Below are 56,860 nucleotides of genomic sequence, written 5' to 3'. Positions count from 1 at the left end.
GCGAAGAAACATCGCTGACCAACGCTGCCCGTGTTTTTTATATGACCCAGGAAACGACAATGAGTAAAACCAAGTCTTTGAGCGCCGTAATTGTGGACGACCATCCTCTGGCTCGTATGGCGATCAAGAACCTGCTGCAAAGTGAAGGCATCAGCGTCATTGGCGAGGCAGGGGATGGGGCAGAGGCGCTGCTACAGGTGGCGCAGCAGCAGCCAGACGTGGTGATTGTCGACGTCGATATTCCCATCATGAGCGGCATTGAGGTAGTTGAAAAGCTCAGAAAGCAGCAGTTCAGCCAAATCATTATCGTGGTCTCCGCCAAAAACGATCTGTTCTACGGCAAGCGTAGCGCGGATGCCGGGGCCAATGCTTTTATCAGTAAAAAAGAGGGCATGACTAATATCATCGCCGCGGTGCATGCTGCCCAGAATGGCTACAGCTATTTTCCTTTCTCACTGAACGGTTTTGTCGGCAGTCTTTCTTCGGAACAGGAAATGCTGGCATCGCTCTCCAGCCAGGAGATCAAGGTGATGCGTTCCCTCCTCAGCGGTGCAGATAATATGCAGATTGCGGCGGCGATGTTTATCAGCAATAAAACGGTCAGCACCTATAAAAGCCGTTTAATGGAGAAGCTCGGCTGTAGCTCGTTGGCCGATCTGTTTGCTTTTGCCAACCGTAATAAAATTGGGTGAAGGCATGTTAAAACGGGCGCTGGGGCTTTGGCTGGTTTTGCTGTTTCTGATGCTGCCTGCACGGGCGGTGAGCAACGGGCCGATCACGTTAACGCTGGCGAGTAACCACCTGGTCACGCCTCCGGCCATCTACTTGGACCATGATGACTTTATCTGGCTGGCGCAAAAGCGCAGTCTTAACATAGCGGTGTATGGTGTTGAATCCCAACCGTTGAGTATGAATAGCGTCACCGGGCGCTATTGGGGGATGAATGCGGATTATCTTGCGCTGCTGAGAAAGACTCTGAATATCGGTGTGAACATCAAGCTCTACGCCGATGAGCAACAGGCATTGGCAGCACTTCTTGCGGGCCGTGTCGATCTTGTTCTCAGTACGCTCGGTGGGATTAGCCAGCCAAAGGCTCCCGTTATTGCCAGCTTGCCGTTGGTGCAAGGCTATCCAACTCTGGTGACCCGGCTTGGCGAGGTGATGAAGCCGTTTCACGATAATAGCGACAGAGTCAGGATAGCGATCTCCCGGGATTTTCCACCAAAATCATTTATTAAACAGTCTTTTCCTAACGCCAGCATCACTTCTTTTGCCAATGAATATCAGGCGTTGACCTCGGTTGCCAGCCATCATAGTGATTACTTTATCGGTAATAACATCACCACCAGTTTTATTATCGCGCGCGATTTCTACCAGACGCTGGGAATGGTGAAGTTCTGGCGAGCGCCGAAAAGCGGCGACGTGCTTATTGCGCTCGATAGCCAACGGCAATTGATCAAGATTGTCGACAGCTTTATCAGTTCACTGACCGAACCTCAGCACAGCCAGATTACTCAGTCCTGGATTGATATGGGGAACCTCAGCTTTTTAACCAAAGAGCTGGTTCTTACCCCACAGGAAACTCGCTGGCTGGAAAAACACCGCAAATTGCGTGTAGTGATTAACCCCTATTACGCCCCGTTCAGCATGGTGGATGAAAACCAGGAAATACGCGGGATCGTTGGCGATATCCTGAACCTGATCCAGCTGCAAACCGGCTTGACCTTTGAACCGGTGATTGCCAATTCCAATGAAGAGATGGCCAGGATTATGCTAAGTGGTGATTGGGATATCCTGTCCTCGGCCACGTACAGCCCCGAGCGGGAAGAGCAGGCTGCCTTTACTCATCCGTTTTTGGCTACTCCTTTTGTGATCGTCACCCGCGTTACGGCCAAGCAGAGCGAAACGTTGAAACCGGGCATGAAAGTGGCTATTCCGGCTTACCACTCGCTATCGGAAAAGCTAAAAGCCAAATATCCGGGTGTGCAATGGGTCGTGGTTGAGAATACCGGCGCGGCGCTGAGCATGCTGGATCGGGGGGAAATTGATGCGGTGGTATCCACACAGCTCGCCTCGCGCTACATCATCGATCACTATTATCCCAATCGGTTGAGCTATTTCCGTATTCCCGACGAGCGCACCGCCCAGATCTCCTTTGTCATTCCACGTGGCTCGCAAGAATTACAAAGCATTCTGAACAAGGCACTCGACGATATTCCCCCCAAAGAGCTGATGAATTTGGCCGGGAAGTGGGTAAAAACCCCCGAAGTGAAAATTGATACCTGGAACCTTTATAATCGGCCTTTTTACCTGGTGATTGTTCTGGCGACGCTGCTGGTTGTCAGCAGCTTGCTGTGGGGAGCCTATCTGCTGCGGGCCATCCGTAAAAGCAAGGAGGCACAGGCTGCGCTGGAGTATCAGCTCGGTTTCCGCCAAACCTTATTCAACTCGATCCCCGTGCCGGTGTACGTTATTTCGCTGGAGGGTGAGCTCGAAAGCTACAACAGCGCCTTCGGGGCCTTCTTCACCCCCGAGTTACATGCCGCGATGCATCACTCATTGTTCGATCGCCGTAACCCGCTGGCAGACATTTTCGCAGCGCTTCAACCCGATATCCAGCAAGGGCTGCAAGTCAACCAGGTTATCCCTCATCAACTGGTGCTGAATAATGGCACGGAAGAACGCCTGATTTTGCACTGGCTAACGCTGTGCCAGCTGCCCGCCAACACGCCGCCGACGCTGATTTGCGGTTGGCAGGACATTACCGAATCCAGGCAACTGATGGAGGCGTTGCAGGTGGAGAAAGACAAGGCCATCGATGCCAATCGGGCCAAGAGCACTTTCCTTGCCAGCATGAGCCATGAGATCCGTACGCCGGTGAGTGCGATTATGGGGTTCCTTGAGTTACTGACCACCCATAGCCAAAGTCCGGAAGCTGAGAAAGAATCTATTCAGTTGGCTTATTCCACTGCTCAGTCACTACTCGGCCTGATTGGCGATGTACTGGATATGGAAAAAATTGAGTCTGGTAACTTTGAACTGGCGCCAGAATGGGTGGATCTGGCCTCGTTGTTAGCAACGACGGTCAGTAGTTTCGAAGGGGTAGCCACGCAGAAAAACCTGCGGCTGTCGGTCGATTACCACCTGGAAAAAACTCAGGCGCTGTGGCTCGATCCGCAGGCAGTGAAACAGGTGCTGGCCAATCTCCTCAGTAACGCCATCAAATTTACCGTTGAGGGAGGGATCGAAGTGATAGCGCAAACGCACGCGCAGGGCACCGATCAAACTCGCTTGACGCTGAGCGTGAAAGATAGCGGGGCAGGCATTAGCCCGCAGGAACAGCAACACCTGTTCAAGCCCTTTAGTCAGACCAAAGGGGGCAAACAACAGACCGGATCGGGATTGGGTCTGACGATCTGCCGTGAGTTGGTTGAACGCATGGCCGGTACCATAGAGATGGTAAGCCAGCCGGGCAGGGGCACCATCATGACGGTGACGCTCACCACCGCGGTTACGGATCTGGATAAGGTTACCGCCGTGTCATTCACACCGAAATCGCCAGTCAGTGGCCCAAAAGCGCTGAGGATTGTGATTGCTGACGATCACCCGACCAACCGGCTGCTGCTTCGTCGTCAGTTGGCTACGCTTGGCTATCGGGTCGATGAGGCCATTGATGGTGTGCAAGCCCTGGCCTTGATCGGGGCCAATCCATACGATCTACTCATCACCGATCTCAACATGCCTAATATGGATGGCATCACGCTGACCTGCCGGGTGCGAGAATTCAATCGGGACATCATTATCTGGGGGCTAACCGCCAACGCACAGGCCGAAGAGAAAGAGCGCTGCCTGGCGATGGGCATGAACCTGTGCCTGTTTAAGCCAGTGGATTTACCGCAGTTGGAAGCGGCGTTGCAAAGCGTGGCGGGGCCTTCGCAGGCCACTCCCCTCAGCGAGTTTGTCGATATGGCTACGCTGCAGGCACTCAGCTTGGGTGACAGCGCCCTGATGCGCCAGATGCTTGAACAGTCGCGCCTGGAAAATGACAAAGATTTGGCGGCGGCGAGTAAGGCACTCCAATTACAGGACTGGCCAACTCTGCAACGCCATTTACACCGCATTAACGGTACGGCTCAGCTGCTGGGGGCCACGTCATTGCATCTGCTTAGTGAAGAACTGGAAAATGCGCTGGCGGCACAACAGCATGAGGCGGTGATAGAAGAGGGCATGCGCGAGCTGGAACAGTTGCTGCAGGGGCTGAATGCAGCCATTGAGGCATTTTCCCGTCCATAGGTATATTCATACCCAAGGGCGCAGTTTGCTGCGCCCCTTGATATAAGCCTACAAGTGTAGTCCCGCACCTACAGTAATTACCAATCCCTCTCATATCTTCGAAATGATGCCTGTTTTAATATCCTTATCAAGTTTTGCGGCGAACGTAGCGTTCAAATAATAACGCTATTTATGCTGTCTGATATCGCGAATTTACTTCTTGATTAGTAGGTCTATATTAAAAGGTTATTATTATGAACAAGGCAAATAACACCCCGGCTTATAATGAAAATGATGATGTTTACGCGTCCGTAGATTTGGCGGGTGAATTACCTAAGTCAACCTTCCCCATTACCGAGCGTAATCCACGTAACGTCTTTAATGCCATCCGTGATGAACTGATGCTGGACGGTAATTCCCGCCAAAACCTGGCGACGTTCTGCCAGACCTGGGTGGATGACGAAATTCGCGAACTGATGGATTTGTCTATCGACAAGAACATGATCGATAAAGACGAATATCCGCAAACGGCCGAAATTGAAGCCCGCTGCGTCAGAATGCTGGCCGACCTGTGGAATTCGCCAACGCCGGAAACCACCCTTGGCTGTTCAACCATCGGTTCCTCGGAAGCCGCCATGTTGGGTGGGCTGGCGCTGAAATGGCAGTGGCGCAAAAAGCGTGCCGAGCAGGGGTTGCCTAGCGATAAACCAAACCTGATTTGTGGCCCGGTGCAGATCTGCTGGCACAAGTTTGCTCGTTACTTTGACGTAGAGCTGCGTGAAATCCCGCTGGAAGGCGATCGTCTGATCATGAACGCGGAAGAAGTGCTCAAGCGCGTTGACGAAAACACCATCGGTGTCGTGCCAACCCTGGGCGTGACGTTCACCTGCCAGTACGAGCCGGTGAAAGAGGTCAGTGATGCGCTGGATCGCCTGCAGCAGGAAACCGGCCTGGATATTCCGATGCACATCGATGGTGCCAGCGGCGCTTTCCTGGCTCCATTCTGCTCGCCAGAACTGGAGTGGGACTTCCGTCTGCCACGGGTGAAATCCATTAACTCATCCGGTCATAAATTTGGTTTGGCTCCGCTGGGTGCAGGCTGGGTGGTATGGCGTGAAGCGGCGGATTTACCTGAAGAGCTGATTTTCAACGTCAACTATCTCGGTGGCAACATGCCAACCTTCGCGCTGAACTTCTCACGCCCCGGTGGCCAGATCGTTGCGCAGTATTACAACTTCCTGCGCCTTGGCCGCGAAGGCTACGCCAAAATCCACAGCGCTTGCTACGCCACGGCTCAGCATTTGGCGGCCGAGATTGGCAAGTTAGGGCCGTTTGAAATCCTGTTTGATGGTGACAGCGATAAGGGCATCCCGGCGCTGGCGTGGAAATTGAAAGACGGTGCGGCGATAGGTGGTTACACCCTTTACGATCTGGCGGAAAAACTGCGCGCTCGCGGTTGGCAGGTTCCGGCCTATTCGATGCCAACACACCGTGAAGATCTGGTAATTCAACGCATCCTGGTGCGCCACGGCGTGAGCTACGACCTCGGTTGCCTGCTGATCGAAGATATCAAAAGGGCGCTGATTGAATTCGAGAATCACCCTGTCATCAACCCAGTGTCTGCGCAACAAGGCAGCGGGTTCCATCACGGCTAAGGCCAGGGTTTTATTATTTCGGGGCGGCGCTGATGCCAGCCCCGCTTTTTTCCCCACCAATATTCGCTGGAAAGAGTAACCTCTTCCTGCAGGAGAATCGTTATGGCGAGCACAGAAAAAAGCGCCGCTCCAAAACAATTAACGTTGTTAGGCTTTTTTGCTATTACCGCATCTATGGTGATGGCGGTTTATGAATATCCGACCTTTGCAACCTCGGGTTTTTCTCTCATCTTCTTCCTGCTGTTAGGCGGGTTCTTATGGTTTATTCCCGTCGGTCTATGTGCCGCCGAGATGGCGACCGTAAAAGGGTGGCAGGAAGGCGGGGTATTCACCTGGGTGTCTAAAACTTTGGGTGAGAAATGGGGCTTTGCCGCCATCTCTTTTGGCTATCTGCAAATTGCCATAGGTTTCATCCCTATGCTCTATTTTGTGCTGGGGGCGCTGTCTTATATCCTCAAGTGGCCTGAACTGAACGAAGACCCGATCGTTAAAACCGTCGCTGCATTGGTCATCTTGTGGGGATTGGCTTTCACCCAGTTCGGTGGCACCAAAAACACCGCGCGTATTGCCAAGATTGGCTTCTTTGCCGGCATCCTGTTACCGGCGGCTGTCCTGGTGATCCTGTCCGTCAGCTATCTGCATTCTGGTGCGCCGTTGGCCATCGAAATGAACGCCTCTACTTTCTTCCCAGACTTTACCCAAATGGGCACGCTGGTAGTGTTCGTGGCGTTTATCCTGAGCTATATGGGCGTTGAAGCCTCGGCGACTCACGTCAACGAGATGAAAAACCCAGGCCGGGATTACCCGCTTGCCATGCTGCTGCTGATGGTTGCGGCGATTTGTTTAAGTTCTGTCGGCGGGCTTTCTATCGCAGCGGTGATCCCACATGGTGAAATCAACCTTTCTGCGGGGGTGATGCAAACCTTCAGCGTGTTGATCTCGCACTTCGGTCCGCAGTTTGAATGGGCTGTGCGCGTCATTGCAGCACTGCTGCTGTTGGGCGTGTTGGCAGAAATCGCCGCCTGGATTGTTGGCCCGTCTCGCGGCATGCTGGTTACCGCACAACAAGGGATCTTACCTGCTCGCTTTGCCAAAATGAACAAGAATGGTGTGCCTGTCGTACTGGTGATTTCTCAGTTGGTGATTACCTCGATTGCGCTGATTGTCCTGACTAACACCGGGGGCGGCAATAACATGTCCTTCCTGATTGCGCTGGCGTTGACCGTGGTGATCTACCTGTGCAGCTATTTCCTGCTGTTCCTGGGCTACATCAAACTGGTACGCAAACAGCCGGAAAACGAACGTGTCTTCAATATTCCGGGGGGCAAAATGGTCAAGCTTGCCGTGGCTACTATTGGTTTGCTGATCTCTGCGGTTGCCTTTGTGGTTTCGTTCTTCCCGCCTTCAGGTCTGGCTGGGGTAGAAGCCAACCATATGTACGTGACTATGCTGGTGGTGTGTTTCCTGGTGGTAGTGGCTATCCCGTTCATTATCTATGCGCTGCATGATAAACGCCTGAAGGCGACCAACCTCAAGCTGGTGCCTGTAAGCACGGATTCTGCGCCAGAAGGGCATTTCTTTATCCACCCGCGTGCACGCTCCCCGCACCATATTTTTGTCGATGACAAGCAAGTGCATTAATCATTATTTGACCAAGCACTGAATCACCAGGCAGGTTGCGGTGGGTAATAACCCACTTCAATCTGCTTTTTCCGTTTAAGGGGGGCGAAACATGCTGCAAATTGCTTCCTGCACCTGACTCTGACCCCGTATAGGGGGTAACAGAGGGCACCAGCTAACCATTGATTATCCAGATGGGCGCAGCATGCAGCGCCCCTTTGAGTCTGGCCGTTGATGCTACAGATCGCCTCCCATACTTGACTACAGCGCCGTATCAGCTCCCTCTCCCTGTGGGAGAGGGTTGGGGTGAGGGGCATCATTTTCGCCTGATTGAACGCCCAGTCATTGACCAATGACAAGGCGCCACCGGTGTCAGCCTCTTTATAATCAGGCCCGTTTGTCTTCTCACTGGTGTGGACCCATGGCTTATCAACTGAATCTTAACTGGCCCGAGTTTTTAGAGAAATACTGGCAAAAACAACCTGTGGTGTTAAAAAATGCCTTCCCGAACTTTGTCGATCCGATCACCCCGGACGAGTTGGCCGGCCTGGCGATGGAGGTTGAGGTAGACAGTCGTCTGGTCAGCCAAACCAATGGCCAATGGCAGGCTAGCCACGGGCCGTTCGAGCATTTTGATAACCTGGGAGAAACCGGTTGGTCGCTGCTGGCCCAGGCGGTTAACCATTGGCATGCCCCGTCAGCGGAGTTGGTGACCCCGTTCCGCGTGTTACCGGATTGGCGGTTGGACGATCTGATGATCTCCTTCTCAGTACCTGGTGGCGGCGTAGGGCCACATATCGATCAGTATGACGTCTTCATCATTCAGGGCATGGGGAGCCGCCGCTGGCGCGTGGGTGACAAATTGCCGCTGAAGCAGTTTTGCCCGCATCCGGCGCTGCTGCACGTGGAACCTTTCGAGCCGATTATCGATGAAGATCTGGAGCCGGGTGATATCTTGTATATTCCGCCGGGCTTCCCGCACGACGGCTTTACCCACCAAACCGCGCTTAACTACTCCGTTGGCTTCCGTGGCCCTAACGGCAGGGACCTCATCAGCAGCTTTGCGGACTATGCGCTGGAAAATGACCTCGGGGGCGAGCACTACAGCGATCCTGATTTAACCTGCCGGGAACACCCTGGCCGGGTTGAAGAATATGAGCTTGATCGCCTGCGCAGCATGATGACCGAAATGATTAATCAGCCGGAAGATTTTAAACAGTGGTTTGGTCGTTTCGTGACCACGCCGCGCCACGAGTTGGATATTGCCCCAGCGCAACCGCCTTACGAGCAGGATGAGGTTGCCGAAGCGCTGATGGACGGTGCCGTCCTGACTCGCCTGAGTGGCTTAAGGGTGCTGGAGGTTGGCGGCAGCTTCTTTATCAACAGCGAACGCCTGGATACCGTCGAGCCTAAAGCCGCCGATGCCCTATGCCGTTACACCCTACTTGGCAAAAAAGAACTGGGTAGCGCGCTGCAAAACCCGGCGTTTGTTGCCGAGTTAACCGGTCTGGTTAATCAGGGGTACTGGTTCTTCGACGAGTAAACGGTATAGATTTCCCCCAGGTCACGGCGCAAGCCTTTGCCTGGGGGAGTTAATTAATCCACCAATACGCGCTTATTGGTCGCGCCCCAAAGGATCGACATCTCGGTAAACAACGCGCCGCTGATGTCTTCAACTTCGGTGGCGGTGATCTCTGCATTACCCTGCTTACCGAAGAACACCACCTCATTGCCAGGAGTGACGCCTTTCACGTCGGTCACATCTACCATCACGGTATTCATCGAGGTTTTACCCACCACCGGCACCCGTTGCCCCTGGATCAGTACATGACCGGCATTGCTGAACACTCGGCGATAGCCATCTGCATAACCTACCGGGATATTGGCCAACACCGAATCACGTTTCAGTGTGTAGGTGCGATCGTAACCGACGGTATTGCCCTTAGGGTAATGGTTGAGTGCCGCGATGGATGACTTGAAGGTCATCACGCGTTTATAGTCGTTACTGGCAATGGTATCGCCATAAAACACCCCGCCAACGCGCACCATATCAAGCCAGGACTCTGGTACGGTGAGGGTAGCGAAGGTATTGGCAACGTGTAAGGTCACGTCGCTGCGTTTGATCCCGGTAATGTCTAGCACCTGCTGAGATTGAACCTTGAAGCGGGCGAGATCCTTGCGCACCGCCGCCGCATCTTCCTCAGGATAGTGGGACATGATGCCGACCATTTTCAGATGGGGTAGTGCTGAGATAGCCTTGGCTTCGGCCAATCCGGCGCGATCGCCGACTTCCAGACCGTTACGTGACATGCCGCCAGAGTTCAATGCCAAATGGAAACGTAGAGTTTTGCCCTGCTGAGCGGCAATGGCATCCAGGCGCTTCGCCATTTCCAGATTGCCGATCAGCTCTTCGGTGTCATAGTCAGTAGCTTGGCGCATCTCTGCTTCCGTAGCATTGCGCACGCGCATCAGGCGGCCCTTAAAGCCGAGTTCGCGCACGGTTTGCAGCTCTTGATTACTGGCCACGCCAATGCACTGTACGTGATTCTTGATCATCACGGGGGCCACCAGCGACAGGTCGTGCCCATAGGCATCCCCTTTCAAAATGGCGCAAAGGGTAGTTTTAGCGCCCAACAGTTGCTGAATCTTGTGGGTGTTATATTCCAGCGCACTTTGCGAGATTTCCAACCGGGCATTGCTTACCACTGCCGGTGAATTTTTAGCCGTAGCGGTGAGGGAATGGGTGGGGTTGGTAGCAGTGGGTTGATGGCAAGCCACCAACGTTAATAGCGGTATCAAGACTAAATGGCGTAAATGTAGCGGCATATTCCCTTCCTGGTGAAATAAAAAATAGTTTTTATCGGCCTCAGTCAGTTTTTTTATCTGATTTGATGGCGGGTGTGGCTGAGCGAACAGCGGCATCAAATAAATGACAAAAGTTACTTTTTGTCAAATTTATTAATAAGCTACAGAGGAGGGGGTAATAAATGCAGCTATTTGGCTGTTCCCCTCACCCCAACCCTCTCCCACAGGGAGAGGGAGCTGATAGCCCCAGCTCTTTTGGAAGTGAATAGATAATCTCAGAAAACTCGAACGCTCCCTTATCCCTGGTGTGTCGCCGAATTTTCAGAACCCCACCAGGGAGTAAGAAGAAGCAAGGTAGGGGATTATGCAGAGCAATCAATGAACTCGATCTGATCCCCTCTCCCTTTGGGAGAGGGCTAGGGTGAGGGGCATCATTTGCGTATTGTTATAGTCAGACAGTATTATTTCATGGAATGCAGGCCAATCACGTTGCCTTCACTATCTTTGGCGATGGAAATAAAACCATTTTCGCCGATGGCAAATTTTTCTTTCAGGATTTCACCGCCGTTTGGCACAATGCGGCTTTCTTCTACGGCGCAATCTTCACATGACAGATAAACCATGGTGCCGCCAGCTCCAACTGGCACGCCAGCCATTTTAACCAGTGCGCCGCCAGACCCTTCCCCACCTTCCTGGTAAGGGAACATCAGGTATTCCATGCCCTCGGTTTCCAGTTTTTCTAACTGCGTGTTGAATACTGCCTCATAGAACTTCTTTGCTCGGGGCATATCAGTAACATAAATTTCAAACCAGCTAACGATATTTTTATTCATGGTATTCTCCAGTGGTATTGATTCTTGTCGTGCCTGATTGGTTATGTTACATGCACTGTTTATTTATACAGTGATATGGATCACGTAATCAACTCGTGTTTAGTCTGCTGTTGGGGACTTACCAGGATGAACTCTATTCAATAAAGTCCAATACGATGATAACTGGTCAGCTGGGTTTATTGCTATTGCCGATAGTGTAATATCTTGTATCCGATATTTTTTTATTAATCATATAATGAATGTATGTTTAGGGTTTTAATGGTGGATTATTCTTGTTTTTAATTGAGACCAATCCATAACGTGGTGTTGGTAAGGCTTTAATGTTGACTGTGGATTTATTCTATTATTATAATTTAATCGCTTTAAGACGAGTATATCTCATCAAATTAAAGTTATTTTCTAGCAAGATATTGCAAGTTCATTTTGGTAATTACTATAAGGATATATTTATGAAAAAATTAAACGCATCTGAAGTTTCAAATGTTGTTGGCGGTTATGTACTTGGCTGTGTTATTACCTATGAGCGTCAAACCACAGGTAGCGGTTCTTCTGCGGTAACCGTTTGCCGTCGCGTTGCCACCTGCCAAGGCAAGTTCGGTGAATTTTTGACTCGTGAACCAGCCGATCTGGCTCGCTGCGGTGCTTAATCGCAAGTAATCGTTAAGGTACGGCACTATGGATGGTGTTGTACCTTTCCTTTATTCCCCACATTCTCTTCTTCTTTCTGCGATTATTTATAGCAATTATCTCCGCGATGACAGTTATCCTCTCTCTGTAGTTTGTGATCCCGGCATCAAACCCCCTGAACAATGTTGAACGTATGTTATCGGTTTGTTATGTTAATTTTCTGGCTGATGCCCAACTTGCCGCAGCTACCGGGGCATGCTGCTCAGTACGATAAGCCTGTTCTCTTTTGTTACTTATGTTTCAAGGGGTTAATCATGGTGGTTGCTACCCGGCTCGCTGATGCCAGTTTTGAACAGTGGTTAGGCCAAATCAATTCTGCCTGTGGCCGGTTTTGTGCCAAAACCCTGGCGCCTGGGTTTGCCGGTGCGATCCAGGAGTTCCACTCCCATGCATTACGCCTGAGCATAGTCGATGCTGCCCAGACCCGACTTTATCGCACCCGCCGCGAAGTAGAGCAAAGTGACGGTTGCCACTTTTTTACCGTATTCCAACTGCGTGGCCAGTCGGTTATGGAGCAGGGCGATCGGCAGGCGGTGCTGTCTGCCGGGGATATCACCCTGATCGATGCCGCGCAGCCCAGCAGCTTTACCTACCAACAGGGTTCCCGACAATTATCACTGCTGCTGCCGCGTAGTTATCTCGAGCAGCAACTGCGTTTTACCGATCTGCCCGGTGCACGGCGTATTGCTGCCGATAACGCAGTGGCTAAGCTCAGCCAGCAGTTGGTGTTGGGCAGTATGCAGAATGCGCAGATGAGCCGCCTGGAGAGCGAAGCGGTGCTTAACGCCGTGGCCACCTTGTTACAGCCTGCCTTGATGGAGCAAGACGAGGGGCAAGATAGCCACGAGCGCATTTTTACCCGTTCGCTGGCGTTTATCGATCAGCATATTAAGTCCGAACAGCTGCGCCCAGAATGGGTTGCCAGTGAGATAGGCGTCTCCGTGCGTAGCCTGTACCGGCTATTTGCCCGCAAGGGGCTGGTGGTGGCGCAGTACATTAAAAACCGTCGTCTGGATCTCTGCGCCCAGGTTTTGCGCCAGGCCAAGGAGCGGCAAAAGCTGGCCAATATTGGTTATGACTGGGGATTTACCGATCACAGCCATTTCTCCACCGCCTTCAAGGCCCGTTTTGGCGTCTCGCCGAGCGCGTACCGCAAGCAGTATCTGTAACCCCGCCTGGATGATTTGCCAGCAGATTGTCAGGAGTGACAAATCGGATGGCAAGCACAACAAAATATCCCCAGTGAAGAGTTGCTATGGTGAATTGGGGCCCCGTAAAACGGGCTCATCACAACAACAACGGCGGTAATGTCTCTTTGATGGGTGACGGGGGAAAGATGGTAGCTAACACAACAAGAATCAAAACCAAACGCCTGCCAGCGGCGATTGCGCTGGCGTTAGGCTTGCTGATCGGCGCGGGTTGGCAGCCAGCGGCGTTGGCTCATGGTGCCGCGGCACATATGGTGCCTTTGCAAAAAACGTTGGAGGAGTTTGGTGCTAGTGTGCAGTGGGATGACTACGCCCGCATGTTTGTGATCGTTAAAGATGGCGCCTATGTGAAGGTCAAACCGGATAGCCGCGAAGCCATCGTTAACGGCAAGCCGCTGAGATTACAGGTGCCGGTGGTGTTCAAAGGTAAAACGGCCTATATGTCCGACGAGTTTATCAACGAGGTGTTTCAGTCCGGCCTGGATCAGACCTTTGCGATAGAGCACCGGGCCCATCCGCTAAATCCGTTGAGTGCGGCGGAGATTAACGCGGCGGTCGCTATCATCAAGGCGGCTCCACAGTATAAAAACAACGTGCGCTTTACCGAAATCTCGCTGCGTGAACCGGAAAAAAGCCAGGTCTGGCAGTTCGTGCTAAGCGGTCGCGACGTACAGCAGCCCCGGCAGGCCGACATAACGCTGCTCGACGGGGTACACGTGATTGAAACCGTGGTCGATCTGCAACAGAAAAAGGTGCTGTCCTGGCAGCCGATCAAAGATGCTCAGGGAATGGTGCTGCTGGATGACTTCGCCAGCGTTCAGAGCATAATCAACGCCAGTAAAGCGTATGCCGAAGCCTTGAACAAACATGGCGTTGCGGACCCGAGCAAAGTGATCACCACGCCGCTGACCGTGGGTTATTTTGACGGCAAAGATGGCCTGCAGCAGGACCAACGCCTGCTGAAAGTGGTCAGCTATCTCGACGTTGGTGATGGCAACTACTGGGCTCATCCGATCGAAAACCTGGTAGCAGTGGTCGACCTCGAACAGAAGAAAATCATCAAAATTGAAGAGGGACCGGTGATCCCGGTGCCGATGAAGCCAACGCCGTACGACGGACGCGACCGCAAGGCCCCGAAAATCAAACCGTTGGATATCATAGAGCCGGAAGGCAAAAACTACACCATCACCGGCAACACTATCCACTGGCAGAACTGGGATTTCCACCTGCATCTGAATTCCCGCGTCGGGCCGGTGATTTCAACCGTGACCTATAACGATAATGGCCGTAAGCGCAAGGTGATGTATGAAGGGTCATTGGGGGGCATGATCGTGCCTTATGGCGATCCGGACGTGGGCTGGTATTTCAAAGCCTATCTGGATGCCGGGGATTACGGCATGGGCACGCTTACCTCACCGATTGCCCTTGGCAAAGATGCACCGCAAAACGCGGTCTTGCTGGATGAGACCATTGCCGATTACACCGGTAAGCCGACCGATATTCCACGTGCCATCGCCATCTTTGAGCGTTACGCCGGGCCAGAGTACAAGCATCAGGAAATGGGGCAGCCGAATATCAGCACCGAACGCCGTGAACTGGTGGTGCGCTGGATCAGTACGGTTGGCAACTACGATTACATCTTCGACTGGGTATTCCACCAGAACGGCACCCTTGGTATCGACGCTGGGGCGACGGGGATCGAAGCGGTAAAAGGGGTGAAAGCCAGAACCATGCAGGATCCGACCGCCAAGCAGGATACGCAATACGGCACGCTAATCGATCACAACATTGTCGGCACCACCCATCAGCACATATACAACTTCCGGCTGGATATGGATGTCGATGGCGAAAATAACAGCCTGGTGGAGTTGAACCCGGATGTGAAGCCTAACGATCGGGGCGGCCCGCGTTCCAGCACCATGCAGGTCGATCAGGTGAAAGTCACCACCGAACAGCAGGCGGCACAGAAATTCGATCCTTCCACTATCCGCTTGCTCAGCAACCCGAGCCGGTTGAACAAGATGGGTAACCCGGTTTCCTATCAGTTGATACCGTATGCGGGAGGGACACACCCGATCGCCAAGGGAGCCAATTTTGGCAAGGAGGAATGGATTTACCACCGTCTGAGCTTTATGGATCGGCAACTGTGGGTGACCCGCTACAACCCGAATGAGCGTTATCCGGAAGGCAAATACCCGAACCGCTCGATCCACGATACCGGGCTGGGCCAATACACGGCGGACAATCAGCCGATAGACAACACCGACGATGTGGTCTGGCTTACCACTGGCACCACCCATGTGGCACGAGCGGAAGAGTGGCCGATTATGCCAACCGAGTGGGTGCACGCCTTGCTCAAACCGTGGAACTTTTTCGATGAAACACCAACGCTGAATCTGAACGGGCAAAAGCAGCAATAGTTTTTTGAGTTATCCATAAAACAGGGGGGCGAATGAGAATTCGCCCCCTACTTTTTAACGGATGCAGCGTGGTTAGTAACGAATACACACCGATTTGGATTCTGTATAAGCATCCAACCAATCCGGGCCAAAATCACGGCCGCTGCCAGACTGCTTGAAGCCGCCAAACGGCATGTTGGCATCGATTAATGTATGAGTGTTGACCCACACCGTGCCCGCCTGAATGCGTGGCGTAAAAGCCATCGCCGCTTGCAGGCTGGTGGTCCACAGGCTGGCTGTCAGGCCATAGTCGGTATCGTTGGCCTTCTGCAGCGCTTCCTCGGCATCCGCCACGCGGATCAGGTTGACGACCGGGCCAAACACTTCTTCCCGCGCCAGGTTCAGGCTGTCATCGGGATTGATCACCAGCGTTGGGGGAATATAGAAGCCTTGCAAGTCTGGCCCGGCGGCACCGGTGATCAACTCGGCGTGTTTGTTGCGGGCATCATCCAGATAGGCGGCCACCTTGTTGCGGTGCTCTTTGGACACCAGTGGGTTGATCTGGGCGTTGCCATCCATCCCCGGCCCGACAGAAAGCGACTTCACTGCCTGCTCAAAACCGGCGACCAGCCGATCGTAAATCGGTGCTTCAATATAGATACGTGAGCTGGCGGCGCAGACCTGCCCCTGGTTGAGGAAGCTGCCGGCCATCAACCCCTCGATCACCTGTTGAAGATCGGCATCTTTCAGCACGATGGCCGGATTTTTACCGCCTAACTCCAGCGTGACGCGGGTTAACCGATCCGCCGCCGCGCGCGCGATCCCTTTCCCCACCGGCGTGGAGCCGGTAAAGCTCACTTTGGCGATTAGCGGATGTTCCGTCAGCGCCTTACCGCAGACAGCTCCCTTGCCGGTCACCACGTTAAACACGCCCGGTGGTACGCCTGCCTCGCTGGCTAGCTCAGCTATTCGCAGCAGGGTAAGAGGCGTAGTTTCAGACGGTTTGATGACGATAGAACAGCCCGCAGCCAGCGCTGGCATCACCTTCCACATTCCAATCAGCAGCGGGAAGTTCCAAGGGACAATCCCAGCCACTACGCCGATCGGCTCCTTGCGGGTATAGACCTGATATTTGGCTCCCGGCGGCATGGGAATGGAGACATCCAGGGTTTGGCCGACGATCTTGGTGGTCAGCCCGGCGGTATAGCGCATCCAGTTCAGTGTGCAACCCACTTCAAAGGCGCGAGAGATGTTGATGGATTTCCCCTGTTCCAGGGTTTCCAACTGGGCCAGCTCCTCAGCGTGTTGCTCAACCAGATCGGCGAAGCGCAGTAAAATGCGCTCACGTTCGGCAGGTAGGCGTTGTGCCCACACGCCAGCGGTAAAGGCCTGATGGGCCGAGGTGACGGCCAGTTCCACGTCGGCGGCGTTGGCATCGGCGGAGCAGGAGATTTTTTTGCCGTCGGCTGGGTTATAGACCGCCAGCCGCGATTCGGCCTGTGAGGTTTGCCACTGGCCGTTGATATACAGGCCATGCTGACGATCGAGGAAACGGACTACGCTGTCCAGTATGGTCACATTAGGCATACGCCCTCCTAAGGGAATAAACGGATCGTTACCCTTAACAGTCTATAGCGTTATGCCCAGTGCGGTTTTCATCTGCCTGACATTTGGTTTGTACTGCGTGACACTTGCGGACTATTTACGCGCCAACAAGGTGGCGAAACGCAGTTTGATGCGGTTGCCATCGGCATCTACGCGGTGCAGCTCGCCGGGGTTCTCGTTATATTTGATGATGTCCCAATCTCGGTAATACTCTTTTAACTCATCCGGCTTGAAGGTGAATGAGAAGGGCACCGTGCAAGGGTAATCTGGCGTATCCATGGCCGCGACGATCAGGTTGTAGCCCCCTTTAACCGTGCTGTCTTGCATATTGCGCACGATGTGTGGGATCTGCTGGCGATCCAGGAACATAAACACCACGGTAGACAAGATGAAGTCGTACTGGCCGCTAAAGCGATGAGTATTGAGATCCTGCTCGCTGGCGCTGATGTGTGAAAGCTGCTCGGTGGCTATGATCTGGTTTATTGCGGCGATCGACGCAGCGTTTTTGTCCCAGGCGGTAACATCAAAGCCTTTCAGGTTGAGATACAGCGAATTGCGGCCGCTGCCACAGCCCAGATCCAGCGTCTTGCCGGGCGCGATCAGTTTGGCGGCCTCAAGGACTTCGGAATGGGTGGCCGTCAGGGAGTATTTTTGGGTGTAATAGTTTTCTGGCAGGGGGGTCTGCTGATCCATCATGATGTTCCTCTATATTTGATGTATATAAAATACATCTTTAATGGCCTTTTGCCTAGCCGTTGAGAGGAGCACAGTATACCCGTTCAGTTTGGCCTGGCGGTATCCCTGTGCCAGGCCCAGGTTTTATCAGGCAATGCGCCTTGGGTTGTGTAGCCCAAAGTTAAAGCTGTTGCAGCGGCGGCAGAACTCTTTCATCGCCGGTGGGGAATCCATCATTGGCAACTTCACCTCGATAAACGCCAACTGGTCCTGACGCGAAGCCTGCTCCAGCGCCATCTCCAGCTGTTGGCCGGTTTCTACCGCGACGCAAAACGCCTGGGTCTGCGGGCTTAGCACCGCCGGGAGTCTGGCGTAATCCCACGCGCTAATATCGTTATAAGACGACGTTTCGCCAAGGATATAGCGCTCAATGGTGTAACCGTCGTTATTGATCAGAAAGACGATCGGCTTTTGCTTATGGCGTAACAGCGTTGAGAGTTCCTGGGCGGTGAGCTGGAAAGAGCCATCACCAATAAACAGCAACTGCCGGCGTTCGGGCGCGGCCATCATCGTACCGAGCAATGCCGGTAAGGTATAGCCGATCGATCCCCAAATCGGTTGGTTGACCACGGTAACGCCGTTTGGCATCCGCATGCCGCCGATCGCTGCACCAGAGGTGCCATTTTCAACGACCAGCACGTCATCCGCCTGAATAAAGCGCCGTATCCGCTGCCAGAAATAGTCCTGATCGAGCGGTTCGCAGCTTGGCGTCGCCAGTTTTTGCTGTGGTCCGGATAGTGTCTTCAGCGGCGGCAGGCTGGTGGCAGGAGCTTTCTCCAGTAGAGCTTGCAGCAGCTCGCTTGCCGTTACCGCCGGATAGGAGAGGTTATCCAGCTTCAGCGAAAAAGGCTGAATATCTACCACCGACTGCTCTGGGATCTGCTGGCTGAAATAGCCGGTAGTGGAATCCACCAGGCGTACGCCAAAGCTGAGGATGCAGTCCGATTGGGCCATCAGCTCGAACAGCTCGGGGCGAGATAGATCGCCGCTATAGCCACCTTGCCAGCCCGGCGTGTTCTCGGAGATCGCGCATTTTGCCGTGGGCATATTGGTTAACGGGATGGCGAATTTATCCGCCAGCGCTAACACCTGCGTTTGAAGTTGATATCGTTCGACCATCTGATCGATCAGGATGATTGGCCGTTTAGCTCGGTTAATCCGTTCGAGCAGGGCGGCGCTGGCAAGCTGTAGATGGCTGGCATCGCTGGTTGGTAAGCGATATGGAGCGGGATTATCGGCAACCTCAATTTCCACTTCACAAATGTCTGAAGGGAGCTGGAGGTAAACCGGCTTTTTGCGTTGCCAGGCGCAGGCGATGACTCGCGGGATCTCCGTGGCGGCATTTTCCGGGGTGATGAGCGCCTGCGCCACGGTGAACTGCCGGAAACAGTTCATCACGTTATCAAAATTGCCGTCTGCCAGGGAGTGGTGCAGCAGCGCATTGCCCCGCATGGCGTGCAGCGGTGGCGTACCTGCAATGCAAATCACCGGGGCCGATTCTGCATAGGCTCCGGCAATGCCGGACAGGGCCGCCAGATCGCCCACGCCATAGGTGGTGATCAATGCCCCTGCGCCTTTGAGGCGGGCATAGCCGTCGGCGGCGTAAGCGGCGTTCAGCTCGTTACAGTTGCCAATGAATTCGCACTCTTGATCGTGCTCGATGGTTTCCAGCAGTGCCAGGTTGTAATCGCCGGGTACGCCGTAGATGCGATCCACTTTCAGGGCGCGCAGCTGTTGCAGGATGAATGAACCTATGGTGATCCTCATTGATTGCTCCACATTCACGTCAATTTATTGTTATTTAACCGTGCGCAGCAGGGAACGGCTGGCGATGTCGCGCGGTTAATCGTTGAAAATGCGAGTCGCTTGTAGGGCGTCAGCATTAACAGTTGGTGAAAGTGGCGGCTTGTTCAAGTTGCACGGGTTTGGGGAAGGATTGCCTATCGTATCAAGGAGTTTACGACCCAAAAGGGGTAGCAACAGCGATTTTCGCAGGGGGCGGTACTTTTCTTGCATTGATGGCCGCAGGAAATTGCGGCAAGGGCAGAAAGGAAACGCCAGACGGGTACTTTCCGCCATCTTCATTGCTCTCCTGGCTGAGCGTCAATTTTTCGCTACGCCAGGAGGAGGATAATTTAAACTGGGAAAGTGGCGCTCAGAAGAACATGATCCAGGCCGCCGAAATCGGCATCGCCAACACCAATGCTGGCAGCATATTGGCTACCGGGAACAGCTTTATACCGCAGATGCGCAAGCCGGTGGCCAACATCATTAACCCGCCAACGGCAGAGAAATCGGCCTGCATTGCCGGCGTGGTCAGCGGCAAGATGAACACGGCACCAAACGCCAGCGCTAGCTGGATGACCAACTGCGGGACGGCGATCAACGCCACGGCCAGGCCAAGCGTGGAAGCAAAAATCAGCGCGGTGAACAGATCGAGGAACGATTTGGCGATCAGCACGCTGGCATCCCCGGTCATCCCTTCGTGCATTGAGCCAAAGATACCGGTGCCGCTGGCACAAAACAGCACGATAATGGCGACATATGCCTCCAGAAACTCTTTCTGGTCCTCTCTGACAGCGCCTTTGGGGGCCATCAGATTACGGGCCCAGCCTCCGATGCGGCTGATGCCCCGTTCGATGTAGCAAAGCTCGCCAAGCAGTGCTCCCAGTACCAGTGCCAATACCATCACCGGCATATGTGCGACCTTGCCGATCAGCACTACGCCCATTCCCATCGAGGTAATACCAAAGGTCATTGGCAATGCCAGGCGCACCCGCTCCGGCAGCCTATGACCCAACATTGCCCCTGCAATACCACCGGCCAATATTGCTGCACCATTAATAAATGGACCAATAACCATACCTATCCCTCGGCAAATAAAACCTAAGGTTCCTCCATAAGTCGTTGAGGTGCAAGCAGGATAACCGGAGTTTTCTGACAGACAACGCGTGTACAGGCGCATAACTTGGGCGCGTACGCCAATGGGCACCAAACTTAACTGTCTCTCAACGAGGGGCGATAAAAGGATTGGGCCCGTGATAAACGGCTTGCTCAGGATAGGGCGATCGGTAAGAATCCCCGCTTTTATTTTTACAGGAGTTGCGAAATGATGGTGAAAAGGATCTTGTTAGCCGGGGGGTTGGCGTTGATATTTCCTGCACTGCCTTCATACGCCGAGGTTAGTGCGGAAAATAGCAATGTCGCGCACGCTGAAGATCCAGGCTGGTGGGGGCGTTTTACCGGCAACGTGGCGGAAACATGGAACAACTCGCCCAATAAGGAGCTCTATCTCCCGGCGATCACCTGGCATAACCGCTGGACCTACGACAAGGAAAAGACCGACGATTACAACGAGCGCCCTTGGGGAGCGGGCTATGGCATCTCGCGGTTTGATGCAGATGGTGATTGGCACGCGATCTACTTTATGGCGTTCAAGGACTCCTTCAACAAATGGGAGCCGATCGGCGGTTATGCCTACGAGAAGATCTGGCGGCCGATTGAAGGGGAAGATTTCCGTCTGGGGCTGGGATTTACCGCCAGCGTGACCGCTCGTGACAACTGGAAATATATCCCGATCCCCGCGCCGCTGCCATTGGCGTCGATCGGCTATAAGCAACTGACCTTCCAGGCTACCTATATTCCGGGTACTTACAATAACGGTAACGTGTTCTTCGCCTGGCTGCGTTGGCAGTTCTGATGGCTTGCCGAAATTCTGAAAAATGTGTTACGGCCCGAATAAAAGGAACTTGTCGGCTGGCACGGCGTCCGAGCTAGGCGTCGGATTAATTACGCCGTCATTTTGAAGTTAAACAGGAGCCTTACCGTTATGAATACCAAACATCGCTTATTGTTGGCCCTGAGCTTGACCACGGTAATGGCTGTGGGCAGCGCCCAGGCCGCCGGGTTGATGGACTCCCTCAGCAGTGCTGCCACAGAACTGAGCAAATCGGGTGGCAGCACCAGCAACGGTGGCATGTCGCTGTCTTCGCTTAGCGGATTACTCAACGGCGGTGATAAAGCGTTGAGCTCCTCCAGCATGACCAACGCCGCAGGGATCTTGCAATACTGCGTGCAGAATAACGTCCTGTCGGCGAACGGCACCGAAGCGGTGAAAGACCAACTGCTGAATAAACTGGGCATCACCAGCACGGCCAATGCCAACAGTGAAGATTATCAGCAAGGACTGGGTGGCCTGCTGAATACCGGCAAGGGCAACACGCTGGATCTGAATAGCCTTGGCACCTCGCAAATTACCGAGAAGGTGAAGCAGAAAGCCTGCGATCTGGTGCTGAAACAGGGCATGTCCTTTATTTCCTGATCCCTTTGGGGGAGCGATGCTCCCGTTCAATTCACGGTGAAGATAATCTCAATGACCAAGATCCTGATGCTTTCTCTTTTCGCTAGTGTGGCTTTGTTACAGGGGGGTACGGCGAAAACCAATGATGATGCGCCTGTGCCGCCGAAGGTAATTGGCATGGCGAATCCGGCAGATGTGTATTGCGGCCAGATTGGCGGCAAGCTTAACCCCAAGCAGAATGCTCAGGGGCAGTATTCCACCTGCACCTTGCCTGATGGGCAAGAGATTGAAAGTTGGGAGCTGTTCCGCCGCGACCATCCGGCGAAAAAATAACCCGGTAGGACGGTGCTAGAACTCTCTATCACTTATCGGATGATATTGGCCTGGCCCCTCCTCTGAAAAGGTCAATGGCAGCCTGCCATCGGGCCGATCTGCCACCGAGAGGGCCGTACGGAAGCTACAACCGCTGTGGATGTTTTTCACCTTCATCACATAGCGGCCGTTGGGCTCCAGCTTGATATTGAAACTGCTGGCGGCGGGGAGGAACACCTCGGCCAGCAGTTGCTTGGTGGCGTTCTCCAGTTTGACCAATACGGCAAATTTATTGGGCTGATTATCCAGCGCCAACGTCTGCAATTTGCTGCCTGCTTGCCAATCTGGCTCATGCAGATAACCTGCCGAAGCGGGCCATGGGCTGCCCTGATTATCTGGCAACGGCCCAACGCAGTGTTGGCGTGCTTCCCGTAACGGGGCTTCTCGTTGGATCACGTAATTCTGTGGCTCGGCAAGGGTAAAACTCTCCTCCTGTACTCCTTCACTCAAGTGGCGCTTAGCCAGCAAAACCCCGGCAGCAAGCAGCATAAAGAAGATCAACAGGGTCAGCCGATTGCGGAAGAACGGTGCCAATAGCCTGCCCGGTAGTTGAAACAGCCAGCTTGCAACTCTCAATAGCATTGTTTTTCCTTTATGGCCGCCTGTCTTTCCAGCCGCAACTTGCCTTTCAATGGGTGTTTAATCAGAGCGTTACGTCCGCGTTAACGTAACTTTTTCCAGTATAGCCAACATCCTGACGGCGAAAATCGCCAAAAGCGCTTTTTATAGAAAACCATTGTACGTTTGTGTTCGTTTGTATACATTTGTGTTCATTGTGACTTCGCTGGACCTTCAGAATGTCAAAACTGCTGCCCAATGAGCGCCACCAGGCCATCCTTGCCACCTTGCAACAGCAGGGGCGAGTGCTGGCGATCGAAATGGCGGCGCAACTGCATACCACAGAGGCCACCATCCGCCGCGATCTGCGCCAACTGGCGGCGCAAAACCTGTGCAAACGGATCTATGGTGGGGCGTTGGCGCTCACGCCTGCCGGTGGCTACATGGCCGAGCGGGTCGAGATAAGTGGCGATGAAAAACAGCGGCTGGCTCAGGCAGCCTTGCCCCTGATCCAGACCGGGCAGGTGATCTTTCTTGATGCGGGCAGCACCTACCTTTATCTGGCCGATCTGCTGCCCCGCGATCGGCAACTCACCGTGGTGACCAATGCGCTAAGCGTGGCCTGCCGCCTGCTGGAACGCCCCGGGATCCGTACTATTTTGATAGGCGGTGAGGTAGATGCAGAAATCGGCGGCAGCGTCGATGCCAAGGCATTGGCCGAGATTGCCTCGTTTCGTTTCGATATCGCCTTTACCGGCGTCTGTGCTTACGATCCCGACAGTGGCTTTACCGCGCTGCGCTATCAGGAGGCGCAGTTCAAGAAGCAGATGCTGGCACGCGCTGGCAACGTCGCGGTGCTGTGTACCCGTGACAAGTTCAATACCTACGCGCCTTATACGCTACTGCCCGCCAGCCAGGTCGATTATCTGGTGATTGCCCGTGGCGGCCATGCGCAACTCGAACAGCAGGTCACTCTCAGCGGTGGCAGCGTGCTGTATATTCCCGCAGATGATGGAGAATGATGATGAAAATCGCCCATGTTGCCCTATGGACACAGGATATTGAGGCTCAGGTCGGCTTCTGGTTGCGCTATTTCAATGGCGTAGTGGGGGAGGAGTATGTGAGCAAGAATCGCCCAGGCTTTATCTCACGTTTTGTTCAATTGGCGGATGGCCCCGCGTTGGAGATCATGTGCGTCCCTGGCCTGTTGGCGGGGGGGAAAGGTGAGGAACGCGTGGGTTGGGCCCATATTGCGCTGTCGCTTGGCAGCGAGGCGTTGGTGGACGAACTTGCACAGCGGGCCAAGCAAGAGGGGATTTTGCAGGCGGCACCGCGCTGGACCGGTGATGGCTTTTATGAGGCCATCATTCGCGATCCAGACGGCAACGCGATCGAAATCACCGCCTGATCACGCTTCCTCCAGGGCGGCGAACTGCTGAGCCAGAAAATCGATCAGTAGTCGTATCGCTGGCAGCATGCCACGGCGTGAGGGATAGACAATATGGATCACGCCGCCCTGAGGTTGCCAGCCGGGCAACAGTTGCACCAGATCGCCCCGCAGGATCTCGTCGTGCATCATCATGGTCGGCAGTTGAACGATACCGGCCCCGGCAATTGCCGCGGTACGCAGCATCAGCATGTCGTCGGTGACCAGTCTGGGTTGATGCTCCCACTGGAACGTCTGCCCCTCCGGGCCGCTGAGTTGCCATTGATGCTGTGTTCTGGCCGGGCCGAGATCGAGCGTTGGGTAGTTCTGCAACCCTGCGGGTGAATCGATAGCGCCGATGGTGCGTACCAATGCCGGGCTGGCTGCGATGCACCAGCTGCGCTGAGCCAGGATTTTCAATACCAGGTCGCTGTCTTCTAACGGCGGTGGCCTGACACGAACCGCCAGATCCAACCCTTCACCCACCACATCGACCCGGCGGTTGGTCGCCTCCAGATGCACCGTCACTCGTGGATAATCCGCCATAAACCTGGCCACCATGCTACCGATACGCGTATGCAACATCGCCACCGGGCAAGACATGCGTACCGTGCCGCAAGGCTCCGCCCGGGTCTGTTCGATCGCCTGCTGTGCCGCTTCGGCCTCAACCAGCATCGCCTTGCAGTGCACATAATAGCTTTGCCCTAAATCGGTCACCGAGAAACGCCGGGTTGAACGCTGGATCAGGCGTACGCCGAGCCGTTCTTCCAACTGCGCCACGCGGCGGCTGAGCTTCGATTTGGGAATGCCCAACGCACGCCCTGCCGGGGCAAATCCCTGATGGTCTACCACGCTGGCGAAGAAATACAGATCGTTCAGGTCTGTCTGCATCGGTTCCCCTATCGTTCTATTTATAGAACACTGAGTGTATATCTTGCCGACTACTGCGGCAAATCGCCTTGGACTAAACTTCTGTCATCAACGTTAGGCCGCGAGGCCTGCAACAGGAGTTTAAGATGAAAAAGATCCTTGGTGTTTATAACAGCCCGGAAGCTCACTGGGTCGGCAACGGTTTTCTGGTGAACTCCCTGTTCTCATATAACGAACTGGGGGCAGAGATGAGCCCGTTCCTGCTGCTGGATCACGCTGCGCCAACCAAATTCCGCTCGCACAGTGGCCGACGTGGCGTGGGGCAGCATCCCCATCGCGGGTTTGAAACGGTCACCATCGTCTATCAGGGCGAAGTAGAGCATCGCGATTCCACCGGCAGCGGAGGGGTGATCGGCCCTGGCGATGTGCAGTGGATGACGGCAGCGTCGGGCATCTTGCACGAAGAGTTTCATTCCAAAGACTTTTCGCAGAAAGGGGGCACCATAGAAATGGTGCAACTTTGGGTCAACCTGCCAGCCAAAGACAAAATGGCAGCGCCGGGTTACCAGACTTTGCTGAACCAGGATATTCCTGTCGTGCCTCTGGCAGATAACGCCGGGCAGGTCAGGGTGATTGCCGGCAACTACGGCGGTCATGCTGGTCCAGCGCGTACCTTCAGCCCGATCAACGTGTGGGATATGAAGCTGAACGCCGGGCATACCACCACCTTGCAGGTGGAGGAAGGGCATACGCTGGCCGTGGTCATGCTGCATGGGGCGATTCTGGTCAACGGCGAGCAGATTGTGCGGGAAACGCAAATGGTGCTGCTGGATCGCGCTGGCGACTCAATCACCCTTGAGGCAAATGGTGACGTCAGCTTGCTGGTGCTGAGTGGTGAACCTATCGATGAGCCCATCGTCGGTTACGGCCCCTTCGTGATGAACAGCGAGGCGGAGATCCAACAGGCTTTCCGTGATTTCAACAGCGGTCAGTTTGGCGCGATGCCGCTGACTACCGCAGGCAGCAATCAATAACCTCTGTGTCCCGGTACGGAAACTGTTCTCCGTATCGGGCACCTACTTAACTTACTCTTAGGAAGGAGTTGTAACATGACAGCAAATTACAAGCGTCTCGATAAAGACCAGGCCGCCGTGCTGCTGGTAGATCATCAAGCTGGGCTGCTATCACTGGTACGCGATATCGATCCCGATCGTTTCAAGAACAACGTATTGGCTCTGGGTGACCTGGCGAAATACTTCAATCTGCCGACAATCCTGACCACCAGTTTTGAAACTGGCCCCAATGGTCCTTTGGTGCCCGAGTTAAAGGCCCAGTTCCCAGATGCGCCTTATATTGCACGCCCTGGTCAGATTAACGCCTGGGACAATGAAGACTTCGTTAAGGCGGTTAAAGCCACTGGTCGCAAACAGCTGATCATCGCTGGCGTGGTGACGGAGGTCTGCGTGGCGTTCCCGGCATTGTCGGCACTGGCTGAAGGTTTTGAGGTCTTTGTGGTGACTGATGCCTCCGGTACCTTTAACGAGTTGACGCGGCAATCCGCATGGAGCCGCATGGAAGCCGAAGGGGCGCAGTTAATGACCTGGTTCGGCGTGGCTTGCGAATTGCACCGTGATTGGCGTAATGATATCGAAGGCTTGGGGACGCTGTTTGCCAACCATATTCCAGATTATCGCAACCTGATGACCAGCTACAGTGCGCTGACCTCAGGCAAGTGATCGGTGGGGTGCAGTTGCCACGCTGCACCCTGTTCCAATAAAACTTTTCCCCAATCCCATCCCCTCTCTTTGCTCAACGGGCAACGTATTGAGATTTACGCTTCTTTACTGAGAAACCGATTGAAAATTCAGCGGTATTTCCACATATAATGGAGTGTTAATTTCACAAGGAGCGCGTATGGGAATCAGTGAAGAAGAAGCACTCCGTCGGTTGAGTCTAGAAAAAAATGCCGTCGGCAATTCGGCGAAATGGGTGGCGATTGTTTCAGCCGCTTACTTTGCTCTGATGGTGCTTTATGGTCATCCCACCGGCGTATTGGCCATGTCCGGCGCCATTTTTGTCGTTTCAACCACCATCTGGCTCAAGAAACGCCAGAAAGTCAAAGCCTACCGACAGGTTCTGGCCAAGATCGGTACAGATGAAACGCCCTAGTGTCATTTGATGGGGGGAGAAAACCCTCCCCGCATGGAGAGGGCAGGTCAGTCGTCAGATAAACGAGTCGTCGTCGCTGTAGTCATCAGAGGAGAAGTCATCGTTCTGATAATCCGCCTGCTGTAACCCATTATCCTGGTTGATAAAACGATCGTCGCCGTTATTGAAGGTGTCAAGATTGTTTGACGCGGAAAAACTCCCCATAGTGCCGTCATCAACGGGGGGGTTATTGATGATGTTGACGATCTCTTCCGGTTGCGAATGCCGGAACATCCCGGTCAACATATCGGCTAACACGACCCCTCCGGCAACCCCTGCCGCCGTTTGCAAGGCTCCACCAAGAAAACCACCGGCCCGGGAAGGGGTGGCCTGCAGAGGTTGCGCATAGTTTGGCTGTTGCGGCGTATATCCTGCTTGCGGTTGACCGTTCCAAGCGGCGTTATTCTGCTGCTGTGCCTGATATTGTTCCTGTGGGCTTGGTGCATTGCGGTTGCCAGCGCCAAACAGCCCGGCAAGAAATCCCCCGCTGCTCTGCTGGCTATTGGCCGTTTTCTGTAGCTGTGCAACCTGGTTTTCCAGCTGTTTTACCTGCTGGTCAAGCCGTTTCAGCGCGGCTTCCTGAATGATCATGGCCTGCGCCATATAGTAAGGTGCCGAGGGTTGCTCGCGGATATGCTGGTTGATCTGCTGTTCTGCCTGAATATCCCTTTGGCCGGTTTGGGTCTGGGCCTCTTTCAGGCGGCTGAACAGACCATCGATAAGTTGTTGTTCTTCGGATCGCATAGGATGACCTCAATAGCAGTACAGGATGCTAGTGATTACCCTAGCGCGTTTACCCGGCGCGATAAATAAATGGCAGGTAAACCTATCTGCGATTGATGGCAAAGTTGAATGGCTAGACGGGCACCGCATGCAGCACTCTCTTCGTAGCGATCCGGTTGATGTTTTGTCAGCAACTGCAATACCGCTAGCGCAACGGCATTAGCATGACCAATTTCAACCCGCTGTGCTCCGCCGGGTAGAACGTTACTTGCTGAAAATGCAGCTCCCCCTGCTGTGGGTGGCTGAAGGTACGTTCGCCGCCTTCACGAGCCATTACGTCCTGCTGTTTCCACCAATGATGAAAAGCGTCGCTGTTGTGGGTCATATTGCGCACAAAGGCACGTATCTCTTCCGTTCCCTGATGATGGCTGGTTTCTGCACGAAACTCGGCCACCACTCGTCGAGCCCGATTTTCCCAGTCACTGACCAGCACTTTCGCCTGAGGGTGAAAAAACATGAAGTGTAGCAGGTTGGGGGTTTTTGCCTGCTTAAGCCAATCGCAGAACAGCTCCTCCGCCTGTGGGTTCCAGGCCACCATATTCCAGGTGAGATCGAGCAGATAACAGGGCACGGTCATTTGATGCACGCTTTGCAGTACGGCGGCATTAATCGTTTCCTGCGGCTGTTCTTTTTCAGGATCGGCGATATGCGCCAGGGTGAACAGGTAATGACGTTCGGCATGGCCCAACCGTAACGCCGTGGCGATGCGTGCCAGCGTATAAGGGGAAATCGACACCTCGCGTCCCTGTTCTATCCAGGTATACCAGGTGGCGCTGATGCCACTGATTTGTGCCAGCTCTTCACGGCGTAAACCACTGGTGCGGCGACGTGTGGCGGTGGGCAGGCCCAGCATTTCTGGAGTGACCCGCTCGCGGTGCGCACGTAAAAAGGCACCAAGGGCTTTCTGGCTGGAAATTGCGTCTGATTCCATTAGGGTGGTACCTGTTTATACTAGGATAACGGCTCATATTGTACCCGTATAGCTGCTTGATTATAGTCATTACCAGCCATCTCGGCACCGGCGTAAGCCAGATAATAATGGGAGCAGCTATGAGCATCAGCAACAGCCATAAAAATGCGGTCGACCGCCAGTTTGGCGAACAGGCCAATGCCTACCTGACCAGTGCGGTACATGCGCAAGGGAAAGACCTGCAACGCCTGGCCAAGCTGTTGGCAGGGAGTACCGATGCCCGCTTGCTCGATCTGGGGTGTGGGGCAGGGCATGCCAGCTTTACCGCTGCGGCCCATGTGGCGCAGGTGGTGGCGTACGATCTGTCGGCGCAGATGCTGACGGTGGTCGGCAACGCGGCACAGGAAAAGGGATTGGCGAATATTCAGGTGCAGCAGGGCGTGGCGGAGTACTTACCCTTTGATGACGCCAGCTTTGACGTGGTGATCAGCCGCTACTCGGCACACCATTGGCACGATGTGGGTCGGGCATTGCGTGAAGTTAAACGGGTATTGAAACCCGGCGGGCGAGCCATCTTTATGGATGTGGTTTCCCCTGGGCATCCGTTATTGGATATCTATCTGCAAACGGTCGAAGTGCTACGGGATACTTCGCACGTGCGCAACTATGCACCGGGTGAGTGGCTGAGCATGTTTACTGAATCTGGGTTGCTGGTGCGGGAAGTCACGGCCGATCGTCTTGATTTGGAGTTCAGCAGTTGGGTGGCCCGGATGCGTACGCCTGAGCATTTTGTCACGGCGATCCGTGCGTTACAGCAGGGGGTAGCAGAAGATGTTCGCCAACACTTTGCCATTCAGGCCGATGGCTCATTTACCAGTGACATCATGATGTTTGAAGCGGTGAAAGGTTAATATTTCAGGGCAGCCGTTGCGGGCTGCCCTGAAAATCCATACTTACTTCTTGTCTTCCAACAGGCAACGGTAGATCAAGCCACCGATAACACCGCCGATCAGCGGTACCAGCCAGAATACCCACAGCTGTTGCAACGCCCAGGTCCCCTGGAAGATTGCCACGGCGGTACTACGTGCCGGGTTAACTGAGGTATTGGTAACGGGAATACTGATCAGGTGGATCAGCGTCAACGCCAGGCCGATGGCCAAAGGCGCGAAGCCTGCCGGTGCGCGTTTATCGGTCACACCATGGATAACGATCAGGAAGAACGCAGTCAGTACTAATTCAATAACGATGGCGGCCTGCAAAGAATAGCCACCCGGTGAATGCTCACCGTAGCCGTTAGAAGCAAAACCGCTGGTAGTTGCATCAAAGCCGGTTTTACCGCTGGCAACTAAATAAAGTACCGCGGCGGCGGCAATACCACCAATCACCTGGGCAACCACATAGGGAATAACATCTTTGGCAGGGAAACGGCCGCCTGCAAATAATCCCATTGTGACCGCTGGGTTAAAGTGCCCACCAGAAATATGGCCGACAGCGTAGGCCATGGTGACCACGGTAAGGCCGAATGCTAAAGCAACACCAGCAAAACCAATACCTAATTGAGGAAAGGCTGCGGCCAGCACTGCGCTACCACAACCACCGAACACCAACCAAAAAGTACCGAAAAATTCGGCAAAAAGTCGCTTTGACATAGACTCCATCCTGCTGGGGGAACAAACTAACGGGCGTTAGCACTAAAACTATAGAGCACCTTTTTAATATTGTAGTGGTCTAAAACATAAATTTTCGTGCACACCTTCGATTACGGCCGGTATTAAAGCCCTATCTTTTTATTTTGTCTATGTGAAAGCGAATATTTTAAGAAATTATCTTATTTTTTGCTGTTTTTTTATCTTGTGGATGGGTAATTTCCTATTTTATATAGGATTAATTCTGTGTTTTATTTTTATCGTGGGTAAATTCTTATTTTTCAATTGGTTTTTATCACTCAATAATGAAGGGCTGATTGTTTATTTCTATTTGTTATCGGTTTTTTTAGACTTGATCGTCATAAAAGTGTCATTGTTGGTGGTTAGGCTCTCAGGCTGTTACTTTCCCTTACAAAGAGTTAATGCTATGAGAATCAAACCGCTTGGCGTGTTGTTGGCCTCTGTCTTACCGCTGTTGTCCTATGCTGCCGATATTGGCGTTGCTCGTTACAACGTCAGCTTTCCTGACGGCGATCGGGTGGGTTATTCCGGCGCTTTTGCCAGCCAGTTTCCCAATGGGCTACCGGTAGGGATTGGTTCCGGGCTGGTATTTAATGGCCGGGAAGGGGGGGATCTACTGCTGACCACCGTGACCGATCGTGGCCCGAACGCTGATGCGCCAGCAGTCGGCAAACAGGAGGCCAAGATTTTTGCCAACCCGGCTTTTGTTCCCTTATTGATGGAAATCCGTATTGGTGGCGGTAAGGCCATTGCCACCCAAGCCCGTCCTTTGCACGATGATAACGGCCCTATTAGCGGCTTGCCGTTGCCTGGCAACCTGATTGGCTCAACCAATGAAGTGGCATTGACGGATACGCTCAAGCCGCTGGCGAGTGACAAACGCGGGTTGGATACTGAGGGGATCACGCCAGATGGTAAAGGAGGCTATTGGCTATGTGACGAATATGGCCCCTTCCTGATCCATATCGATGGCCAAGGTAAAATTCTGGCGAAATATGGCCCAACACCATTAGCGGGGGAGCAGGCGGTTGCCAGCGGCCTGCCGAACATCATTAAATGGCGTCAACCGAACCGGGGTTTTGAAGGCGTAACCCGGTTACCGGATGGGCGGATACTGGCCGCGGTGCAGAGCACGCTGGATATCGATGGCAAGAGCAAAAACCAGGCGCAGTTTACCCGTTTGGTCAGCTTTGATCCTGCCAGTGGCAAAACGGCCATGTACGGTTATCCGATCGATATCGCCCGTTACCATAAAGCTAAAGATGCCAAGGTTGGCGATATCGTGGCGGTCGATAATCAACACATTTTGCTGATCGAACAGGGCAGTGACAAAGACAAGCAGATGATGAACAAGATCTATCTGGTTGATCTCAGCCAGGCCAGCGATCTGACGTCGTTCGATGGCCAGGGCAAGGCGTTGGAATTTGCTGATACCAGCGAACTGGCCAAGCGTGGGGTGAAGCTGGCCCAGAAACGTGAAGTGGTCGATCTGCGTAAACTGGGTTGGCAGCAGGAGAAGGTGGAGGGATTGGCGTTGATCGACAACCGCACACTGGCGGTGATTAACGACAACGATTTTGGTTTGCAGGCCAAGCTGGTTAACGCCGAGCCTGAAGGGAAAAAGATTGGCGACTATCAGCGGGATCAGCAAGGCAAGCTGAGTTTGGCAGGTAAACCGGTAAACACGACGGTTGAATTACGGCCATTGGCACAGCCAGAGTCCTTGAGCGAACTGTGGGTGTTAACCCTGCCAGAGCCATTGCGCTGAACGGACGCAGTAAGTTGATAGAGGAATGTCTGCCGGATAATTGGGCCAGGTTTGGCCCAATTATCCGTTGAGCGGGGGCTGGGCGAAGGAAAATTTCTTTAAAATAAACCGGGTTATCTCAGTTGACTAAATATAATTATTAATTTTTTCAAATAGAGCGTAAAATTTGCGCTATAAATAAAGTTATGCGCTACCAGGAAATACCCATTCTTACTTTCTCCTTATTTTGCTCACAATGATTGAGCTTCTTTACATTGGATGACGTCTGTTTTCAATGGTTAACTCATAATTAACCTCACTGAGAACGAGTTCAAATGAAAATAACGGAGTCAATCATGAAACTATTACCATGCATCGCAGCAGCACTGATCGCCACCGCTTCATTCTCCACCATGGCCGCAACCATGGGCGCCAAACAGGTTGATAGCGCTCAAGCCAGCAGCATGCAGAGCATCGGCACGGTGTCGGTTTCCGGTATCAGCGGCTCACCGGATGACGCTATCCATGCGCTGAAACAAAAAGCGACTGCAGACGGCGGATCGCACTATCGAATCATTGGCCTGGATAATCCAGGGGATTCCAGCGACTGGCGCGGTACCGCGGAAGTTTATCGCTAATTAATCAACGATAAATAGCTGAGTGGCCAATGAGGTTGGCCAATATAATAGACGGCTGCGGATAATAATCTGTCCAATATTTTGTTGGTTGATTATTATCGCAGCCTTTTTGGCTTTTATTTTATGATGCCTGGTTGCATTTGATTACAACTATCAGGACCGTTTTCGGAATGGGGTTAATGAAACCTTAAGAAATTCAGTCCACATTGGGGAACTCATACGATGGAGGCCTCAATGTTAAATGCGACGCGGCTGCAACTAAAGCATCACTTTTCCTACCTTCACCAGTTTATGGCCTCCCCCCGAACCGTGGGCACATTGGCACCTTCCTCTCAATGGCTCTGCCAGGCGATGCTGCAACAAATCGAGTGGACGCAAGCCTTGACGGTGGCCGAGCTAGGGGCGGCGGATGGTGTGCTGACCAAACGGATCCTGGGCCGCCTGCGGGCCGATGCTCAACTGGATGCCTATGAAATTCAAACCAGCTTCGTCCATAAGCTGCAACAGATTGATGATAGCCGCCTGCGGGTGATGGCCTATTCGGCGGAAAGGCTGGAGCGCGATTACGACGTTATTTTTTCCTGCTTGCCGCTGCTGTCGATCCCGCTCAGGATAAGAGTGCGTATCTTGCAGCAGGCGCAGCAGCGTTTACGAGCCAATAACGGCACGTTAGTGCTGTTCCAATACAGTCATCTCTCGGAAAAGCTGCTCTCGCGCTATTTTCACTGGCAGCGGCGGTTAGAGGTGCGTAACTTCCCCCCTGCGCTGGTGTATGTGTGTACCCCGCGCTGATCACAGCCGCTTTTCCATCACCACCACTTCGTCGTCATATTGCTGGCGGCGTTCAATAGTTTGCCAGCCCCAACCGGCGTACAACGCCTCGCTGTGATCGGTGATCAGATGCAGAACGGGATGGCTGCGTTGTTGTGCCGCGCTGACGATCGCCTGCTCCAGGCGCAGGGCAATACCCTGCCGACGATGATCCGGGTGTACAAAGACGCCGGCCAGCCAGGGGGAGAGATCCCTACGATGATGATCGTCACTCGGCCACAGGCTGGCCATCCCCAGCGGGCGCTCGCCATCAATCATCAGCAGCGTCAGGAAATCCTCGCTGGGTTTGCTGCACAAAGCAAAGCGTTGGCGGGTTCGTTCCAGCGTACCGCCGCGTTGTGAGCCCCATTGGCCAAATGCCCAAGCGGCGCAGACATCGGCAAAGTGTGGGTAGTCTGTCAGCGTAACGATCTGTTGAGCCATTTTTATCCCCCGGTGTTGTGATACCAATTTAGCCTGCAAGGCCGCAGCGTGGCGACTGCTTTTGGTTTTTTATCTGCTGAGGTTGTTCAGGGCGTATCTTCGGTGTTGATTGAATATTTAAATGAGAGTAATTATCATATAGCACTTTATGGCGCTATTGGTGATTTCTGCCTGCGGCAAAATCTGTTTAAATAGCCGGCCGCTGACCAGGAGCCAGTGATGAGTCTGAACCTACGCTTAGCGCAACGGCAGGATATTCCGCAGTTGATCGCGGTTGAACGTTCCGCCGCACAGCTGTTTCGCCAACAGCCAGAGTTACGGTTTATTGCCGAAGGCGGGGTGATGACCCCGCAGCAGCACGTAGATTTTATTGCTCAGCAGCGGGAGTGGGTGATGGCTAGCCCAACTGAGCAGATCGCCGGTTTTATCGCGGTGCAGCCCTTTGCGCACAGCTGGCATATCGCCGAGCTTTCGGTTGCGGCCGATTGGCAGCGGCAAGGCGTGGGCAAGCGCCTGATTGAAGAGATTAGCGGGCTGGCCTTGCGCCAAGGCATCCAACGTTTAACGCTAACGACTTTCGTGCAAGTGGCATGGAATGCACCTTATTACCAGCGCCTTGGCTTTCGCACCATTCCTGTTGCACGGTTGGATGCGTATCTACAGCATCTTCTGGCGCAGGAGGTAGAGCATGGGTTTACTGCCAATAGCCGCTGTGCTATGGAATTTACACTATCGTAAAGATTGAAATACAGATTCAGGGCGGTATGATGCAGTTACAACGCCAACGCTCGATCGACCTGCGGGCAGGTTCGCAGGCAATCTAATGCATTCAGTCACCGCAAAAGGGACAACCCGTAATGACACAAGCCATTTTTATGGTAGGAGCTCGTGGAGCAGGTAAAACCACGGTCGGCAGTGCATTGGCGCAGGCGCTGGGCTATCGGTTTATCGATACCGATCTGTTTATGCAGCAGACCACGCAAATGAGCGTAGCGGAAATGGTCGCACAGGTGGGTTGGCAGGGATTTCGCCAGCGCGAAACCCAGACCTTGCAAGCGGTAACCCAGCCGTCAACCATAGTTGCCACCGGCGGCGGGGCGATCCTGGCCGAAGAGAACCGGCGTTTTATGCGTCAGCATGGCACGGTGCTCTATCTACGTGCCCCAGCCAGCGTATTGGCGCAACGGCTGGCAGAGTTTCCGGAAGAGGGGCAGCGCCCAACGCTCACTGGCCGTCCCATTGCCGAAGAAATGCTGGAAGTATTGGCGGTACGTGAGGCTCTCTATCAGGAGGCTGCGCACCATGTTATGGATGGCACCGCTAATCCCCAGCAGGTAGTCGAGCAAATCTTGGCGGTCTTGCAAGGCGAGGCAGTAAAGTAATTTCCCAGGCCACATCTTGTGCCACGATATCACTGACCAATCCCAACCCACTCGCTATGTGCTGTAGGGGCGCCGCATGCTGCGCCCGCTTAGCCGCAGCCGATTAACTAAGTAAAATAAAGCCCTGGCGTTATGCCAAATCGCTGGCGGAAGGCGGCAATATAGGCGCTGACGTTCTCATAGCCACATTCGTTGGCTACGTTAGCAACGGGCATACCGGCCGATAGCGCCTCTAACGAACGGATCACCCTGGCTTGTTGACGCCAGCGGGAAAAACTCATGCCGGTTTCCTGCATAAAGCGTCGGCTAAGGGTGCGGGGGCTTAAGCCCGCCCATGCAGCCCATTCACCTTGCTGGCGATCATTGGCGGGATCGTTCAATAAGCCATAGGCAATTCTCAGCAACCGGGCATCTTGTGGCAGCGGTAGTTGCAGCGGTTCGGCCTCCTCGCTTCGCATCTCATCGAGCAGAACCTCCACCAAACGTTGTTGCGCCATGTCGAGCGGCGCAGAAAACTGTGCAATGCGTTCAACCAGCGCCGAGCTTAAGGCGTTGGCGGCGGTCAGGCGTGGCGTTGCCGCTAGTGTGTTGCAGCAGGTCTCGGGTAAATAAAGGATCCAGCCGATCACCTTGCCGCAGGCCAGTGCCTGATGAGGGCAGTGGGGCGGAAGCCAGCCAAGATTACCGGCAGTCATTGCCCACTGCTGCCCCGCGGTTTCTAACATCATCATGCCGTGGGTCAACAGATAGACCTGCCCCTGTTGATGCTGATGCCAAGGCGTCAGGTGTTTTTTAGCGTGCAACAAACGTTCGCTGTGCAGTTTCATCAGGTTGGCCGATTAGCGTTATTGAATATCTTGATACGGCTATTATGCCATTGCTGATTGCCTTTATGCTCTTTGGACGCTATCACACCGGAGAGAACAGCATGATTCACCAAACTCTTGTCCTTACGGCTTTACAGCAAATTGTAGCTAATCCTGAACACCAACCCGAGCTGATCGCCAAGCTGTTCAGCCGCCACTATCACCAGACGGTGGATGGTCATACGCTAGATTACCCGCAGTTTATCCAGCATATGGCCTTGCTTAAACAGATCACCTGCAGCATGCAGCTTCAGATCCTCGCCATCGCCGCCGCCGGGGAAAATGTCTTCACCCATCATTGGGTGAATGTTGAGAAACGTGATGGCAGCCAGAGCCAGATCAGGGTGCTGGCTCATTTCATCGTGCGTGATGGCCAGATCCAATCCTGTGTTGAGTTGACACAGTTGCTGGCCGGTGAACACCAGGACCGGGATTTGGGGTCGCGCCGATAACTGGCATTTCAGGGGGGTTGTCTATACTTAACAACAGGTCATCACATTGGAGAGCACTATGCCGAGTAAACCTCCCTACCCGAGAACGGCGCGTATCAAGGCCGTAGATAAGGGCGAAGTGGGCAATCAGGTTCGTTGGTATGAGCTACGGGCCGATCACCCGAAACCCGATACGCTGATCAGCGAGCACGAAACCGAGCGGGAAGCGTTAGACGCCAAGCGGCGTTACGAGGATGAAAGCCTGGGTGAATAGCCTGTGGTGTAACAACAAGTGGCCGGTATAAACCGGCTTCATTTTTTCAACTGCGTTGTGCTATCCCCGATCGGTTTTTCCCCGCATTTGGTTCCATCTCCATCATTCTGTCCGAGACTTCTCTCGCCATTTATATCTTGCGCCATCTTTTAATAGCGGTATCAACCGCGCTGACGACTTAGCGAATATAGGTAGCTTATGCTGATATTGACGCTGAAAGACGGACATATGCCAATTATCTCGGAAAATGACTTTGCTATCTGTGCAGTATTCTCAATGTTAAAGCATCATTCGCTGTAATTTCGCTGTGTGATAAAAATAAACTGCTTGACGATAAGTGGAATGGGTTTTAGGTTTCTAAATATTGATTGGGAACTAGGTTCCATATAGTGGAACAAGGCGAGCCATGACTACCTTGGAAAATGCTGCTGCGGTATTAAAACTATTTTCTCAACGGCAGATAACGCATGGCCAAGGGGGGATTTCTTTTACTGATGTCGTCGAAAGGTTGAGGCTGCCAAAAAGTACCGTATCGCGCCTGCTACAAACGATGGAAAGCCAGGGGCTGTTAGAGCGGGATCCGCAAAGCCGTCAGTACCATATTGGCTATCTGCTGCTTGGGGTGGCCAGCCATTATCTTTCCACTCCGTTGGTGGAAAGTGCCACGGCGGCGATGATGCAGCTTAATCAGTTAACCTTCTGTACCGGCTATATATCGGTGTTGGAGGGGCGGGAAAATTGGGTGATGCGTACGCTGCCTGGCCGCCATTTTTTGCAGGTGGTGACACCGGTGGGGGCCAGTTCGCCAGCGGCAGAAACTTCTGTAGGGCGCGCGATACTTGCGCGAGAGAGTGATGAGCAGGTGCGTGAGCGCTTTGCTGCGGGCTACCAGGTTGCTTCGGCAAACTCTCCAAAAACGCTGGAGGCGTTGCTGCAAAAGTTGGCAACCATCAGGCAGCAGGGCTGGTCATTGGCCCGTAACGAAACGCTGCCTGGTATCAGTTCATTGGCAACCTCGGTGATGAATAAACACCGCAGTGAGACGGTGGGGTTATGTCTCTCATTCCCCTCACAGACCGAGGACCAGCCTTATCCTCCTCAGGTGCTTGAGGCATTAATGACGGTTTCCCGGCAACTGGCGGAAAAACTTGGTGATGATTATTGGCAACAGATCAAATAGCTCACCGTAAACTGGCTTTATTAGCGCGCCAATACCAGGGCATTTCGCTGATGAGTTAATAGCAGAGACAGTCTTTCTGCCATTAATGCGGCCAAGGTAGGCACTAAATAATCTATTTCACTGTATAGAGTTTCGAATAATGGAACTCTATCGGCAATCTATGTCGGAAATATTATTTTTGCCATTTAGCAGGGATATTCATAGGGTGGATTTATGAAACCAGATATAACGAGTAATCCATTGAAAGATATCGGTACGCTACTGGTGATGGTGCTGCTATCCGTCGTCGGGGCGATAATTGGCGTACAGTTGATCACCACCTTGGGTGTGACGCCTAATACTTCGATTATCGGTGCGCTGATCGCCATGCTGCTGGCCCGGATCCCGCTGCGCATGTTCCAACGCTATCGTTCTATACACACTCAGAATCTGGCCCAAACGGTAATATCCTCAGCCACCTTCGGGGCGGCCAATAGCCTGCTGATGCCGATTGCCGTGCCTTATGTCATGGGGCAACCGCAATTGATCCTGCCGATGTTTTGCGGCGTAGCGGCGGCGATGCTGCTGGATGCTTACCTGCTGTACCGGATGTTTGACACTAAAGTGTTCCCGGCGGCGAATGCCTGGCCTCCGGGAGTCGCGGCGGCGGAGGCTATCAAGGCTGGTGACCGTGGTGGTAAACAGGCCTGGTTGCTGGTTGTCGGCGTTGTTGTGGGGATTGCAGGCTCGATGTTGAAGATCCCCATGGCGGCCTTCGGTACTGCATTTATTGGCAATATCTGGGCGCTGAGCATGTTCGGTGTTGGCCTGCTGCTGCGTGCTTATGGCCAGCCGCTGACCGGTGTCGACATCAATGCGCACTATATTCCGCATGGCGTGATGGTCGGTGCCGGGCTGGTGGCATTGATCCAGGTGGTGCAGGTGATCCGCAACAAAAATCAAAGTTCGACATCGACCTATACCCAACCTGACAGCGAAGTACGCAAAGCCTTGGGTCTGGGGGCTGTCGGATATGTCGTGATTGCCGGGATGCTGGCTTTGGGGGGCGGGCTATACAGCGAAATGTCGCTGACCATGCTGGTGCTGTTTGTCATCTATGCCGCGTTTGCTGCCTTTGTACATGAATTGATCGTCGGCATTGCGGCGATGCATTCCGGCTGGTTTCCGGCATTTGCAGTGGCGCTGATCACGCTGATCGTTGGGATCATGCTTGGTTTCCCTCCTCTGGCGCTGTGCATTCTCACCGGCTTTACCGCAGCGACCGGGCCGGCGTTTGCCGATATGGGCTTTGATCTGAAAGCCGGTTTTATCCTGCGGGGTTACGGTAAGGATTTACAGCAGGAACTGCTGGGGCGGCGTATTCAGCTGATTGCCGCCATGATTGCTTTTGTGATCGCCATTCCCGTGGTTTATCTCTCTTACACCAGCTATTTCCTGCAGGAGTTGATCCCACCGGTGGCCCGGGTATACGCCAAAACCATTGAGGCAGGAGCCCAGCCCGGTATTGCGTCCAGCCTGCTGATTTGGGCCATACCAGGCGCGATAGTGCAGTTTATTGGGGGGCCTAAACGCCAGCTCGGCGTGCTACTTGCGACAGGTTTGCTGATTAATAACGCCTTGGCAGGATGGGCGGTGCTTGCCGGTATCGCGCTGCGCATTCTGATCATCAAACGCTGGGGGGATAAAGGCCGCGCGCCGATGGAGATCATGGCTGCCGGGTTTATTGCCGGTGACGCGCTATACAACTTCTTCAACTCGATCTTTTCCAGCAAGGGAAAATAACGCCGTGCCTGCAATTGCGGGAGGCATAAACCTATCAGGCAACATTTGCGAGGGATTAACATGAGTTTGCAACAAACGCTGCAGGTCTTTGAGCTGATTGATAATGCCTATGTCAAAGGGCAGGACGTGGTCGATCTGTTTGCCCACTACCCGTCGGTCAAGGCCAGCACTCATCGTGTCAGCGGTGAGAAGGGCACCACGGATTTTGTCCGCATCGAGATCCCTGGCAGTGAAGGCAAGCAATCCGGTGGTGATGCGCCAACGTTGGGAATTATTGGCCGGTTGGGCGGCATTGGAGCTCGCCCCACGCGCATAGGATTGGTGTCAGACGGTGACGGGGCGATTGCGGCGATCGCCAGTGCGCTAAAGCTGGCAGAAATGCAGCGCAAAGGTGACGTTCTGCCTGGTGATGTGGTGATCACTACGCATATTTGCCCGAACGCACCCACTCGCCCACACGATCCGGTCGATTTTATGGATTCACCCATCGATGACGTCACGATGAATGATAACGAAGTGGTGCCGCAAGCCGATGCCATTTTGTCGATCGATACCACCAAGGGCAATCGCATTATCAACCACAAGGGCTATGCGCTGTCACCGACGGTGAAACAGGGCTACATCCTGCGGGTGTCGGAAGACCTTTTGCGTATCATGGAAATGACCAGTGGCCGCCCGGCAGTGACCTTCCCGATCACCATGCAGGACATTACGCCCTATGGTAATGGTGTTCATCATCTCAACAGTATCCTGCAACCTTCAACCGCTACGGCAGCGCCAGTGGTCGGTGTGGCAATCTGTACTGAGTCGGTGGTGCCGGGCTGTGGCACCGGTGCCAGCCATGAAGTGGATATCGCGCTGGCGGTGAAATTTGCCGTGGAAGTGGCCAAAGAGTTTGGGCGCGGTACCTGCAGCTTCTACGATCCTGCTGAATATGACCGTCTGCTGGCGCTTTATGGCAGCCTGAGCCATTTTCAACAGCGGAAATAACCGTGATGCCGGTCAGATTGAATGAGCAATAGAACGCCGAACCTTGGTCACCGAACCCATTGTTTGATCCCGCTCATGTTTTGCCGTGCGTAACGATCGCATTTCGCATCAAAAACCAGTGACAGACCCGGTTTCATCCCCCAATATGGAGATCCCTCAAAGATGATTACGCAGGTGCCAGTCTATGCTGAAAGTGAACGAGTATTTTGCCGGGAAAGTGAAGTCTATCGGTTACGATAGTAGCAGCATCGGTCGTACCAGCGTCGGGGTGATGGAAGAGGGTGAGTACACCTTCGGTACCGCACAGCCGGAAGAGATGACGGTGATCACCGGGGCATTGAAAGTGCTGTTACCGGGCGCACCAGATTGGCAGGTGTTTACGCCAGGCGAGAAGTTCTTTGTGCCTGCGCAGAGTGAATTCAACGTTCAGGTTGCCGATGCGACGGCCTACCTGTGTCGTTATCTGAGTAAGTAATCAGTACAGTTTGGCCGGGGATGAAGATTTTCCCCGGCACTCCTCAGAGGGCGCAACTTGTTGCGCCCCTTCTGTTTTAGCGCTGTGCTTCGCCACCCAAGGCTTCGATGGTGTTGCTGATCAAGGCCGCCAGTTCGCTGGTCATCAGGATGAAGTCGGCATCGAAACGCTGGGCAAAATCTTCACGATCGATATCATCGTTCTGATCGCGCAGCGTATCGGCAAACTTCAGGCGCTTGAGTGAGCCGTCGTCGGCCAGCACCAGCTGAATGCGTTCCTGCCAATCTACCGCCAGCTTGGTCACCAGCTTGCCAGCTTCGATATGCACGGCAATCTCATCGCTGATCAGGTTCTGCTTCTTACAGCGGATCACTCCGCCTTCTTCCAGAATGGCTTTCAGTTCGGCCTCATCCTGAATGATAAAACCGGCTGGCAGTTCGCCGGAGCGGACCCATTCGGTCAGCGTCAGCTCGATCGGGCTTTCCATGGTCAAAGGTACCACCGGCAGAGATCCCAGGCTCTTACGCAGCAGCGCCAGCATATCTTCGGCGCGTTTGGCGCTGGCGGCATCGACCATAATCAGACCGTTAACGGTATCGATCCACATATAGGTCTGGTTGAAGCGGCTGAAGGCGCGTGGCAGCAGGCTGTGCAGCACTTCATCTTTCAGGGAGTCTTTCTCGGTTTTTTTCAGCTTGCGGTGCTGCTCGCCTTCCAGTTTTTCGATCTTGGCCTGTAGCTCTTGTTTCAGTACCGGAGAGGGCAGGATCTTCTCTTCTTTACGGGCGCAAATCATGATCTGGCCGTTAACCGCGTGCGTCAGTGCGTCGCTGTGAGAACCCATCGGGGAAACCCAGCCGGTTTTCGCCATGTCCTGGCTGCCACACGGGGTGAAGGCAAAGGCGCTGAGCTGTTTTTCCATTTCATCCGCAGTTAGCGCAACGTCGCGGCTCAAACGGTAAACCATCAAATTCTTAAACCACAGCATAATGTTATCCCAGGCTGGGCGTGCATTTGGCACGCAGATTCATCAAAAGCAGGGCGGCATAATAACGAATTGACGCTGAAAAATCGCCTCATTCCCGCTGATTTGCGTCCGCTGCCGCGTTTCACACAGCCAGATAGGGAAATTGCCATTGGTGTCACATTCGGTGAGCGTGGCGTGAGCCGGGCTATGCGCTACACTGGGCGGCAAGTTTGTTGTCGTGCTGAATTGGGGAGAGAAATTGTGCGTATTGGTATCGATCTGGGTGGCACCAAAATTGAAGTAATTGCGTTAGCCAACGACGGCGCGGAGCTGTTCCGCCATCGTATTGCCACGCCTCGTCACGATTATCAACTGACGCTTGAGGCTATCTGCGGGCTGGTGACGCTGGCGGAGGCAAAAACCGGCCAGAAAGGCTCGGTGGGCGTGGGGATCCCTGGGACGCTGTCACCCTTTACCGGCCTGGTAAAAAATGCCAACTCCACCTGGCTGAATGGTCAACCGCTGGATAAAGATCTTTCCGCTATGTTGCAACGTGAAGTGCGGCTGGCTAACGATGCCAACTGCCTGGCGGTATCAGAAGCCACCGATGGGGCCGCCGCCGGAAAACCAACCGTATTTGCGGTAATTATTGGTACCGGATGTGGGGCTGGGGTAGCGATTAATGGCCAGGTACATGCCGGGGGCAACGGTATTTCCGGCGAGTGGGGCCACAATCCGCTGCCGTGGCTGGATGAAGACGAGCTGCGTTTTCGCGCCGAGGTGCCCTGTTACTGTGGCAAGCAAGGCTGTATAGAAACCTTTATCTCCGGTACCGGTTTCGCTACCGATTATGCGCGGCTGAGTGGTCAGGCGCTGAAAGGTCACGAGATTATGGCGCTGGTGGTACAACAGGATGCGGTGGCAGAGTTGGCTATTCAGCGTTACGAAATGCGGCTGGCAAAGTCACTGGCTCACGTGATCAATCTCTTTGACCCGGATGTGATCGTCCTGGGCGGCGGCATGAGCAACGTGGAGCGGCTGTATCAAACGGTGCCGTCACTGGTGAAACCCTGGGTATTTGGCGGCGAGTGCGAAACGCCAATCCGTAAGGCGATACACGGTGATTCCAGCGGTGTACGCGGTGCTGCCTGGCTCTGGCCACAGGTCTAACAAACCTTCGTAGGGCGCACATGCTGCGCCCGTTGTGAACCCCAGTCTCAGTCCTTCGGCGTGTAATCTTTCTCGCTTTCGCTGCGTACCCGCTCGATATGGATGGTCAGAAACAGCATCTCTTCGCTGGTCAGTTGATGCTGGTAACTCTTCTCGATGTGCTGGTTGATCTTGCCAGCACAGGCGAATGACTCGCGGTATTTCTCCTTCACTACCTGATACAGCGAATCGTCCTCGCTGTTGACGTAATTCTTGCCTAGCAGGCGCTGGGCAAAGAATTTCAGGTGGGTGACAAAACGATGGTAGCTGAGGGTTTCCTCGTTGTAGTCAAAACGGAAATGATATTTGACGATATTGAGGATCTCCTGCATCACGCGGGTGATATGCAGGGTGTTGTGCATTTCATCATTGAGCTGCGCGTTGACCAGGTGCAGGGCGATAAACCCAGCTTCGTCTTCCGGCAACGTAGTTTCCAGGCGCTGGGCGATGATGGTTAACGCCTCAAGCCCGATGGCAAACTCGTTTGGATAGAGTTTCTTGATCTCCCACAGCAGCGCGTTCTTGATATCCAGCCCTTGCGCGTGGCGTTGCAGCGCAAAATGGATATGGTCGGTCAGCGTGATGTAGACAATGTTATGCAGTTTCCCCGGCAGCCGCTCGCGGGCGAGGGTGATGATCTTGTCTGCGGTGGTCACACATGCCAGCGGGATCTCCGCCAGCAGTTCTTTGTAGCGTTCGCTCATTTCGCCACTGTTGAGGGTGAACACCTTTTCAATCAGGCTGTCATCCACACTTTCCCCGGCTTTCTTTTGAAAGCCAATGCCACGCCCCATAACCACCGTTTCTTCCTGATGGTCATTCAGCGTAATCACTACGTTATTATTGAGTATTTTAGCGATTTTCATGGCTATTCCCGGCCCGCTGAAAACGAAAAAACCCGACGTCCAGGAGCGATCCCGGAGGTCAGGTTTTGCCTGTATGCACAGTGACAATCCTGTAATCATTATCATGATAACCGTTGTCGGCTCTGGCTCAATGCTTTTCAGCCTGTACTGTCGCCGCGATCACACTTCTGGTCGTAGTTACCTCTTGACGTAAACCTCAGTCGCGGTCATTCGATGCGAAACTGCGCGTCCAGTCGGCTGACTCCCAGCCCATTGACCTTTTTCACCTTAATCTGTACCGGGATACGCTCCTTCATCGCCTCCACGTGGCTGATCACGCCGATGGTTTTGCCGGTGGCGTTAAGGCTGTCCAAGGCATCTAGCGCGGTATCCAGCGTCTCGGCGTCCAGCGTGCCGAAGCCCTCGTCCAGGAACAGCGAATCGATGCTGGTCTTGTGGCTGACCAGATCGGACAAGGCCAGCGCTAGTGCCAGACTCACCAGGAAGCTTTCACCGCCGGAAAGGGTACGGGTGTCGCGCAGGGCATCGGCCTGCCAGGTATCAACCACCTGTAGCTCCAGCGCATCACTGGTTTTGCGCTGCAACAGATAGCGCCCGTGCAGGCGGCCAAGCTGGTTGTTGGCCAGATACACCAGGTGATCCAGGGTCAGGCCCTGAGCGAACTTGCGGAACTTGTCGCCCTCCTTGGAGCCGATAAGCTGGTTGAGCAGGCTCCAGTCGTCATACTGCTGTTGGCTTTGGGCGATCTGTTCGAACAGGGACTGTTGATTGAGGCGGCGCTCGGCATCGCTGCTCAGTTGGTTGCGCACCTCGCCTTGGCGCAGCTGTAGTGTTTTCAGCCGCTCTGCCAGTTCTCTGAGCGCGGTGGTGAGTTGCTCAATATTAACCTGGATTTCATCCAGTTCCGCAGGGCGATCCAGTCGGTGCTGTTCCAGAGCTTGTACGGCCTGCGCCAACAGCGTTGTGGCCCGCACCTGGCGCTCCTGCAACTGCTCTTTGTGCTGCTGTAAGCGCTGACGTACGTCGTCATCCAGTAGCGCGGCGTTGAATGCGGCCTCATCGTCGAAGGTACTGCTAGCCAAGGCCTGCTGCCACTGTTGCTCGGCCTGTTGTCCCCGTTCGGCTTGCTGTTGCTGTTGTTGCTGCAAACCGACCCACTGGCCAGCCAGGCGATCGCGCTGCTCCTGGGCTTTGTGCAATAGCTCAGTAGCCTGCTGCAAGGCGTGCTCTGCGGCGATTTGTGCCGTGCGTAACTGCTCACGGGCTTCAGCCACCGTTCGCTCACCAAACAGCGCGATGCGTTCGTTACGCTGTGCCAGCAGCTGAGTTTCATTCGTCAGGCACTGCTGTTGCCACTGTGCCAATTGGCGCTGAGTTTCCTGCTGGCTTTTCTGCAGTAGCTCAAAGCGCTCATTCAGCCGCGCCGTTTCCTGTTGCGAACTCTGCTGTTCAGTTTGTAGGGCATTCAGGGCATCCTTCGCAAGCTGTACGGCCTTGGCGAGCCGTTCGTGCTGCAACAGCAGTTGCTGACCGGCCTGTTCCTCACTATCGCAAGCCTCCAGCCAGGCGGTTAACCGGGCACTGTCTTGCAGCGTAAAGTCGAAGGCCAAGGACGAGCTGAGGGTCTGCCAGTTTTGCAGATGGCTTTCCTGCTGCTCAAGTTCCTGGTTCAACTGCCTTTGCAGGCGTTGCTGCTGCTCTTTCAGGCTTTCACTGCGTGCGCGCAGCTCTGTTCCTTTAGTGTGCAGCTCTTCGGTTTGGGTGCGCAATTGAGCGACGCGCTGTTCCGTTTCTGACGGTTTGACGGCCTGATATTGCTCGATCGCCGGATGCTGCGTGGAGCCGCACAGCGGGCAGGGGGCATCGGTTTGCAGACGCGCCCGTTCGGCTTCCAGACTGACGATGCGCTTTTCCAGTTCAAGCGTCTTCTCAACGTCTGTCAGGTGCGCTTTTTGCTGTTTATACTGCTGGCGCACCGCATCGAGCTGGGTTTCTACTTCGGTCAGCTGTTTTTGGCGCGTAGTGAATTCGAGCCGTTGTTGCTCAAGGCGCTGCTGGTTCTGCTGGAACAGTAAGGCCAGTTTGGATAACTGTTGACGAACCGGGCGCAAGCCGCTCAGTTCGGCCTGGCGGTGACGCAGTTTCTCCTGTGGGGATTGCGCCTCTAACGTGGCTTGCTGCTGGAGTTGGCTATTCAGCGCCGCCGTGAGTTCAAGCTGCCTGGCCTGATATTGACCCGCCAGGGTAGCCAGTTGGCCGCGTCTTTCGGTGAGTTGTTCCAGCGCGCGCCGCAGCTCTTCGCTCTGCCGCTGGCTCTCCGCATGCTGTTTACGCGCTTCTGCCAGTTGGTTTTGCGACTGAGCAATCTGATGATCGAGCGGCAACACCTTGTCATCTATCAGCGTTTGCTGCTGTTGCTGATGTTCCGCCTGGGCTTGCCTGGCCTTTTGCGTCTGATCCAACTGCTGCTGTAACGGGATTAGTTCGGCCAATTGCCGCTCTTGCTGTTGAGCCAACTGTTCGATCTGTTGCTGCAACGCCAAACTATCCCGCTGACAACGATTACGCTCATTGAGCAACGGGCGCAGTTTCTCGGCAGGCTCACTGCGAGCTAACTGTTGCAACTGCGGTTCGGACAGTTGAAACTCCTGCTGCACAACAGCCAGCTGTTGCTGATAATCCTGAGTCTGTTGCTGGATGGTTTGCCAGCGTTGTAGCCAGCTCAACTGATGCTGTTGCTGCTGCGCCTGTTGGCTAAGAAGCTGCTCTTCAGCTCCGAGTTCCCCGAGCTGGTTTTCCAGCACCTGGCGCTGCTCATCATTGAGCAGTTCAATCCCGCTGGCGCGGTGATGTAAAGCATCCAGATCGCTTTTCGCCTGTTTGTGCTGTTCGAAGACCTGTGCCGATAGCCGCCCATAAATCTCGGTGCCGGTCAATTCTTCCAGCAGTTCGGCACGCTCGTTGGCCTTGGCGTTCAGGAAGGCGGCGAACTGGCCCTGCGACAGCATCATCGATTTGGTGAAGCGGCCAAAATCCAGCCCGGTGATTGCGGCAATCAGCTCTTTTTTATCGGAAATTTTATCCGCCAGGATTTTGCCGTCTGCCCGCAGTGCCAGCTCCACCTTGGGAGCCTGCAGGTTGCCGTCCGGATCGTTTTTCGCCCGGCGTTGGCTCCAGAAGGCGCGATAGCCGACGCCTTTGACCTCAAATTCCACTTCTGCCAGCGATTCGGCGGTGTGGCGGGTCATCAATTCGTTCTGGCTGGCGCTGACTTCCAGCCGCGGCGTCTGGTGATAAAGAGCCAGGCAGATGGCATCCAGCAGGGTGGTTTTACCTGCTCCTGTGGGGCCGGTGATGGCAAACAGGCCGTTGCTGGCGAAGGGTTCCGCCGTGAAGTCGATTTTCCACTCGCCCTGTAGCGAGTTGAGGTTTTTCAGCCTTAGGCTCAGGATCTTCATGCCGATGGCTCCTCATGCTGATGCAAGGTTTCTACCACCTGCTGGAACATCTGCCGCATCTGCTGTTGGCGCGGTTCGGCCATCTCGGCTTCCAACGCCAAGCGGCGCTCGAAGACTTCGCCGACGCTTAACTCATTCAAGGTTTCTTTATCCTGCTGGGCAATGGTCTGGCTACGTTGCTCTTTACTGCGCCGCAGCAGCACCACTTCAACCGGTAAATCTTCCGCCAGCTGTTGGATGCGGCGCTGAATATCGCTGAGGTAATCCTGAGTGGCTACTTCGATATCCAACCAAACCGGGAGTTCACCCTGATAATCGGCAAACTGCTGTAATTGAGCCTCTATTTGCTGCAAATCACCTTTGATCAGCTGCATGGGCTGGAAGATGGGGATCTCCAATGGTGTGATCTGTTGCAGCGCACCGTCGGCAAAATCGACCAGAAACACGCTTTTGGCTTTGCCTAACTCGTCAAAACTCAGTGGGATTGGCGAGCCGCTGTAGCGGATATGCTCGGATCTGGCGACGTTCTGCGCGCGATGGATATGTCCCAGCGCAATGTAATCGGCAGGGGGGAACGCCTGGGCCGGAAAGGCGTCTAGCGTGCCGATATAGATATCCCGTACTGAATCCGAGGTGGTGACGCCCACGGTGGTCAAATGGCCTGTGGCGACGATCGGCAGTGGCAAACCCAACGCATCGCGGCGCGTACAGGCCGCCTGATACAGGTTTTGGTAATGTTCGGCGATGGCTTCTTGCAGAGCTTGCTGCTTTTGGTTGCCAGACTCACCGGCGCGGCTGGTGAGCAGATCCCGTGGGCGCAGGAACGGAATGGCGCAAAGTACCGCACCTGGTTGGCCATCAAGCTGATTGAGCACCACGATTTGCTGCTCAAGCTTGCTTTGCGCGTTGGCAATCACGGTGGTATTCAGGCAGGAAAGCAGCTCACGTGATTCGTTCAGCGTGGCCACGGAGTCGTGGTTGCCGCCCAGCACCACCAGTTGGCAGCCGGTACGTTGCAGCTCCACCACAAAGCGGTTGTACAGTTCACGGGCATAGCTTGGCGGGGAGCCGGTATCGAATAAATCGCCTGCGACGATCAGCGCATCCACCCGCTGCTGTTCCACCTGTTCTATCAGCCAACCTAAGAAGGCCTGATGCTCGGCGGCGCGGCTTTTGGTGAAAAAGTACTGGCCCAAATGCCAGTCGGAGGTATGGATCAGGCGCATAGGTCTTCCATCGCTAACAGGAGGATAAGGGCATAAACGGGCCTTATCGTAACTCAAGCATGATGATATTTCTTTAACGTCAGAAATAATCGCTATGCTTACTGCGATCGACCGGGCTTTTTTTTCATAAAAGTGTCACAAAACTGACGCATAATGGCGACCGCAATCAACTGAGATCGCTAACACATTGGCAGGATTGACGATGGCAAGACGCATACTGGTGGTGGAAGACGAAGCGCCGATCCGTGAGATGGTGTGCTTTGTGTTGGAACAGAATGGTTACCAACCGTTGGAAGCCGAGGATTATGACAGTGCCGTTACGCGCCTGTCTGAGCCGTTCCCTGATTTGGTGTTACTGGACTGGATGTTACCGGGTGGTTCCGGCATTCAGTTTATCAAGCATATGAAGCGCGAGGCGATGACCCGGGATATCCCGGTGATGATGCTGACCGCGCGCGGTGAAGAAGAGGATCGGGTACGTGGCCTGGAGGTTGGTGCGGATGATTACATCACCAAACCTTTCTCACCCAAGGAGCTGGTGGCACGTATCAAGGCGGTGATGCGCCGTATTTCACCAATGGCAGTAGAAGAAGTGATTGAAATGCAGGGGTTAAGCCTGGATCCTTCCTCGCACCGGGTGATGGCCAATGAGCAGGCGCTGGAGATGGGGCCGACCGAGTTCAAACTGCTGCACTTCTTTATGACTCATCCGGAGCGTGTTTATAGCCGCGAACAGTTGCTTAATCACGTCTGGGGCACTAACGTTTATGTGGAAGACCGCACCGTTGATGTGCATATCCGCCGGCTGCGTAAGGCGCTGGAGACCAGTGGTCATGACAAGATGGTTCAAACCGTTCGCGGCACCGGTTATCGGTTCTCAACGCGCTACTGATCGCACAGCGCTGGAGAGGTTACCGTGCTAGAACGTTTATCGTGGAAGAGGCTGGCGCTGGAGCTGGCCCTTTTTTGCCTGCCTGCCTTATTGCTGGGGCTGATTTTCGGTTATCTGCCCTGGCTGCTATTGGTTTCGGTGCTGGCCGCGCTGGCCTGGAACTTTTATAACCAACTCAAACTTTCCCACTGGTTGTGGGTAGACCGCAGCATGACGCCGCCGCCGGGACGCTGGAGCTGGGAACCGCTGTTCTATGGCCTGTACCAGATGCAGCAGCGTAATCGCCGCCGCCGCCGTGAGCTGGCGCTGTTGATCAAACGCTTTCGCAGTGGGGCCGAATCCTTACCGGATGCGGTAGTGATGACCACCGTTGAGGGCAATATCTTCTGGTGCAACGGCTTGGCACAGCATCTGCTGGGCTTTCGCTGGCCGGAAGATAACGGCCAACACATTCTCAACCTGCTGCGCTATCCGGAATTCAGCCATTATCTGCAACAGCAAGAATTTACCCGGCCGCTGACGCTACAGCTGAATAACGAGCACTTTGTCGAATTCCGTATCATGCCCTATTCCGAAGGCCAACTGCTGATGGTGGCACGTGATGTGACCCAGATGCGCCAACTGGAAGGGGCCAGACGCAACTTCTTCGCCAACGTCAGCCATGAGTTGCGTACGCCGTTAACGGTGTTGCAAGGCTACCTGGAGATGATGAGCGATGAAGAGCTGGATGGTTCGCTGCGTGGCAAAGCCTTGGGCACCATGCAAGAGCAGACCAAACGCATGGATGGCCTGGTGAAGCAGTTGCTTACGCTCTCCAGGATCGAGGCTGCACCAAACGTGGATATGAACGAGAAGGTGGATATTCCGTTAATGCTGCGGGTATTGCAGCGTGAGGCGCAGTCGCTCAGCGGTGGTAATCACCAGATCAATTTCCGGGTGAACGAAAATCTGCAGGTGTTCGGTAACGAGGATCAACTGCGTAGTGCGGTTTCCAATCTGGTGTACAACGCCGTCAACCATACTCCGGTGGGCACCAATATCGAAGTGAGTTGGCAGCAGACGCCGCAGGGGGCTCAGTTCCAGGTCAGTGATAACGGGCCGGGCATTGGTGCCGAACATATTCCGCGCCTGACCGAGCGTTTCTATCGCGTGGATAAAGCGCGTTCGCGCCAGACCGGCGGCAGTGGGCTCGGGTTGGCCATCGTGAAGCATGCGCTCAGCCATCATGATTCACGGCTGGAGATCCTCAGCGAACCAGGCATTGGCACCCGTTTTATCTTTACCTTGCCTAACCGGTTGATTGTTCCCGCGGCTTTAGCAGAGAATGCGGTGAAAAATTAACAGGTAGCCCGCCATGAATCGATTTACCCAAGCTTTGCTGCTTTGCCTACTGTTGTTGGTTGGCCGCGGGGCCGTGGCTGCTCCGGATGGCATGCTTTCCGGCAACCTGTCCAGCGTGGGCTCCGATACCCTTGCCAACCTGATGGCGCTGTGGGGGCAGGATTTCAGCCGACACTATCCCAACGTGAACCTGCAACTGCAGGCTGCCGGTTCCTCGACGGCACCCACCGCATTGGCGGCAGGAGCGGCGCAGCTTGGGCCAATGAGCCGGCCAATGAAGGCGGCGGAAGTGTCGGCGTTTGAGCACCGCTATGGCTATGCGCCGCTGGCGGTGCCGGTCGCGGTTGATGCGCTGGTGGTGCTGGTGCATCAGGACAATCCGCTACGTGGCTTGAACCTGCAACAGCTGGATCAAATCTTTTCCGCTACCCGCCGCTGCGGGGAAAACACGCCGATTAACCGCTGGGGAGCGCTAGGGCTGCAGGGCAGCTGGCAGCAACGTGCCTTGCAACGTTTTGGCCGCAACTCCGCTTCGGGTACCTATGGGTATTTCAAGCTGCGTGCGTTATGCGGTGGCGATTTTATGGCGCGAGTGAATGAACTGCCGGGGTCGGCCTCGGTGGTGCAGGCGGTGGCCGGATCGTTAAACGGTATTGGCTATGCCAGCATCGGTTTTCGTGCCAGCGGGGTGCGGTTGTTGCCCCTGGCAGAAACGGGTGATCGTTATATTGAACCTAGCGAAACCAACGTGCGTAACGGCAGCTATCCGTTGGCGCGCTACCTGTATATCTACATCAACAAAGCTCCCAACCAGCCGCTGGAACCTCTGACGGCGGCGTTCCTCGACCGAGTGCTGTCTGCGCAGGGGCAGGATCTGGTTAATCACGACGGTTATTTGCCGCTGCCGCCAGCTACGCTGCGCAAAACCCGCACGCTCTTGGGGCTGGATTAGTCCGGCCAACTTGAATTTAATTCAACACCAATGAAAATTTCTCCATTGCCGAGTAACCGGTGACATGAAAGGATGCACTCAAGCGGTGTAGACGTCTGGATGTCTATTTGTAACCCAGCGTAATAATTCAACTTGTCAATGATTGGAACTGATGGCGGCTAGCCCTCAGTGCATCATCGGAGCAGAACATGTCCAAAGCCAGCCATGCCTTTCACGCCGACGTTGTCGGTAGCCTGTTGCGCCCTGCGGCGCTGAAAACGGCCCGTCAGCAGTTTCAGAATGGTGAGATCGACGCGGCCCAGCTGCGCGCAGTAGAAAACGAGCAAATTCGCCATATTGTCGGCAAACAGCAAGAGATCGGCTTACAGGTCGTGACCGATGGCGAGTTTCGCCGCGCCTGGTGGCACTTCGACTTCCTTGAGGGGCTTGATGGTGTAGAAGGCTATGACGTGGAGCAGGGCATTCAGTTTAACGGAGTGCAAACCAAGGCCCGCAGCATCAAGGTGACCGGCAAACTGGGCTTTAGCAACCATCCGATGCTGGAGGATTTCCGTTTCCTGAAAAGCGTAGCCGGTGATGCGGTACCGAAGATGACCATCCCGAGCCCGAGCGTGCTGCATTTCCGCGGTGGCCGTAAGGCGATCGACCCGCTGGTGTACCCGGATCTGGATAGCTACTTTGACGATCTGGCACAAACCTACCGCGATGCGATCAAAGCCTTTTACGACGCTGGCTGCCGCTACCTGCAGCTCGACGATACCGTCTGGGCCTATCTGTGCTCCGACGATCAGAAGCGCCAGATCCGTGAGCGGGGTGAAGATCCTGAGCAATTGGCCCGTACCTATGCCCAGGTGTTGAATAAAGCCATCGCCGGTAAACCGGAAGACTTGACCATTGGTCTGCACGTTTGCCGTGGTAACTTCCGTTCCACCTGGATCTCGGAAGGTGGCTATGAGCCAGTGGCGGAAATCCTGTTTGGCCAGGTCAATATTGATGCCTTCTTCCTGGAATATGATAACGAACGATCTGGCGGTTTTGAGCCACTGCGTTTTATCAGGCCGGGCAAGCAGCAGGTGGTGCTAGGGTTGATCACCACCAAGACTGGTGAGCTGGAAGATCCGGCGGTGGTGCAACAACGCATCAAGGAAGCAACGCAGTTCGTCGATATTAAACAGCTCAGCCTGAGCACGCAGTGTGGCTTTGCCTCTACCGAAGAGGGCAACAGTCTGAGTGAGCAGCAGCAGTGGGATAAGCTACGTAGCGTGGTCAATATCGCAGCGTCGGTCTGGTAAGCGCCAGTAAAATGAGCACATGACACGCGTATGGTGTCTGGTTATTGGTGTTTTCACGCACAATGTAACCATTTGTTTCACATTTCGTGAGTGATGTGCTCAAAAATAATACAAATCATGTAGTGCATATTTATTGATAACCCCTATGTTCGACTGGATGAGAGATATTATCTGGACGATCACTCTGCTTTCCGTCCTGCGTATTGCCTTTTGGCACTATAAACGTTTAACTTGACCCCCATTGCCGGACTAAACCTCCATTTTCCTCAGCATTCTGCGTTGATTGCGACCTGGAATTCAGCAGGGGAAAAAACGTCTAAAAATCTGCTCGTCATCATGAGTATTCGCCTTTATCAAGGTCAGACGCTGCTATTGCGCGCTGTCTGTTGCCTATGGGTATCACGATGAGAGAGCAGGCCGGCAACCGAACCGAAGTGGGGCACTTTTGCCACCATGCTTATCGGCAATTTTTTATTTCAACAGGCAGCACAACAGATTATGAGTCATCGTTTAGCGTCAAAAGATATTCTGGCTTTGGGTTTTATGACCTTTGCCTTATTCGTCGGAGCCGGGAACATCATCTTCCCGCCGATGGTGGGTTTGCAGTCTGGCGAACACGTCTGGACTGCGGCGATTGGTTTCCTGATCACCGCTGTAGGTCTACCGGTGCTGACCGTGATTGCCCTGGCTCGCGTTGGCGGCGGCGTTGATGCACTAAGCTCACCGATTGGCCGTAGCGCCGGTCTGCTGCTGGCAACGGTGTGTTACCTGGCCGTTGGCCCGCTGTTTGCCACCCCGCGCACTGCGACCGTTTCCTTTGAAGTTGGTATTGCGCCGTTGACCGGTGACGGTGCCATGCCGCTGTTTATCTATAGCTTGGTCTATTTTGCGCTGGTGATTGGCATCTCGCTCTATCCGGGCCGCTTGCTTGATACCGTGGGCCATATTCTGGCACCGTTGAAGATCGTGGCGCTGGCCGTGCTGGGTATTGCCGCAGTGATGTGGCCTGCTGGGACGCCGATCCCGGCGGTAGATGCCTACCAAACCGTGCCGTTCTCTTCCGGCTTTGTTAACGGCTATCTGACGATGGATACGCTGGGCGCCATGGTGTTCGGTATCGTGATCGTTAACGCCGCACGTTCTCGTGGGGTGAAGGACGCTGGTCTGTTGACTCGTTATACCATCTTGGCCGGTTTGATCGCCGGTGTGGGTCTGACGCTGGTCTACCTGAGCCTGTTCAAGCTGGGCTCCGGCAGCGGCGTGTTGACGCCGGATGCGACTAATGGCGCGGTAGTGCTGCATGCCTACGTGCAAAATACCTTCGGCGGCCTGGGCAGCTTCTTCCTGGCGGCGCTGATCTTCATCGCCTGTATGGTGACCGCGGTGGGCCTGACCTGTGCCTGTGCGGAGTTCTTCGAGCAATACCTGCCGTTCTCTTATAAAACGCTGGTATTCATTCTCGGCCTGTTCTCGATGGTGGTGTCCAACCTCGGCCTGAGCCACCTGATCCAGATTTCGATCCCGGTGCTGACTGCGATCTATCCGCCTTGCATCGTGCTGGTGCTGCTGAGTTTCACCCTGCGTTGGTGGAGCAGTGCATCACGTATTGTTGCGCCGGTGATGTTAGTCAGCCTGTTGTTTGGTATCCTTGATGCGGTGAAAGCGTCCAACTTCCAGCATTTGATGCCAGAATGGACCAATCACCTGCCGCTGGCGGCGCAGGGGCTGGCATGGTTGCCACCTTCGCTGCTGATGCTGGTACTGGTCGCGATTTATGATCGGGTTTTTGCACGCAGCCAAGTGACTGCTCACCCTTAAACCTACGGTCTGAATTTTAGGCCACGGACTTGTCCGTGGCTTTTTTACGTTTAAATAAAGACGGGTCATTTTCATGCAACAACAGTCACCCACCGCAGCTCCAGCCAATAAGCTCAAGCGCGGCCTCAGCACGCGCCACATTCGTTTTATGGCCCTAGGTTCGGCCATTGGTACCGGTCTGTTTTACGGCTCCGCAGAGGCCATCAGAATGGCTGGCCCCAGCGTCCTGTTGGCTTACCTGATCGGCGGTATCATTGCCTTTATCATCATGCGCGCACTGGGCGAAATGTCGGTGAATAACCCGCAGGCCAGCTCGTTCTCGCGCTATGCCCAGGATTATCTTGGGCCGATGGCAGGTTACATTACCGGTTGGACCTATTGCTTTGAAATCCTGATCGTTGCCATTGCCGACGTGACGGCCTTCGGCATCTACATGGGCGTCTGGTTCCCGGAAGTGCCGCATTGGATCTGGGTGTTGAGCGTGGTGCTGATTATCGGTGCCATCAACCTGATGAGCGTGAAGGTGTTCGGTGAACTGGAGTTCTGGTTCTCGTTCTTCAAGGTGGCGACCATTATCATCATGATTGTCGCCGGTATCGGCATCATCGTCTGGGGCATCGGCAACGGGGGGCAACCGACCGGGATACACAACCTGTGGGTTAACGGCGGCTTCTTCAGTAACGGCTTTATTGGCATGATCCTGTCGCTGCAACTGGTGATGTTTGCCTACGGTGGGATTGAAATCATTGGCATTACCGCCGGTGAAGCCAAAGATCCTAAAGTGTCGATCCCCAAAGCCATCAACTCGGTACCTTGGCGTATCCTGGTGTTCTACGTCGGGACGCTGTTCGTCATCATGTCTATCTATCCGTGGAACCAGGTGGGGACCAACGGTAGCCCGTTTGTG

General features: G+C 54.2%; 52 protein-coding genes (1 of these 52 running past the window's edge). 35 read left to right on the top strand and 17 right to left on the bottom strand.

All coding sequences use genetic code 11. The annotated features are described in order from the left end of the window. Nucleotides 1–77 precede the first annotated feature (77 nt). The 5 genes from evgA to JHD74_RS01310 all read left to right on the top strand — a co-directional run bounded on the left by evgA (nt 78) and on the right by JHD74_RS01310 (nt 9,090). Nucleotides 78–692, top strand: a complete 615-nt coding sequence (gene evgA / locus JHD74_RS01330) for an acid-sensing system DNA-binding response regulator EvgA (RefSeq protein ID WP_024528709.1) — start codon at nt 78–80, stop codon at nt 690–692. A 4-nt stretch (nt 693–696) separates the two neighbouring features. Continuing rightward, the gene (locus JHD74_RS01325; RefSeq protein ID WP_199061354.1) at nt 697–4,293 is read left to right on the top strand and encodes a transporter substrate-binding domain-containing protein; all 3,597 of its coding nucleotides are present in this window, start codon (nt 697–699) and stop codon (nt 4,291–4,293) included. Between the two features lie 233 nt (nt 4,294–4,526). After that, nucleotides 4,527–5,927: a glutamate decarboxylase gene (locus tag JHD74_RS01320; protein WP_024528707.1), complete on the top strand. Its 1,401-nt coding sequence runs from the start codon at nt 4,527–4,529 to the stop codon at nt 5,925–5,927. 102 nt (nt 5,928–6,029) lie between these two features. Beyond that, nucleotides 6,030–7,568 (top strand): glutamate:gamma-aminobutyrate antiporter, encoded by a 1,539-nt coding sequence (gadC, locus tag JHD74_RS01315; RefSeq protein WP_024528706.1) that lies wholly within the window; start codon nt 6,030–6,032, stop codon nt 7,566–7,568. A 400-nt stretch (nt 7,569–7,968) separates the two neighbouring features. Beyond that, a complete protein-coding gene (locus tag JHD74_RS01310) occupies nt 7,969–9,090 on the top strand; it encodes a cupin domain-containing protein (protein WP_199061352.1) in 1,122 nt (373 codons plus the stop codon). A 53-nt stretch (nt 9,091–9,143) separates the two neighbouring features. On the opposite strand, the gene alr is transcribed toward JHD74_RS01310, so the two are convergent. Further along, entirely contained in the window at nt 9,144–10,373 is a 1,230-nt protein-coding gene (gene alr / locus JHD74_RS01305; protein WP_199061350.1) for an alanine racemase, read from the bottom strand. 440 nt (nt 10,374–10,813) lie between these two features. Continuing rightward, nucleotides 10,814–11,185 (bottom strand): VOC family protein, encoded by a 372-nt coding sequence (locus tag JHD74_RS01300; RefSeq protein WP_024528704.1) that lies wholly within the window; start codon nt 11,183–11,185, stop codon nt 10,814–10,816. Between the two features lie 449 nt (nt 11,186–11,634). Between JHD74_RS01300 and JHD74_RS01295 the strand changes: the two genes are divergently transcribed. The 3 genes from JHD74_RS01295 (at nt 11,635) to tynA (ending at nt 15,500) form a co-directional block, all read left to right on the top strand. Continuing rightward, nucleotides 11,635–11,832: a DUF4762 family protein gene (locus tag JHD74_RS01295; RefSeq protein WP_024528703.1), complete on the top strand. Its 198-nt coding sequence runs from the start codon at nt 11,635–11,637 to the stop codon at nt 11,830–11,832. A gap of 294 nt (nt 11,833–12,126) precedes the next feature. Beyond that, nucleotides 12,127–13,041 carry a transcriptional regulator FeaR gene (feaR, locus tag JHD74_RS01290; protein ID WP_199061348.1) on the top strand — a complete coding sequence of 305 codons (915 nt, stop codon included), beginning with the start codon at nt 12,127–12,129 and terminating at the stop codon, nt 13,039–13,041. Between the two features lie 167 nt (nt 13,042–13,208). Next, on the top strand, nt 13,209–15,500 hold the full coding sequence (tynA, locus tag JHD74_RS01285; RefSeq protein WP_199061347.1) for a primary-amine oxidase: 2,292 nt from the start codon (nt 13,209–13,211) through the stop codon (nt 15,498–15,500). A gap of 72 nt (nt 15,501–15,572) precedes the next feature. Here the strand turns inward: tynA and JHD74_RS01280 are convergent, their stop codons facing one another. The 4 genes from JHD74_RS01280 to JHD74_RS01265 all read right to left on the bottom strand — a co-directional run bounded on the left by JHD74_RS01280 (nt 15,573) and on the right by JHD74_RS01265 (nt 20,682). Further along, nucleotides 15,573–17,066 (bottom strand): aldehyde dehydrogenase family protein, encoded by a 1,494-nt coding sequence (locus JHD74_RS01280; protein WP_199061346.1) that lies wholly within the window; start codon nt 17,064–17,066, stop codon nt 15,573–15,575. Nucleotides 17,067–17,177: 111 nt separating this feature from the next. Next, nucleotides 17,178–17,780, bottom strand: a complete 603-nt coding sequence (gene tehB, locus JHD74_RS01275; protein ID WP_370592607.1) for a tellurite resistance methyltransferase TehB — start codon at nt 17,778–17,780, stop codon at nt 17,178–17,180. A 126-nt stretch (nt 17,781–17,906) separates the two neighbouring features. Then, nucleotides 17,907–19,586, bottom strand: coding sequence for an alpha-keto acid decarboxylase family protein (locus JHD74_RS01270; protein WP_199061345.1), 1,680 nt, complete (start codon nt 19,584–19,586; stop codon nt 17,907–17,909). 388 nt (nt 19,587–19,974) lie between these two features. Beyond that, nucleotides 19,975–20,682: a DUF554 domain-containing protein gene (locus JHD74_RS01265; protein WP_024483879.1), complete on the bottom strand. Its 708-nt coding sequence runs from the start codon at nt 20,680–20,682 to the stop codon at nt 19,975–19,977. A 246-nt stretch (nt 20,683–20,928) separates the two neighbouring features. Here JHD74_RS01265 and pagP point away from each other — a divergent pair, with 246 nt between their 5' ends. The 3 genes from pagP to JHD74_RS01250 all read left to right on the top strand — a co-directional run bounded on the left by pagP (nt 20,929) and on the right by JHD74_RS01250 (nt 22,452). After that, nucleotides 20,929–21,519 (top strand): lipid IV(A) palmitoyltransferase PagP, encoded by a 591-nt coding sequence (pagP, locus tag JHD74_RS01260; protein ID WP_024528696.1) that lies wholly within the window; start codon nt 20,929–20,931, stop codon nt 21,517–21,519. A 129-nt stretch (nt 21,520–21,648) separates the two neighbouring features. Next, entirely contained in the window at nt 21,649–22,140 is a 492-nt protein-coding gene (locus tag JHD74_RS01255; protein WP_024528695.1) for a DUF2501 domain-containing protein, read from the top strand. A gap of 51 nt (nt 22,141–22,191) precedes the next feature. Beyond that, nucleotides 22,192–22,452, top strand: a complete 261-nt coding sequence (locus JHD74_RS01250; RefSeq protein WP_199061344.1) for a DUF333 domain-containing protein — start codon at nt 22,192–22,194, stop codon at nt 22,450–22,452. Between the two features lie 15 nt (nt 22,453–22,467). Here JHD74_RS01250 and JHD74_RS01245 read toward each other — a convergent pair whose 3' ends face one another. Further along, the gene (locus tag JHD74_RS01245) at nt 22,468–23,073 is read right to left on the bottom strand and encodes a hypothetical protein (protein WP_199061343.1); all 606 of its coding nucleotides are present in this window, start codon (nt 23,071–23,073) and stop codon (nt 22,468–22,470) included. Nucleotides 23,074–23,288: 215 nt separating this feature from the next. Between JHD74_RS01245 and JHD74_RS01240 the strand changes: the two genes are divergently transcribed. Next, nucleotides 23,289–24,071, top strand: a complete 783-nt coding sequence (locus JHD74_RS01240; RefSeq protein WP_199061341.1) for a DeoR/GlpR family DNA-binding transcription regulator — start codon at nt 23,289–23,291, stop codon at nt 24,069–24,071. Between the two features lie 2 nt (nt 24,072–24,073). Continuing rightward, nucleotides 24,074–24,457, top strand: coding sequence for a VOC family protein (locus JHD74_RS01235; RefSeq protein WP_199061387.1), 384 nt, complete (start codon nt 24,074–24,076; stop codon nt 24,455–24,457). On the opposite strand, the gene JHD74_RS01230 is transcribed toward JHD74_RS01235, so the two are convergent. After that, entirely contained in the window at nt 24,458–25,366 is a 909-nt protein-coding gene (locus JHD74_RS01230) for a LysR family transcriptional regulator (RefSeq protein WP_199061339.1), read from the bottom strand. 125 nt (nt 25,367–25,491) lie between these two features. Between JHD74_RS01230 and JHD74_RS01225 the strand changes: the two genes are divergently transcribed. The 3 genes from JHD74_RS01225 (at nt 25,492) to JHD74_RS01215 (ending at nt 27,514) form a co-directional block, all read left to right on the top strand. Continuing rightward, complete coding sequence (locus JHD74_RS01225; protein WP_024483887.1) at nt 25,492–26,379, top strand: pirin family protein; 888 nt, start codon at nt 25,492–25,494, stop codon at nt 26,377–26,379. A 75-nt stretch (nt 26,380–26,454) separates the two neighbouring features. After that, nucleotides 26,455–27,081: an isochorismate family cysteine hydrolase YcaC gene (gene ycaC, locus JHD74_RS01220; RefSeq protein WP_065683886.1), complete on the top strand. Its 627-nt coding sequence runs from the start codon at nt 26,455–26,457 to the stop codon at nt 27,079–27,081. A gap of 178 nt (nt 27,082–27,259) precedes the next feature. Beyond that, on the top strand, nt 27,260–27,514 hold the full coding sequence (locus JHD74_RS01215) for a hypothetical protein (protein ID WP_024528687.1): 255 nt from the start codon (nt 27,260–27,262) through the stop codon (nt 27,512–27,514). 54 nt (nt 27,515–27,568) lie between these two features. Here the strand turns inward: JHD74_RS01215 and JHD74_RS01210 are convergent, their stop codons facing one another. Both JHD74_RS01210 and JHD74_RS01205 read right to left on the bottom strand, forming a co-directional pair. Beyond that, on the bottom strand, nt 27,569–28,297 hold the full coding sequence (locus JHD74_RS01210; RefSeq protein WP_199061337.1) for a DUF2076 domain-containing protein: 729 nt from the start codon (nt 28,295–28,297) through the stop codon (nt 27,569–27,571). Nucleotides 28,298–28,481: 184 nt separating this feature from the next. Further along, nucleotides 28,482–29,267, bottom strand: coding sequence for a helix-turn-helix transcriptional regulator (locus JHD74_RS01205; RefSeq protein ID WP_024528685.1), 786 nt, complete (start codon nt 29,265–29,267; stop codon nt 28,482–28,484). 119 nt (nt 29,268–29,386) lie between these two features. Between JHD74_RS01205 and JHD74_RS01200 the strand changes: the two genes are divergently transcribed. Continuing rightward, the gene (locus JHD74_RS01200) at nt 29,387–30,157 is read left to right on the top strand and encodes a class I SAM-dependent methyltransferase (protein ID WP_074030742.1); all 771 of its coding nucleotides are present in this window, start codon (nt 29,387–29,389) and stop codon (nt 30,155–30,157) included. A gap of 42 nt (nt 30,158–30,199) precedes the next feature. Here JHD74_RS01200 and aqpZ read toward each other — a convergent pair whose 3' ends face one another. After that, complete coding sequence (gene aqpZ / locus JHD74_RS01195) at nt 30,200–30,895, bottom strand: aquaporin Z (RefSeq protein ID WP_024528683.1); 696 nt, start codon at nt 30,893–30,895, stop codon at nt 30,200–30,202. Nucleotides 30,896–31,319: 424 nt separating this feature from the next. On the opposite strand from aqpZ, the gene JHD74_RS01190 reads away from it, so the two are divergent. The 3 genes from JHD74_RS01190 (at nt 31,320) to JHD74_RS01180 (ending at nt 34,090) form a co-directional block, all read left to right on the top strand. Beyond that, nucleotides 31,320–32,681, top strand: coding sequence for an esterase-like activity of phytase family protein (locus tag JHD74_RS01190; RefSeq protein ID WP_074030743.1), 1,362 nt, complete (start codon nt 31,320–31,322; stop codon nt 32,679–32,681). A gap of 335 nt (nt 32,682–33,016) precedes the next feature. Then, entirely contained in the window at nt 33,017–33,298 is a 282-nt protein-coding gene (locus JHD74_RS01185; protein WP_074030744.1) for a DUF1471 domain-containing protein, read from the top strand. Nucleotides 33,299–33,532: 234 nt separating this feature from the next. Next, nucleotides 33,533–34,090, top strand: coding sequence for a class I SAM-dependent methyltransferase (locus tag JHD74_RS01180; RefSeq protein WP_024528680.1), 558 nt, complete (start codon nt 33,533–33,535; stop codon nt 34,088–34,090). On the opposite strand, the gene JHD74_RS01175 is transcribed toward JHD74_RS01180, so the two are convergent. Further along, the gene (locus JHD74_RS01175) at nt 34,091–34,552 is read right to left on the bottom strand and encodes a GNAT family N-acetyltransferase (protein WP_199061336.1); all 462 of its coding nucleotides are present in this window, start codon (nt 34,550–34,552) and stop codon (nt 34,091–34,093) included. A 219-nt stretch (nt 34,553–34,771) separates the two neighbouring features. On the opposite strand from JHD74_RS01175, the gene JHD74_RS01170 reads away from it, so the two are divergent. Next, complete coding sequence (locus JHD74_RS01170) at nt 34,772–35,290, top strand: GNAT family N-acetyltransferase (protein WP_199061335.1); 519 nt, start codon at nt 34,772–34,774, stop codon at nt 35,288–35,290. Between the two features lie 119 nt (nt 35,291–35,409). Continuing rightward, nucleotides 35,410–35,934, top strand: coding sequence for a shikimate kinase AroL (gene aroL / locus JHD74_RS01165; protein WP_024528677.1), 525 nt, complete (start codon nt 35,410–35,412; stop codon nt 35,932–35,934). A 107-nt stretch (nt 35,935–36,041) separates the two neighbouring features. On the opposite strand, the gene JHD74_RS01160 is transcribed toward aroL, so the two are convergent. Beyond that, nucleotides 36,042–36,761: a helix-turn-helix transcriptional regulator gene (locus JHD74_RS01160; protein ID WP_370505587.1), complete on the bottom strand. Its 720-nt coding sequence runs from the start codon at nt 36,759–36,761 to the stop codon at nt 36,042–36,044. A gap of 101 nt (nt 36,762–36,862) precedes the next feature. On the opposite strand from JHD74_RS01160, the gene JHD74_RS01155 reads away from it, so the two are divergent. The 6 genes from JHD74_RS01155 to ppnP all read left to right on the top strand — a co-directional run bounded on the left by JHD74_RS01155 (nt 36,863) and on the right by ppnP (nt 41,932). After that, nucleotides 36,863–37,252: a nuclear transport factor 2 family protein gene (locus JHD74_RS01155; protein WP_199061334.1), complete on the top strand. Its 390-nt coding sequence runs from the start codon at nt 36,863–36,865 to the stop codon at nt 37,250–37,252. 58 nt (nt 37,253–37,310) lie between these two features. After that, nucleotides 37,311–37,505 carry a YaiA family protein gene (locus JHD74_RS01150; RefSeq protein ID WP_199061333.1) on the top strand — a complete coding sequence of 65 codons (195 nt, stop codon included), beginning with the start codon at nt 37,311–37,313 and terminating at the stop codon, nt 37,503–37,505. A gap of 406 nt (nt 37,506–37,911) precedes the next feature. Further along, the gene (locus JHD74_RS01145; protein ID WP_024528674.1) at nt 37,912–38,685 is read left to right on the top strand and encodes an IclR family transcriptional regulator; all 774 of its coding nucleotides are present in this window, start codon (nt 37,912–37,914) and stop codon (nt 38,683–38,685) included. A 213-nt stretch (nt 38,686–38,898) separates the two neighbouring features. Continuing rightward, complete coding sequence (locus JHD74_RS01140) at nt 38,899–40,467, top strand: OPT/YSL family transporter (protein WP_021805522.1); 1,569 nt, start codon at nt 38,899–38,901, stop codon at nt 40,465–40,467. Nucleotides 40,468–40,527: 60 nt separating this feature from the next. Further along, complete coding sequence (locus JHD74_RS01135) at nt 40,528–41,457, top strand: DUF1177 domain-containing protein (RefSeq protein ID WP_024528673.1); 930 nt, start codon at nt 40,528–40,530, stop codon at nt 41,455–41,457. A gap of 184 nt (nt 41,458–41,641) precedes the next feature. Beyond that, the gene (gene ppnP / locus JHD74_RS01130) at nt 41,642–41,932 is read left to right on the top strand and encodes a pyrimidine/purine nucleoside phosphorylase (RefSeq protein WP_021180225.1); all 291 of its coding nucleotides are present in this window, start codon (nt 41,642–41,644) and stop codon (nt 41,930–41,932) included. 76 nt (nt 41,933–42,008) lie between these two features. Here the strand turns inward: ppnP and rdgC are convergent, their stop codons facing one another. Continuing rightward, nucleotides 42,009–42,920: a recombination-associated protein RdgC gene (gene rdgC, locus JHD74_RS01125; protein WP_024528672.1), complete on the bottom strand. Its 912-nt coding sequence runs from the start codon at nt 42,918–42,920 to the stop codon at nt 42,009–42,011. Nucleotides 42,921–43,160: 240 nt separating this feature from the next. Here rdgC and mak point away from each other — a divergent pair, with 240 nt between their 5' ends. Further along, nucleotides 43,161–44,069 carry a fructokinase gene (mak, locus tag JHD74_RS01120; protein WP_199061332.1) on the top strand — a complete coding sequence of 303 codons (909 nt, stop codon included), beginning with the start codon at nt 43,161–43,163 and terminating at the stop codon, nt 44,067–44,069. Nucleotides 44,070–44,116: 47 nt separating this feature from the next. On the opposite strand, the gene licT is transcribed toward mak, so the two are convergent. The 3 genes from licT to sbcD form a co-directional block, all read right to left on the bottom strand. Then, nucleotides 44,117–44,974 (bottom strand): BglG family transcription antiterminator LicT, encoded by an 858-nt coding sequence (gene licT, locus JHD74_RS01115; RefSeq protein WP_024528670.1) that lies wholly within the window; start codon nt 44,972–44,974, stop codon nt 44,117–44,119. Between the two features lie 206 nt (nt 44,975–45,180). After that, nucleotides 45,181–48,432, bottom strand: a complete 3,252-nt coding sequence (gene sbcC, locus JHD74_RS01110; RefSeq protein WP_199061331.1) for an exonuclease subunit SbcC — start codon at nt 48,430–48,432, stop codon at nt 45,181–45,183. After that, nucleotides 48,429–49,658: an exonuclease subunit SbcD gene (gene sbcD / locus JHD74_RS01105; RefSeq protein WP_199061329.1), complete on the bottom strand. Its 1,230-nt coding sequence runs from the start codon at nt 49,656–49,658 to the stop codon at nt 48,429–48,431. The genes sbcC and sbcD overlap by 4 nt, the downstream gene beginning before the upstream one ends. 202 nt (nt 49,659–49,860) lie before the next feature. Here sbcD and phoB point away from each other — a divergent pair, with 202 nt between their 5' ends. The 6 genes from phoB to proY form a co-directional block, all read left to right on the top strand. Further along, nucleotides 49,861–50,550 (top strand): phosphate response regulator transcription factor PhoB, encoded by a 690-nt coding sequence (phoB, locus tag JHD74_RS01100; RefSeq protein WP_021180214.1) that lies wholly within the window; start codon nt 49,861–49,863, stop codon nt 50,548–50,550. 24 nt (nt 50,551–50,574) lie between these two features. Next, complete coding sequence (gene phoR / locus JHD74_RS01095) at nt 50,575–51,891, top strand: phosphate regulon sensor histidine kinase PhoR (protein WP_024528666.1); 1,317 nt, start codon at nt 50,575–50,577, stop codon at nt 51,889–51,891. Between the two features lie 13 nt (nt 51,892–51,904). After that, entirely contained in the window at nt 51,905–52,843 is a 939-nt protein-coding gene (locus tag JHD74_RS01090; RefSeq protein ID WP_024528665.1) for a PstS family phosphate ABC transporter substrate-binding protein, read from the top strand. 188 nt (nt 52,844–53,031) lie between these two features. Continuing rightward, entirely contained in the window at nt 53,032–54,135 is a 1,104-nt protein-coding gene (locus JHD74_RS01085; protein WP_199061327.1) for a cobalamin-independent methionine synthase II family protein, read from the top strand. A 498-nt stretch (nt 54,136–54,633) separates the two neighbouring features. Next, complete coding sequence (gene brnQ / locus JHD74_RS01080; RefSeq protein ID WP_161713468.1) at nt 54,634–55,953, top strand: branched-chain amino acid transport system II carrier protein; 1,320 nt, start codon at nt 54,634–54,636, stop codon at nt 55,951–55,953. 73 nt (nt 55,954–56,026) lie between these two features. Then, a protein-coding gene (gene proY / locus JHD74_RS01075) for a proline-specific permease ProY (protein WP_024528662.1) crosses the window boundary here: on the top strand, nt 56,027–56,860 show its 5' portion. The gene runs 564 nt beyond the window's last position; 834 of the gene's 1,398 nt are visible here — the first part of the coding sequence; it begins with the start codon at nt 56,027–56,029; its stop codon lies beyond the right edge, outside the window.

This window comes from Serratia sp. ASV30, from assembly GCF_016428815.1.
Lineage (GTDB): Bacteria > Pseudomonadota > Gammaproteobacteria > Enterobacterales > Enterobacteriaceae > Chania > Chania fonticola_C.
This window is presented reverse-complemented; position numbering and strand designations above follow the sequence as displayed.

What these genes read in the sequence shown, in the direction of transcription:
- JHD74_RS01210 (WP_199061337.1), bottom strand. Translation starts at nt 28,297, where the DNA reads ATGCGATCCGAAGAACAACAACTTATCGATGGTCTGTTCAGCCGCCTG.
- JHD74_RS01280 (WP_199061346.1), bottom strand. Translation starts at nt 17,066, where the DNA reads ATGCCTAATGTGACCATACTGGACAGCGTAGTCCGTTTCCTCGATCGT.
- JHD74_RS01090 (WP_024528665.1), top strand. Translation starts at nt 51,905, where the DNA reads ATGAATCGATTTACCCAAGCTTTGCTGCTTTGCCTACTGTTGTTGGTT.
- phoB (WP_021180214.1), top strand. Translation starts at nt 49,861, where the DNA reads ATGGCAAGACGCATACTGGTGGTGGAAGACGAAGCGCCGATCCGTGAG.
- JHD74_RS01225 (WP_024483887.1), top strand. Translation starts at nt 25,492, where the DNA reads ATGAAAAAGATCCTTGGTGTTTATAACAGCCCGGAAGCTCACTGGGTC.
- JHD74_RS01245 (WP_199061343.1), bottom strand. Translation starts at nt 23,073, where the DNA reads ATGCTATTGAGAGTTGCAAGCTGGCTGTTTCAACTACCGGGCAGGCTA.
- JHD74_RS01160 (WP_370505587.1), bottom strand. Translation starts at nt 36,761, where the DNA reads ATGAAACTGCACAGCGAACGTTTGTTGCACGCTAAAAAACACCTGACG.
- JHD74_RS01145 (WP_024528674.1), top strand. Translation starts at nt 37,912, where the DNA reads ATGACTACCTTGGAAAATGCTGCTGCGGTATTAAAACTATTTTCTCAA.
- JHD74_RS01205 (WP_024528685.1), bottom strand. Translation starts at nt 29,267, where the DNA reads ATGGAATCAGACGCAATTTCCAGCCAGAAAGCCCTTGGTGCCTTTTTA.
- JHD74_RS01300 (WP_024528704.1), bottom strand. Translation starts at nt 11,185, where the DNA reads ATGAATAAAAATATCGTTAGCTGGTTTGAAATTTATGTTACTGATATG.
- JHD74_RS01085 (WP_199061327.1), top strand. Translation starts at nt 53,032, where the DNA reads ATGTCCAAAGCCAGCCATGCCTTTCACGCCGACGTTGTCGGTAGCCTG.
- gadC (WP_024528706.1), top strand. Translation starts at nt 6,030, where the DNA reads ATGGCGAGCACAGAAAAAAGCGCCGCTCCAAAACAATTAACGTTGTTA.
- pagP (WP_024528696.1), top strand. Translation starts at nt 20,929, where the DNA reads ATGATGGTGAAAAGGATCTTGTTAGCCGGGGGGTTGGCGTTGATATTT.
- feaR (WP_199061348.1), top strand. Translation starts at nt 12,127, where the DNA reads ATGGTGGTTGCTACCCGGCTCGCTGATGCCAGTTTTGAACAGTGGTTA.
- JHD74_RS01140 (WP_021805522.1), top strand. Translation starts at nt 38,899, where the DNA reads ATGAAACCAGATATAACGAGTAATCCATTGAAAGATATCGGTACGCTA.
- aqpZ (WP_024528683.1), bottom strand. Translation starts at nt 30,895, where the DNA reads ATGTCAAAGCGACTTTTTGCCGAATTTTTCGGTACTTTTTGGTTGGTG.
- JHD74_RS01175 (WP_199061336.1), bottom strand. Translation starts at nt 34,552, where the DNA reads ATGGCTCAACAGATCGTTACGCTGACAGACTACCCACACTTTGCCGAT.
- tynA (WP_199061347.1), top strand. Translation starts at nt 13,209, where the DNA reads ATGGTAGCTAACACAACAAGAATCAAAACCAAACGCCTGCCAGCGGCG.
- JHD74_RS01250 (WP_199061344.1), top strand. Translation starts at nt 22,192, where the DNA reads ATGACCAAGATCCTGATGCTTTCTCTTTTCGCTAGTGTGGCTTTGTTA.
- JHD74_RS01190 (WP_074030743.1), top strand. Translation starts at nt 31,320, where the DNA reads ATGAGAATCAAACCGCTTGGCGTGTTGTTGGCCTCTGTCTTACCGCTG.
- rdgC (WP_024528672.1), bottom strand. Translation starts at nt 42,920, where the DNA reads ATGCTGTGGTTTAAGAATTTGATGGTTTACCGTTTGAGCCGCGACGTT.
- brnQ (WP_161713468.1), top strand. Translation starts at nt 54,634, where the DNA reads ATGAGTCATCGTTTAGCGTCAAAAGATATTCTGGCTTTGGGTTTTATG.
- ppnP (WP_021180225.1), top strand. Translation starts at nt 41,642, where the DNA reads ATGCTGAAAGTGAACGAGTATTTTGCCGGGAAAGTGAAGTCTATCGGT.
- JHD74_RS01255 (WP_024528695.1), top strand. Translation starts at nt 21,649, where the DNA reads ATGAATACCAAACATCGCTTATTGTTGGCCCTGAGCTTGACCACGGTA.
- JHD74_RS01215 (WP_024528687.1), top strand. Translation starts at nt 27,260, where the DNA reads ATGGGAATCAGTGAAGAAGAAGCACTCCGTCGGTTGAGTCTAGAAAAA.
- JHD74_RS01310 (WP_199061352.1), top strand. Translation starts at nt 7,969, where the DNA reads ATGGCTTATCAACTGAATCTTAACTGGCCCGAGTTTTTAGAGAAATAC.
- JHD74_RS01325 (WP_199061354.1), top strand. Translation starts at nt 697, where the DNA reads ATGTTAAAACGGGCGCTGGGGCTTTGGCTGGTTTTGCTGTTTCTGATG.
- JHD74_RS01170 (WP_199061335.1), top strand. Translation starts at nt 34,772, where the DNA reads ATGAGTCTGAACCTACGCTTAGCGCAACGGCAGGATATTCCGCAGTTG.
- alr (WP_199061350.1), bottom strand. Translation starts at nt 10,373, where the DNA reads ATGCCGCTACATTTACGCCATTTAGTCTTGATACCGCTATTAACGTTG.
- JHD74_RS01180 (WP_024528680.1), top strand. Translation starts at nt 33,533, where the DNA reads ATGTTAAATGCGACGCGGCTGCAACTAAAGCATCACTTTTCCTACCTT.
- JHD74_RS01135 (WP_024528673.1), top strand. Translation starts at nt 40,528, where the DNA reads ATGAGTTTGCAACAAACGCTGCAGGTCTTTGAGCTGATTGATAATGCC.
- JHD74_RS01155 (WP_199061334.1), top strand. Translation starts at nt 36,863, where the DNA reads ATGATTCACCAAACTCTTGTCCTTACGGCTTTACAGCAAATTGTAGCT.
- JHD74_RS01230 (WP_199061339.1), bottom strand. Translation starts at nt 25,366, where the DNA reads ATGCAGACAGACCTGAACGATCTGTATTTCTTCGCCAGCGTGGTAGAC.
- JHD74_RS01200 (WP_074030742.1), top strand. Translation starts at nt 29,387, where the DNA reads ATGAGCATCAGCAACAGCCATAAAAATGCGGTCGACCGCCAGTTTGGC.
- tehB (WP_370592607.1), bottom strand. Translation starts at nt 17,780, where the DNA reads ATGATGGATCAGCAGACCCCCCTGCCAGAAAACTATTACACCCAAAAA.
- ycaC (WP_065683886.1), top strand. Translation starts at nt 26,455, where the DNA reads ATGACAGCAAATTACAAGCGTCTCGATAAAGACCAGGCCGCCGTGCTG.
- JHD74_RS01265 (WP_024483879.1), bottom strand. Translation starts at nt 20,682, where the DNA reads ATGGTTATTGGTCCATTTATTAATGGTGCAGCAATATTGGCCGGTGGT.
- JHD74_RS01240 (WP_199061341.1), top strand. Translation starts at nt 23,289, where the DNA reads ATGTCAAAACTGCTGCCCAATGAGCGCCACCAGGCCATCCTTGCCACC.
- JHD74_RS01150 (WP_199061333.1), top strand. Translation starts at nt 37,311, where the DNA reads ATGCCGAGTAAACCTCCCTACCCGAGAACGGCGCGTATCAAGGCCGTA.
- sbcC (WP_199061331.1), bottom strand. Translation starts at nt 48,432, where the DNA reads ATGAAGATCCTGAGCCTAAGGCTGAAAAACCTCAACTCGCTACAGGGC.
- JHD74_RS01235 (WP_199061387.1), top strand. Translation starts at nt 24,074, where the DNA reads ATGAAAATCGCCCATGTTGCCCTATGGACACAGGATATTGAGGCTCAG.
- JHD74_RS01270 (WP_199061345.1), bottom strand. Translation starts at nt 19,586, where the DNA reads ATGAGGATCACCATAGGTTCATTCATCCTGCAACAGCTGCGCGCCCTG.
- aroL (WP_024528677.1), top strand. Translation starts at nt 35,410, where the DNA reads ATGACACAAGCCATTTTTATGGTAGGAGCTCGTGGAGCAGGTAAAACC.
- JHD74_RS01295 (WP_024528703.1), top strand. Translation starts at nt 11,635, where the DNA reads ATGAAAAAATTAAACGCATCTGAAGTTTCAAATGTTGTTGGCGGTTAT.
- sbcD (WP_199061329.1), bottom strand. Translation starts at nt 49,658, where the DNA reads ATGCGCCTGATCCATACCTCCGACTGGCATTTGGGCCAGTACTTTTTC.
- licT (WP_024528670.1), bottom strand. Translation starts at nt 44,974, where the DNA reads ATGAAAATCGCTAAAATACTCAATAATAACGTAGTGATTACGCTGAAT.
- JHD74_RS01185 (WP_074030744.1), top strand. Translation starts at nt 33,017, where the DNA reads ATGAAACTATTACCATGCATCGCAGCAGCACTGATCGCCACCGCTTCA.
- JHD74_RS01320 (WP_024528707.1), top strand. Translation starts at nt 4,527, where the DNA reads ATGAACAAGGCAAATAACACCCCGGCTTATAATGAAAATGATGATGTT.